The 57,671-nt window shown below is 45.4% G+C and carries 53 protein-coding genes (1 of these 53 running past the window's edge); 19 read left to right on the plus strand and 34 right to left on the minus strand.

The features are described from left to right. Positions 1–770: 770 nt before the first annotated feature. Positions 771–1,331 carry a hypothetical protein gene (locus tag ACFO4O_RS16730; RefSeq protein WP_382410609.1) on the minus strand — a complete coding sequence of 187 codons (561 nt, stop codon included), beginning with the start codon at positions 1,329–1,331 and terminating at the stop codon, positions 771–773. Between the two features lie 185 nt (positions 1,332–1,516). Beyond that, a complete protein-coding gene (gene pssA / locus ACFO4O_RS16735; RefSeq protein ID WP_382410611.1) occupies positions 1,517–2,335 on the minus strand; it encodes a CDP-diacylglycerol--serine O-phosphatidyltransferase in 819 nt (272 codons plus the stop codon). A 314-nt stretch (positions 2,336–2,649) separates the two neighbouring features. Between pssA and xdp1 the strand changes: the two genes are divergently transcribed. Both xdp1 and prsT read left to right on the plus strand, forming a co-directional pair. After that, positions 2,650–3,540: an exosortase-dependent surface protein XDP1 gene (xdp1, locus tag ACFO4O_RS16740; protein ID WP_382410613.1), complete on the plus strand. Its 891-nt coding sequence runs from the start codon at positions 2,650–2,652 to the stop codon at positions 3,538–3,540. 84 nt (positions 3,541–3,624) lie between these two features. Then, positions 3,625–6,393 carry an XrtA/PEP-CTERM system TPR-repeat protein PrsT gene (gene prsT / locus ACFO4O_RS16745; protein WP_382410615.1) on the plus strand — a complete coding sequence of 923 codons (2,769 nt, stop codon included), beginning with the start codon at positions 3,625–3,627 and terminating at the stop codon, positions 6,391–6,393. 116 nt (positions 6,394–6,509) lie between these two features. On the opposite strand, the gene clpB is transcribed toward prsT, so the two are convergent. The 3 genes from clpB to rluD form a co-directional block, all read right to left on the minus strand. Then, complete coding sequence (gene clpB / locus ACFO4O_RS16750; RefSeq protein WP_382410617.1) at positions 6,510–9,080, minus strand: ATP-dependent chaperone ClpB; 2,571 nt, start codon at positions 9,078–9,080, stop codon at positions 6,510–6,512. Between the two features lie 70 nt (positions 9,081–9,150). Further along, complete coding sequence (locus ACFO4O_RS16755) at positions 9,151–9,918, minus strand: purine nucleoside phosphorylase YfiH/LACC1 family protein (RefSeq protein WP_382410619.1); 768 nt, start codon at positions 9,916–9,918, stop codon at positions 9,151–9,153. After that, on the minus strand, positions 9,915–10,901 hold the full coding sequence (rluD, locus tag ACFO4O_RS16760) for a 23S rRNA pseudouridine(1911/1915/1917) synthase RluD (protein WP_382410621.1): 987 nt from the start codon (positions 10,899–10,901) through the stop codon (positions 9,915–9,917). The genes ACFO4O_RS16755 and rluD overlap by 4 nt, the downstream gene beginning before the upstream one ends. Positions 10,902–11,036: 135 nt before the next feature. On the opposite strand from rluD, the gene ACFO4O_RS16765 reads away from it, so the two are divergent. Then, entirely contained in the window at positions 11,037–11,804 is a 768-nt protein-coding gene (locus ACFO4O_RS16765; protein ID WP_382411121.1) for an outer membrane protein assembly factor BamD, read from the plus strand. A 118-nt stretch (positions 11,805–11,922) separates the two neighbouring features. Here the strand turns inward: ACFO4O_RS16765 and ACFO4O_RS16770 are convergent, their stop codons facing one another. The 3 genes from ACFO4O_RS16770 to ACFO4O_RS16780 all read right to left on the minus strand — a co-directional run bounded on the left by ACFO4O_RS16770 (position 11,923) and on the right by ACFO4O_RS16780 (position 13,919). Beyond that, a complete protein-coding gene (locus ACFO4O_RS16770; RefSeq protein WP_382410623.1) occupies positions 11,923–12,615 on the minus strand; it encodes a ChrR family anti-sigma-E factor in 693 nt (230 codons plus the stop codon). Next, the gene (locus tag ACFO4O_RS16775; protein ID WP_382410625.1) at positions 12,608–13,222 is read right to left on the minus strand and encodes a sigma-70 family RNA polymerase sigma factor; all 615 of its coding nucleotides are present in this window, start codon (positions 13,220–13,222) and stop codon (positions 12,608–12,610) included. Before ACFO4O_RS16775 ends, ACFO4O_RS16770 begins: the two co-directional genes overlap by 8 nt. A gap of 130 nt (positions 13,223–13,352) precedes the next feature. Then, complete coding sequence (locus ACFO4O_RS16780) at positions 13,353–13,919, minus strand: LON peptidase substrate-binding domain-containing protein (protein ID WP_382410627.1); 567 nt, start codon at positions 13,917–13,919, stop codon at positions 13,353–13,355. A gap of 152 nt (positions 13,920–14,071) precedes the next feature. Here ACFO4O_RS16780 and ACFO4O_RS16785 point away from each other — a divergent pair, with 152 nt between their 5' ends. Genes ACFO4O_RS16785 through ACFO4O_RS16805 form a run of 5 tightly spaced genes read left to right on the plus strand, consistent with a single transcriptional unit; the run spans position 14,072 to position 18,535 of the window. Beyond that, positions 14,072–14,494 carry a nuclear transport factor 2 family protein gene (locus ACFO4O_RS16785; protein ID WP_382410629.1) on the plus strand — a complete coding sequence of 141 codons (423 nt, stop codon included), beginning with the start codon at positions 14,072–14,074 and terminating at the stop codon, positions 14,492–14,494. Then, the gene (locus ACFO4O_RS16790) at positions 14,494–15,234 is read left to right on the plus strand and encodes an SDR family NAD(P)-dependent oxidoreductase (RefSeq protein WP_382410631.1); all 741 of its coding nucleotides are present in this window, start codon (positions 14,494–14,496) and stop codon (positions 15,232–15,234) included. Before ACFO4O_RS16785 ends, ACFO4O_RS16790 begins: the two co-directional genes overlap by 1 nt. After that, positions 15,227–16,507, plus strand: a complete 1,281-nt coding sequence (locus tag ACFO4O_RS16795; RefSeq protein ID WP_382410633.1) for an NAD(P)/FAD-dependent oxidoreductase — start codon at positions 15,227–15,229, stop codon at positions 16,505–16,507. The genes ACFO4O_RS16790 and ACFO4O_RS16795 overlap by 8 nt, the downstream gene beginning before the upstream one ends. Then, on the plus strand, positions 16,504–17,262 hold the full coding sequence (locus tag ACFO4O_RS16800) for a DUF1365 domain-containing protein (protein ID WP_382410635.1): 759 nt from the start codon (positions 16,504–16,506) through the stop codon (positions 17,260–17,262). The genes ACFO4O_RS16795 and ACFO4O_RS16800 overlap by 4 nt, the downstream gene beginning before the upstream one ends. Before the next feature lie 16 nt (positions 17,263–17,278). Further along, positions 17,279–18,535: a class I SAM-dependent methyltransferase gene (locus ACFO4O_RS16805; protein WP_382410637.1), complete on the plus strand. Its 1,257-nt coding sequence runs from the start codon at positions 17,279–17,281 to the stop codon at positions 18,533–18,535. A gap of 30 nt (positions 18,536–18,565) precedes the next feature. Here the strand turns inward: ACFO4O_RS16805 and ACFO4O_RS16810 are convergent, their stop codons facing one another. Continuing rightward, positions 18,566–19,498: a flagellar motor protein MotB gene (locus tag ACFO4O_RS16810; protein ID WP_382410639.1), complete on the minus strand. Its 933-nt coding sequence runs from the start codon at positions 19,496–19,498 to the stop codon at positions 18,566–18,568. Then, positions 19,498–20,262 (minus strand): flagellar motor protein PomA, encoded by a 765-nt coding sequence (pomA, locus tag ACFO4O_RS16815; protein WP_382410641.1) that lies wholly within the window; start codon positions 20,260–20,262, stop codon positions 19,498–19,500. Before pomA ends, ACFO4O_RS16810 begins: the two co-directional genes overlap by 1 nt. Positions 20,263–20,487: 225 nt before the next feature. Here pomA and ACFO4O_RS16820 point away from each other — a divergent pair, with 225 nt between their 5' ends. The 3 genes from ACFO4O_RS16820 to dxs are packed head-to-tail and all read left to right on the plus strand — an operon-like array spanning position 20,488 to position 23,523. Next, a complete protein-coding gene (locus ACFO4O_RS16820; protein WP_382410643.1) occupies positions 20,488–20,718 on the plus strand; it encodes an exodeoxyribonuclease VII small subunit in 231 nt (76 codons plus the stop codon). 5 nt (positions 20,719–20,723) lie between these two features. Further along, entirely contained in the window at positions 20,724–21,620 is an 897-nt protein-coding gene (ispA, locus tag ACFO4O_RS16825; RefSeq protein ID WP_382410644.1) for a (2E,6E)-farnesyl diphosphate synthase, read from the plus strand. A gap of 46 nt (positions 21,621–21,666) precedes the next feature. After that, a complete protein-coding gene (dxs, locus tag ACFO4O_RS16830) occupies positions 21,667–23,523 on the plus strand; it encodes a 1-deoxy-D-xylulose-5-phosphate synthase (RefSeq protein WP_382410646.1) in 1,857 nt (618 codons plus the stop codon). A gap of 116 nt (positions 23,524–23,639) precedes the next feature. On the opposite strand, the gene ACFO4O_RS16835 is transcribed toward dxs, so the two are convergent. Together ACFO4O_RS16835 and ACFO4O_RS16840 are read right to left on the minus strand one after the other, a co-directional pair. Next, positions 23,640–24,029 (minus strand): MerC domain-containing protein, encoded by a 390-nt coding sequence (locus ACFO4O_RS16835; RefSeq protein WP_382410648.1) that lies wholly within the window; start codon positions 24,027–24,029, stop codon positions 23,640–23,642. Further along, a complete protein-coding gene (locus ACFO4O_RS16840; protein WP_382410650.1) occupies positions 24,022–24,513 on the minus strand; it encodes a Fur family transcriptional regulator in 492 nt (163 codons plus the stop codon). Before ACFO4O_RS16840 ends, ACFO4O_RS16835 begins: the two co-directional genes overlap by 8 nt. Positions 24,514–24,605: 92 nt before the next feature. Here ACFO4O_RS16840 and ACFO4O_RS16845 point away from each other — a divergent pair, with 92 nt between their 5' ends. The 3 genes from ACFO4O_RS16845 to ACFO4O_RS16855 all read left to right on the plus strand — a co-directional run bounded on the left by ACFO4O_RS16845 (position 24,606) and on the right by ACFO4O_RS16855 (position 29,858). Continuing rightward, positions 24,606–27,263, plus strand: a complete 2,658-nt coding sequence (locus ACFO4O_RS16845; RefSeq protein WP_382410652.1) for a TonB-dependent receptor — start codon at positions 24,606–24,608, stop codon at positions 27,261–27,263. A gap of 36 nt (positions 27,264–27,299) precedes the next feature. Beyond that, positions 27,300–28,685: a 5-methyltetrahydrofolate--homocysteine methyltransferase gene (locus tag ACFO4O_RS16850; protein WP_382410654.1), complete on the plus strand. Its 1,386-nt coding sequence runs from the start codon at positions 27,300–27,302 to the stop codon at positions 28,683–28,685. Between the two features lie 129 nt (positions 28,686–28,814). Further along, positions 28,815–29,858 (plus strand): CobW family GTP-binding protein, encoded by a 1,044-nt coding sequence (locus tag ACFO4O_RS16855; protein WP_382410656.1) that lies wholly within the window; start codon positions 28,815–28,817, stop codon positions 29,856–29,858. A gap of 62 nt (positions 29,859–29,920) precedes the next feature. Here ACFO4O_RS16855 and ACFO4O_RS16860 read toward each other — a convergent pair whose 3' ends face one another. From ACFO4O_RS16860 to lpxD, 10 genes are all read right to left on the minus strand, one after another. Next, positions 29,921–30,406: a phosphatidylglycerophosphatase A family protein gene (locus ACFO4O_RS16860; RefSeq protein ID WP_382410658.1), complete on the minus strand. Its 486-nt coding sequence runs from the start codon at positions 30,404–30,406 to the stop codon at positions 29,921–29,923. A 27-nt stretch (positions 30,407–30,433) separates the two neighbouring features. Beyond that, complete coding sequence (gene thiL / locus ACFO4O_RS16865) at positions 30,434–31,408, minus strand: thiamine-phosphate kinase (RefSeq protein WP_382410660.1); 975 nt, start codon at positions 31,406–31,408, stop codon at positions 30,434–30,436. 2 nt (positions 31,409–31,410) lie between these two features. Further along, positions 31,411–31,833, minus strand: a complete 423-nt coding sequence (gene nusB, locus ACFO4O_RS16870; protein WP_382410662.1) for a transcription antitermination factor NusB — start codon at positions 31,831–31,833, stop codon at positions 31,411–31,413. Beyond that, positions 31,833–32,309 (minus strand): 6,7-dimethyl-8-ribityllumazine synthase, encoded by a 477-nt coding sequence (gene ribH / locus ACFO4O_RS16875; protein ID WP_382410664.1) that lies wholly within the window; start codon positions 32,307–32,309, stop codon positions 31,833–31,835. Before ribH ends, nusB begins: the two co-directional genes overlap by 1 nt. A gap of 130 nt (positions 32,310–32,439) precedes the next feature. After that, positions 32,440–33,540, minus strand: a complete 1,101-nt coding sequence (gene ribBA, locus ACFO4O_RS16880; protein ID WP_382410666.1) for a bifunctional 3,4-dihydroxy-2-butanone-4-phosphate synthase/GTP cyclohydrolase II — start codon at positions 33,538–33,540, stop codon at positions 32,440–32,442. A gap of 65 nt (positions 33,541–33,605) precedes the next feature. Beyond that, complete coding sequence (locus tag ACFO4O_RS16885) at positions 33,606–34,265, minus strand: riboflavin synthase (RefSeq protein ID WP_382410668.1); 660 nt, start codon at positions 34,263–34,265, stop codon at positions 33,606–33,608. Positions 34,266–34,349: 84 nt separating this feature from the next. Beyond that, entirely contained in the window at positions 34,350–35,492 is a 1,143-nt protein-coding gene (ribD, locus tag ACFO4O_RS16890) for a bifunctional diaminohydroxyphosphoribosylaminopyrimidine deaminase/5-amino-6-(5-phosphoribosylamino)uracil reductase RibD (RefSeq protein WP_382410670.1), read from the minus strand. Continuing rightward, a complete protein-coding gene (gene nrdR / locus ACFO4O_RS16895; protein WP_382410671.1) occupies positions 35,493–35,951 on the minus strand; it encodes a transcriptional regulator NrdR in 459 nt (152 codons plus the stop codon). A 140-nt stretch (positions 35,952–36,091) separates the two neighbouring features. Beyond that, positions 36,092–37,348 carry a serine hydroxymethyltransferase gene (glyA, locus tag ACFO4O_RS16900; protein ID WP_382410673.1) on the minus strand — a complete coding sequence of 419 codons (1,257 nt, stop codon included), beginning with the start codon at positions 37,346–37,348 and terminating at the stop codon, positions 36,092–36,094. 318 nt (positions 37,349–37,666) lie between these two features. After that, a complete protein-coding gene (gene lpxD / locus ACFO4O_RS16905) occupies positions 37,667–38,686 on the minus strand; it encodes a UDP-3-O-(3-hydroxymyristoyl)glucosamine N-acyltransferase (protein WP_382410675.1) in 1,020 nt (339 codons plus the stop codon). A gap of 269 nt (positions 38,687–38,955) precedes the next feature. Here lpxD and ettA point away from each other — a divergent pair, with 269 nt between their 5' ends. Continuing rightward, positions 38,956–40,620, plus strand: coding sequence for an energy-dependent translational throttle protein EttA (ettA, locus tag ACFO4O_RS16910; protein ID WP_382410677.1), 1,665 nt, complete (start codon positions 38,956–38,958; stop codon positions 40,618–40,620). 25 nt (positions 40,621–40,645) lie between these two features. On the opposite strand, the gene radA is transcribed toward ettA, so the two are convergent. Next, complete coding sequence (gene radA, locus ACFO4O_RS16915; RefSeq protein ID WP_382410679.1) at positions 40,646–42,010, minus strand: DNA repair protein RadA; 1,365 nt, start codon at positions 42,008–42,010, stop codon at positions 40,646–40,648. 128 nt (positions 42,011–42,138) lie between these two features. On the opposite strand from radA, the gene ACFO4O_RS16920 reads away from it, so the two are divergent. Then, a complete protein-coding gene (locus ACFO4O_RS16920) occupies positions 42,139–44,592 on the plus strand; it encodes a PilZ domain-containing protein (protein ID WP_382410681.1) in 2,454 nt (817 codons plus the stop codon). 59 nt (positions 44,593–44,651) lie between these two features. On the opposite strand, the gene serB is transcribed toward ACFO4O_RS16920, so the two are convergent. After that, positions 44,652–45,722 (minus strand): phosphoserine phosphatase SerB, encoded by a 1,071-nt coding sequence (serB, locus tag ACFO4O_RS16925; protein WP_382410683.1) that lies wholly within the window; start codon positions 45,720–45,722, stop codon positions 44,652–44,654. A 131-nt stretch (positions 45,723–45,853) separates the two neighbouring features. Here serB and ACFO4O_RS16930 point away from each other — a divergent pair, with 131 nt between their 5' ends. Then, on the plus strand, positions 45,854–46,447 hold the full coding sequence (locus ACFO4O_RS16930; protein WP_382410685.1) for a hypothetical protein: 594 nt from the start codon (positions 45,854–45,856) through the stop codon (positions 46,445–46,447). Here the strand turns inward: ACFO4O_RS16930 and ACFO4O_RS16935 are convergent. The 10 genes from ACFO4O_RS16935 to rpoE form a co-directional block, all read right to left on the minus strand. Further along, positions 46,411–47,208 (minus strand): TatD family hydrolase, encoded by a 798-nt coding sequence (locus tag ACFO4O_RS16935; RefSeq protein WP_382410687.1) that lies wholly within the window; start codon positions 47,206–47,208, stop codon positions 46,411–46,413. The two genes, ACFO4O_RS16930 and ACFO4O_RS16935, sit on opposite strands and share 37 nt — an antisense overlap. Before the next feature lie 148 nt (positions 47,209–47,356). Then, on the minus strand, positions 47,357–47,998 hold the full coding sequence (gene pdxH, locus ACFO4O_RS16940; protein ID WP_382410689.1) for a pyridoxamine 5'-phosphate oxidase: 642 nt from the start codon (positions 47,996–47,998) through the stop codon (positions 47,357–47,359). A 37-nt stretch (positions 47,999–48,035) separates the two neighbouring features. Then, positions 48,036–48,941, minus strand: coding sequence for a GTPase Era (era, locus tag ACFO4O_RS16945; protein WP_382410691.1), 906 nt, complete (start codon positions 48,939–48,941; stop codon positions 48,036–48,038). Continuing rightward, positions 48,938–49,627 carry a ribonuclease III gene (gene rnc, locus ACFO4O_RS16950; RefSeq protein ID WP_382410693.1) on the minus strand — a complete coding sequence of 230 codons (690 nt, stop codon included), beginning with the start codon at positions 49,625–49,627 and terminating at the stop codon, positions 48,938–48,940. Before rnc ends, era begins: the two co-directional genes overlap by 4 nt. After that, the gene (lepB, locus tag ACFO4O_RS16955) at positions 49,627–50,496 is read right to left on the minus strand and encodes a signal peptidase I (protein WP_382410695.1); all 870 of its coding nucleotides are present in this window, start codon (positions 50,494–50,496) and stop codon (positions 49,627–49,629) included. The genes rnc and lepB overlap by 1 nt, the downstream gene beginning before the upstream one ends. Then, positions 50,496–52,292 carry a translation elongation factor 4 gene (gene lepA / locus ACFO4O_RS16960; protein ID WP_382410697.1) on the minus strand — a complete coding sequence of 599 codons (1,797 nt, stop codon included), beginning with the start codon at positions 52,290–52,292 and terminating at the stop codon, positions 50,496–50,498. Before lepA ends, lepB begins: the two co-directional genes overlap by 1 nt. 327 nt (positions 52,293–52,619) lie before the next feature. After that, positions 52,620–53,099 carry a SoxR reducing system RseC family protein gene (locus ACFO4O_RS16965; protein WP_382410699.1) on the minus strand — a complete coding sequence of 160 codons (480 nt, stop codon included), beginning with the start codon at positions 53,097–53,099 and terminating at the stop codon, positions 52,620–52,622. Positions 53,100–53,152: 53 nt separating this feature from the next. Beyond that, complete coding sequence (locus tag ACFO4O_RS16970; protein ID WP_382410701.1) at positions 53,153–54,346, minus strand: MucB/RseB C-terminal domain-containing protein; 1,194 nt, start codon at positions 54,344–54,346, stop codon at positions 53,153–53,155. A 5-nt stretch (positions 54,347–54,351) separates the two neighbouring features. Further along, positions 54,352–54,954 (minus strand): sigma-E factor negative regulatory protein, encoded by a 603-nt coding sequence (locus ACFO4O_RS16975; protein ID WP_382410703.1) that lies wholly within the window; start codon positions 54,952–54,954, stop codon positions 54,352–54,354. Between the two features lie 118 nt (positions 54,955–55,072). Next, on the minus strand, positions 55,073–55,651 hold the full coding sequence (gene rpoE / locus ACFO4O_RS16980) for an RNA polymerase sigma factor RpoE (protein ID WP_382410705.1): 579 nt from the start codon (positions 55,649–55,651) through the stop codon (positions 55,073–55,075). A 187-nt stretch (positions 55,652–55,838) separates the two neighbouring features. On the opposite strand from rpoE, the gene nadB reads away from it, so the two are divergent. Next, a complete protein-coding gene (nadB, locus tag ACFO4O_RS16985; RefSeq protein ID WP_382410707.1) occupies positions 55,839–57,437 on the plus strand; it encodes an L-aspartate oxidase in 1,599 nt (532 codons plus the stop codon). Between the two features lie 138 nt (positions 57,438–57,575). Further along, a protein-coding gene (locus tag ACFO4O_RS16990) for a hypothetical protein (protein WP_382410709.1) crosses the window boundary here: on the plus strand, positions 57,576–57,671 show its 5' end (the start). The gene runs 234 nt beyond the window's last position; 96 of the gene's 330 nt are visible here — the first part of the coding sequence; it begins with the start codon at positions 57,576–57,578; its stop codon lies beyond the right edge, outside the window.

Below are 57,671 nucleotides of genomic sequence, written 5' to 3' on the forward strand. Positions count from 1 at the left end.
GTTTCTTGTTGCCAAGAAACGATATAAATTTTGTCGTAGACACTCTTAATGAGTGCCCACACAGATTGTCTTGTTATAAATTGTTAAAGAGCTGTCGTGCGAAGTTTTTGAAACGAGTTTCGAAAACTTCTTGCGGAAGGTGACTAACATTACCTAAAGCGGTTTGTTAAGTCGTGCCTTGCTGCACGTTCGCAATATCTGCGAATCGCTTCAGAGGTAACCCTCTCAAGCGGGATGCGTATCTTACAGACTTGCATCAGGGAGTCAAGCTTTTAATTTAAAATTTCTAAATTAATATTTGCTTGAAACCCGCTTCAAACAAGGCCTTGACGAACATGCTTAATAACTCACCTAAGCGCGTTCGTTTGACTTGTCCTTGAAGCGAGCGCGCATTTTACAGAGATAGAAAACTGGGTCAACTACTTTTTCAAACATTAAAACCAAGTGCACAAAAAAACTACAACACGACGTACACACAACTTGTGTTGCATTGGCTTGACTAACGCTGTAAAGATAATTGGAGAAAAGGTGAAAGAGCAATGAAGACACTTAGCTGAAAGTTGCATAGCTGAATGAGGTCGTTATGCAGAGATGATGTGTTTGAAGTGAAAGTCTAAGAACAAAGTATAGTTAAAAATCTAAGGTCAAAATCTATCGGACCCCTTTTACTTACCAAGCGATTAAGAATGTTGACCTTAATCATGTTCGGTATTAATGCTGCTGCCTATGACTCACCTTAGTGTGAGCCAAAGACAACAAAAAATGAGCGTTTAGCCTAGACGTCTTCGACGAATAAGCATTAAGGCCACGATCATCCCAATGGCACTCAGCGCCGGTGCGCTGACAGCTTCGGCATCAGTAACACTAATAGAGTTGCTCACCAAACTGTCACTGAAATCGAACACATCTAATAAGACTTCACCGCTAACGAGGTTTTCTATATACGCATAGAAAAAATCAGCGTCTTGGTCGTATTCTAAAATTATCTCGAAGTCGTCGCTGAAAAATGACAACGCAAACGACACGATGCCGTCTTCTAATACGTCGAAGGTATATACCTCGAACACATCAAAGTTTGATAAATCAGATGCAGCAAACGATATCCCAGCGAATGCGTCCATAAAAGCGAATGACTCACTCGGCGATGCCAAATCGGTAAACACTAATAAGCTGTTGGTATCCACTTCCGCATTATCTGATGACAATGCAAAATCTAGTTGAATATCGTCGTAGATAAATTGTTGAGATAATATACTCGCGTTGCTAGACACTGAAATCAGAGCCAATGCGACACCCATTAGCGTGCTCTTCATAACTTTTGAGAAATGCATACTTCTTCCTTAACTTCTTTATAAGATTAACGTCTTGTTAACAAGTTAAGGCAAAACTGCCTGTTATCGTATTACTATCTTTATTTACGCGTTTATGGTTTTTTTATGAAAAATTGTAAAATAATCTGACACTGCAAAATAACATAACTCGCCGTGCTAGCGTAGCACCTGCCAGCATATTGTACTTACAGCTTTGCATCGTCTGTTTGTTTGTCTGACTCTAGCTCATCTTTTAAAGGCTCGATGAAGTCTGCATCTTCGTCAGCCTCTCCAACAACATCCTCAAGCGTCACTTTGTCTACACTTTTAAATGTATTGAAGGGCCCGGCAAGCGCATACAAAACAAACACGATGAACAAGACTAAGGAAGGCGCTGTAGCCACAATTATAAATACTAGAATCACGACTAATATTGCTACAAACGGCACCTTGCCGTGCCAATCCACCTCTTTAAAACTATTGTATTTAAAATTACTCACCATCAATAGGCCCGATAGCCCAGTTATGATGGCGACTAACCACCCAAAGTCATTTCCTGATATTTCGTAGTCAATGCCGCACCAGACCATGCCAGCCACTAATGCGGCCGAAGCCGGAGACGCTAATCCTTGAAAAAAGCGTTTATCGGCTATACCCACTTGAGTATTAAAGCGCGCCAAGCGAAGCGCTGCACCAGCTACATATATAAAAGCTGCCAACCAACCAATCTTGCCAAGATCAGTAAGTCCGTAATTGTATGCTACAAGGGCGGGCGCGACACCGAATGAGACCATATCTGCCATTGAGTCATATTCGGCGCCAAATGCAGATTGAGTATTGGTGATACGCGCTACGCGACCGTCTAATCCATCAAAAATCATCGCAACAAATATCGCAATCGCGGCATTTTCAAAGTTGCCGTTCATAGACATGACAACGGCATAGAAACCTGAGAATAAACCTGCTGTTGTTAATAAATTTGGTAGTAAATATATACCACGACGAGTTGGCTTGGTGTCAGACATATGTTCTCCCTTTTCGTAAATTGTATCGCATTTTGAACTGCATGTTCAGTGTGCATATGAGTTTTCTTTTTTGGCATCTTTTACAGCAGCACAGCTTTACTAACACAGATGAGTAAAAGAGGCGTACTCAGCGAACAAAATTACATATAGATTGACGTGCTGTATCTAAAAAGCGACAATCGTCAAAGTTTTTTACAATAGGTATGTTTAGCAGTTAATTTTAATTGCTAACCACCTGAAAAATAATAGATTTAAATATATGGCTTAGTTTTTGCTAAGCTGTTCAGCAGATGATAATAACCAACGGAAGAGTTATGAAGTTAAAGTTTTTAGGACTAGCAAGCATTTTATTGAGTGCTTCATTCGTCACCATGGCCTCACAGTCGACTGCCGGAGCGAAGTGGAGCTTCTTGTCTAGCGACAACGACACCAATAATCACATATCTGGCTCAGGGGCACATACATCACTACATGGCTCAAAAGATGGCGTTTCGCTCGATATTACTGGTTGGTCGTCTGCCCTTCACGGCGGACAAAGCTATTGTGGCACCGCTGCCAACGACCGATGTGTTTTACGCTCAAAACTCACTCGGTACAATAAAGGTGGTTTAGGCGTCATTAATATCGACGAAACAGATGACGAGCCAAATCATTCAATCGACAATAACGCTAACGATTTCGATATGATATTGCTAACCTTCAGTGAAGCAGTAAACATCTCTGCAATCCACACTGGCTGGAACTTTAGCTATACCGCTGGCGCTGAAACCTCAGGTACTGGTGATGATGAAAGAAGATGGAACCATGCTAATGCTTCTGCGCTTGCCTACACTGGTAATGGAACTCCTCCTGCGTTTTCCACCTACCCCGATTCTAGTACACAATACAGAACTTGGAGCGACATTGCAGGTGATGGCTGGAACAGTATCGCTGACAACGCCAGGACAGTAAACAAGTCTGGCCAGATTGGAAACATTCCAATTACCAATAACTTGTTCTCACGTTTTTGGTTATTGGGTGCTGCGCACGTACTTGACCAGCACAATATGGGTTCGTCAACCGACCATATCAAAATTTCTGGTGTGACTTTCCATAAGCAACAAAGCGGTACGCCAGACTCATCTACGCCGGTTAATGCGCCTGCCTCCATCGCGCTGCTAATTGCTGCTGGTATTGTAGCACTGAGACGAAAAAAACAGAGCTAGTCTTTAACTAACACTGAACGAAAAGGCGGAATTTCCGCCTTTTTTTATGTAAACTCAAAATTGGTCTATTGATTGTTAAAGCACATGAAACATATATTTCTCGTTATACTTATTGTTCCTTTTTTGAGCTTGGCTCAAGTAGAAGACAATTATGAAAAAGCCAATATCGCGTTCAGCGAAAATCAATTTGATGAAGCATACATCTATTTAAAGAACAGTCTAAATGAAGATGCGAATCATCTTCCTAGCAAGATTCTAATGGGAAAAGTGCTCGCTATATCATTTATTTACGACGATGCTATTGATGAATTTTTTGAAGCACTAAGCGCCGGTGCTGACCCAAATTTGGTTATCGACTTTCTAGGCAATGCGTTACTTGTAGAAGGACGGTTTGAAGAGGCCATCGGTCTTTCGTCATCAGGATTAAGCACAAAAAATCGCGCGCTGCTCTCTGCAATTCAAGCAAAAGCAAACAGCAGTTTAGGTAATAGCGATGAAGCTCGCTCGCAGTTTGAACAAGCGATTAATTTAGATGCTAGCAACTCTGCCATTTTTGATGCTTATGCTAAATTCGAGCTTTCCCTCGACAATATAGATGCTGCAATATCTCTTTCTCAGCGAGCAATAGCTTTAGATATGAATAACGTTGAAGCCTATCGGACGCTTGCAAATGCCTACAGTGAAAACTCCGATGTTGAGAATTATCTCGCCAGCCTTATAAAGGGCTTAGAAATAGATGATACTCAACCTCTTTTGTTGCGAGACTTGGTATCTGCCTATGTAAAGCTAGAGCGATTTGAAGATGCAGAGCAAGTCTTAAACAAAATTCTTTCGTCTTCATCGGCCAATCCAATGGCACGATTGTTACTAAGCTGGGTGCAAGCGCAGCTAGGTAAAAATGAATTATCTCAAAATACCTTGGAAGACTTAGTAAACTACCTCAGTCTTATCGACTCCGACAGTGTAGCAACGGGCGATGGCCTAATTTATATCGCGGGCTTGGCAAACTACGCCTCAGGCAATATCGAAGCGGCTCGGCAAAATCTGCAAACATATATTACAAAGCAGCCTCAAAATTTTAATGCCTCGATATTGCTGAGCGATATTTATGAAAATGAGGGAAGCGTGCCCTCAGCAATCGCCGTACTAGAAAAATTCAGAGATAGAGCAAACACGGATATAGAGTTTGCAGACAAGCTTTGTTCTTTGTACATAAAAGCGAGACTTAACCATAAATGCACGTCGTTAGTCAGTCAGCTCAAAAAAACCTTTAGCAGCGATGACCGGCTTATCGTCATTGAAGCAAAAGTACTTGCAGCGCGTGGCAAAATCGACGAGGCGCTAGGCAAATTAGACACCGTGCAAGCAGAGTCAGAAAGGGTGACCGTTGAAAAGGCGATACTGGCATTGAAAGTCAACAAGTTTGAAGAGGCAGAAGCGCTCATCAAATCTCTTTTGGTGTCGGGCGAGCGCAACAATGACTATCTGAACGTACTTGCGGGTGTATATATCAAAAAAGGTGACTCTCAGCAGGCACAAGCACTGGTAAACGAAATACTGGATAAAAATCCGTCGCACTATTCGGCAAGGTTTAATCAGGCTTCATTATTTGCCAGCGCTAACCGCTTCACAGATTCAAAGCGCATATTAGAAATCTTAAACACCGAACAACCAAGAGAGTTGCAAGTGTTGTTGTTGTTGGCGAAAGTGGAGAAGGGACTCGGAAACTTAGAACAGGCCTTAGTGTATGTAGAGAACGCTTTGGATATAAGTGCTGAACTGTCGCAGGCGAAGATTGAACAAGCTGAGATTTACGGTTTGCTAGGGAATTACAAGCGCGCGTTGCAGATACTGAATCCACTTGTTAAAGATAATTTTCTTGACCCCGATTATCTCGCACGACGAGCAGATTTATTGATCAGAATGAACGATTTAAGTGCTGCCAAACGAGATTTAGATACATTGTTTGGCATTTTTGCAAATGACGGCAACGAATTATTGCAGCTCTCTTACTTTCAAAGACGTGCAAACGACCGTCAAGGTGCACTCAAGAGCATAGATCGTGCGCTTGAATTATCGCCTCAAGCCTATTTTCCACTTCTAGAAAAAGTAAAGCTCTCATTAGAGCTTGGAGAACTTGACGCTGCAAAATCGACTATGCGCGTATTAAAAAATACGCATGACAATACAGCAGATATCGCAATGCTGCGTGGTGATGTCATGATGGCAGAAAATCAATTCGACAAAGCGACAGAAGCTTATCAAGATGCCATTGAACAAGATCCTAATTTTGGCCAAGCATTGTTAAAACGTTATGAATTGGCGAAAAGAGGCTTTCAGACTGACCAATTTATTAAATTTGCAGAAGACCATCTGGCAACTAACAGTAATGCAAATTTAATGAAGCACCTGTTAGGAGATTTATACCTCGAGATAAATCAAGCGGATGCTGCTAAAAAACACTACAGCGAGTTACTCACTCAAACGCGTTATCGAAATTTAGCTTATATTATGAATAATCTGGCAAATATTTATATTAATGAGGGGGATTATCAAAACGCCTATGAACTTGCTCTCAAAGCCAATGAGCGACTGCCGAATAATCAGGCAATCACCGACACTTTAGGTTGGAGTTTGGTCAAACTCAATCGTCTTGACAGTGGTCTAAACTATTTGCGACAGGCATTTGCGATGAGCACCGCCGACCCTGCTGTGCGCTATCACATTGGATATACGCTAGCAAAGCTCGGCAGAAAGTCAGAAGCTATTAGAGAACTTACAAACCTGCTTGAGCAGTTCGGTGATTTCAAGGAAAGACCGTTGGCAGAAGACTTACTTGCATCATTAACCTAGCCATTACTTAACAAGTTGGATGCAAAAAAGGCGCTGCCATTCACATGCAGCGCCTTTTTCGTTTTAAGTTAAGACTCAATCAGTAAGGGTATGTTAGCGAGGATAGCTAATGCGCCTTACGTAATTGATAGTTTGCCGTCCACAACATCAATCCTGACGGTGTCGGTCAAACCTGACTCTTTAGACAGTAACTTTTCAGCTAGCGGGTTTTCAATCTGAATTTGTATAGCGCGCTTTAATGGTCTGGCGCCAAATACTGGATCAAACCCCGCCTCTGCCAGTTTTTCTAGGGCTTGTGCGCTGATTTCAAGCTTGAAGCCCATCTCATGTAAACGTTGTCGTAAGCCAGCAAGCTGAATCTTTGCGATGGCCTTAATCTCGTCAATCGCAAGAGGATGAAAAACGACAATATCATCAACCCGGTTGATAAACTCTGGGCGAAAATGCTGCCCTACTACTCCCATAACATCTGCTTTCATACTGTCATAGTCATGCTCGTTGGCCTTAGCTTGTATAAGGTCAGAACCTAGATTTGAAGTCATAATGATAAGGGTATTTTTAAAATCTACCGTTCGGCCCTGTCCATCGGTCAACCTGCCGTCGTCTAGCACTTGCAACAGAATATTAAATACATCGGGGTGCGCTTTTTCCACTTCATCTAGCAAAATCACCGAGTAAGGTTTTCTGCGCACCGCTTCAGTTAAATAGCCCCCCTCCTCATAGCCTACATAACCTGGAGGAGCACCCACGAGTCTTGCGACCGAGTGTTTCTCCATAAACTCAGACATATCAATGCGAATGAGCGACTGCTCAGTATCAAACATGAAATGAGCGAGTGCTTTACAAAGCTCAGTTTTACCCACACCGGTTGGGCCTAAGAATAAAAATGAGCCTGTGGGTTTATCTGGGTCTGCCAAGCCTGCACGGGAACGACGAATGGCATTAGACACAGCTTTTACCGCCTCTGCCTGACCTACAACTCTTTTTCCAATGACCTCTTCCATGCTTACGAGCTTTTCTTTCTCACTCTCAAGCATTTTATTGACAGGAATACCCGTCCAGCGCGACAGCACGTCGGCTATTTCAATGTCTGTCACTTTATTTTTTAACAGCGTATTTTCAACGGTGTCAGCCAACGATGCCTTTTCAAGCCGTTGTTCTAGTTCTGGAATTTTTCCATATTGAAGTTCTGACATACGGTTAAGGTCGGATGCTCTGCGAGCAATATCCAAGTCAAGCTTGGCCTGCTCTAGTTCGGCTTTTATACCTTGTGTGCCCTGCATGGCATCTTTTTCACGATTCCATACTTTATCAAGTTCAGCAAATTTGAATTCAAGTTGTTCTCTTTCTAGCTCTATTGTTTCTAAGCGTTTATGACTTGCAGCATCCGTTTCTTTAGCCAAGGCTTGCTCTTCTAATTTGAGCTGAATAATTCTGCGCTCGAGCCTGTCCATTTCTTCTGGTTTAGAATCAATCTGCATACGGATGCTAGATGCCGCTTCATCAATCAAGTCTATTGCCTTATCGGGCAATTGCCGGTCACTGATATAACGATGCGACAAGCTTGCCGCAGCAACAATTGCAGGGTCGGTGATATCTACCGAATGATGAAGTTCGTAGCGTTCTTTTAAACCGCGTAAAATGGCAATGGTGTCTTCCACGCTGGGCTGATCAACGATCACTTTTTGAAAACGACGCTCTAAAGCCGCATCCTTTTCGATGTACTGACGATACTCATCTAAGGTGGTCGCTCCAACACAATGCAACTCACCTCTGGCAAGTGCGGGTTTAAGCATGTTGCCGGCATCCATTGCGCCCTCGCCTTTTCCGGCTCCTACCATGGTATGAAGTTCATCAATGAACAAAATGATGCGTCCCTCTTCTTTTGAGAGCTCATTTAGCACCGCTTTTAGGCGTTCTTCAAATTCGCCTCGATATTTCGCACCTGCCAGTAATGCGCCCATATCTAGCGATAAAACACGCTTATGTTTCAACCCTTCTGGCACTTCACCATTGATAATTCTCTGAGCTAAGCCTTCTACTATGGCGGTTTTACCAACACCAGGCTCGCCAATAAGGACAGGGTTATTTTTTGTGCGTCTTTGTAATACTTGAACCGTTCGACGAATTTCATCATCCCTACCAATAACCGGGTCGAGCTTTCCTTGCTCAGCGCGCTCAGTAAGATCCATTGTGTATTTTTCAAGTGCCTGGCGCACGTCTTCGGCATTTTGGTCGGTGACTTTTTGTCCACCGCGAATTTTATCAATCGCTTTTTCAACTTGTCCCTTATCTAAGCCAAGTTGTTTGAGGATTGTGCCTAGTTGGCCGCTATCTTCACTTGCCGCGAGCACAAACACCTCTGATGTGATGTAGTCGTCTTTGCGCTGCTGTGAAAGTTTGTCACACATATTCAACAGTCGAACAGTGTCGCGCCCAAGCTGCACATCACCACCAAACCCTTGTATTTTAGGTAGTTTATCAATGGCCTCAGCAAGCGCAGACCGCAAGCTATTAACATTAACCTTAGTCTGATCGAATAATGGCCTTACACTGCCACCTTGCTGATTGAGCAGCGCTGAAAGCAGATGCACAGGCTCAATATATTGATTGTCGCGGCCAAGCGCGAGGGACTGCGCATCAGAAATAGCAAGCTGAAATTTACTTGTAAATTTGTCTAATCGCATAGTTAATCTCCGAAATTTCCATAAAGTGTATATGGGTATTTGAGGGAGTCATTTCAAGCCAAAGGGAAAACTAATATCGCATTGCGATGGTTGCCATCCGGCCGCAGTCTTTTATATTTAGGTGAGAGGCTTGTCGGTAGGAGAACAATGCGTCATGGCAATAAGTACATTCGTCAGAGCTTTGCACCTCGGTTACGCCGTGAGTCGTCAGTATATGTGTGGCAATGCCGCTTAAGTTCATATGCCATTTACTTGGATTGCCTGGGTAAAAGAATGCCTTGTACGCATCAAAACGCTCAGTTAATTCACGGCCAACTTCAAAGTGTTTTTGACAAATACTCGGCCCTATCCACGCGCGTAAATAGCGGCGTTCATCAGAAAACTTTGTTAGCGCATTTTCAACAATCCCGTTGGCAAGTCCTTTCCAACCGGCATGTATTGCGCAAAATTCCGACGAGACAGTACTCATAATCACAATGGGCATACAGTCAGCCGTTAAAATAACCAGAGGTTGCATTTTCTGGTCACTAAATACGCCGTCGCAAGGTTCAGTTAAGCCTTCAGTTAAGGCTCCAGCATTGAGCACTCGTGATGAATGTACTTGAGTAATATATTGTGGGGATTTAACAGCGCCTTTATTACCAGGGATAGCTGACACTTGCTGGCAAAGCCAACTGAAAAGGGCTAGACGATTAGCCTCAACGAGCTTGGCGTCATCACCAACATGAAGTGCTAAATTCAATGTATTGAAAGGATGTTCACTTACTCCGCCATAACGCTGCGTCGTAAAACATATACTATTAGCACTTAAAGGTTTGTCGGGCGTAAATACATTCACATGCTTTCGCTAAGTCCGTTTGCCTGAGCGTCGTTATCAAGCGCGGCAAGTAGTTGCTTAAAATCCTCTGGAAGTGGCGCTTGCCAAGTCATAGTTTCACCGCTTATGGGATGCGTGAGGGTAAGCTGAATGGCATGAAGTGCTTGGCGTTTAAATTCACGTAAAACCGCTATGAAGTTCTCGCTGGCGTGTTTAGGCAAGCGTGCTCTGCCGCCATATTGAATATCCCCTACCAAGGGGTGCTTAATGTGAGCCATATGAACCCGAATTTGATGTGTTCGACCGGTTTCTAGCTTCATTCTTAAATAGGTGTGCGCTCTATATTTTTTCTTTACTCGATAGTGCGTCACCGCTGGCTTACCACTGTGCTTTACCGCCATAAGTGTACGTTTAGTGGTGTGGCGGCCAATATTTTCATCAATACTTCCGCCGGCAATTAGATTACCCATTACTACCGCTTCGTACTCCCTACCCATTGTGCGAGATTGAAGCTGCTCTACTAGATGCGTTTGAGCCGCTAAGGTCTTTGCTACCACCATCAAACCGGTTGTTTCTTTATCGAGACGATGCACAATACCCGCGCGAGGAATATGCTCAATGTCGGGAACGTGGGCAAGAAGGGCATTGAGTAAAGTACCTGACTGATTGCCCGCGCCCGGATGCACAACTAGGCCAGCCGGTTTATTAATAACCAATATATCATTGTCTTCAAACACAACGTCGAGGTCGATTTGCTCTGCCATGTCTTCAACTTGTGTTTCTAAGTCTGCGCTAATGCTAATTTGCTCTAGCCCTTTCATTTTAAGCCGAGGTGTATTTACGACCTCTCCGTCGACGGATACACAATTGGCTAAAATCCACTCTTTTAGCTTTGAACGTGAGTATTCGGGGAACAATTGCGCAATGCACTGGTCTAGTCTTGTGTTAAAAGCTTCTGGCGGTATCTCGCCTGAGAGTGAAATCGATTTGACTTGCTGATTCATAAACAACATTATCGGTGAACATTGGGGCATTATAACAAGCAAAGCCAATAAAAGCAGATGTAAGTTTTGGTGCCTGTATGCAGTTAAGTGTAGTAAAATGAATAAACATAGAGTGGTATGAGAAAATTTAAAAGCATGAAGGATTGGAAAAACGTGGTGCTAGCCCTTGGTAGCATAGCACTTTTAGGGCTGGGCGGTTGCAGTAGTTCTGAAGAAGACCAGCGTGAACTCGTTGCAAATCAAGGCGCTACAGCTTTATATAATCAGGCAAAGAAGAGTATGGAAGTCGGAAACTTTTCTGCGGCGGCGGCAACGCTCAGTGCAATTGACTCTCGATTCCCCTTCGGCCCTTTATCACATCAGGTGCAGCTCGATTTAATATATAGCTATTACAAAACAGGCAACACCGAACAAACTTTAGCCACTATCGATAGATTTGTTCGTCTTAACCCAAATCATTCTGATGTTGACTACGCGTTATACATGCGCGGTGTTACCAACATGGAGCAAGACAACAATCTTTTCCAAAATTTACTTCGCGTTGACCGCTCTGACCGAGACCCTTCAAAATCCAAAGAAGCTTTTGAAGATTTTCGTCGGCTCATCGATAAATATCCAGAGTCTAAGTACACAACTGATGCTAAGCAGCGCATGCTTGCGATTAAAAATCGCCTAGCGAAATACGAAATTGAGGTAGCGCGTTTTTACATGAGGCGAGAAGCTTACGTGGCTGCCGCAAACCGCGGCCGTTACGTTCTTGAGCATTACCCCGATACACCTCAAATACAACCAGCACTTGAGATTATGGTGTCGAGTTATGATGAACTCGGTTTAGACGAACTCCGAGAAAATGCCGTTAAAACACTAAAACTAAATTTCCCAGACAGCGAGTTTATCCGCTAAGCGGCTTATCTAATATAAAATTAAGATGTAAAATTCAGATATAAAAAAAGCAGCGATAGCTGCTTTTTTTGTGTTTGCATAAGTTATGTATGCAATGGCTTAAGTTTTAGTCGGTGGCTTAGGGTTTAGTTGATACCTTAAAGTACAAATGGCTCAAGGGATTAATAAGGCGCGCCCAACCCGACGTAAATTGAAGAGGCTCATCGATAATACTGAACACTAAACACCCTTCTTCACGCATAGCTATTGGTGAGTGAGTATGCTTGTGGTCAAGTGATATGTAGTCACCCGTGTCGTACTCATTAACACCATCACTAAACCGACCGTCTAATACTAAAGTGTGCTCGTTGCCTAAGTGAGTGTGCTCTGGCACGCCCCCGCCCTTTTCCATGTAGATAAAATTTGCAAGGTTTTTGCCACCAATAGCAACAGGCGCTTGCCACAACTTACCCACTAAATGCGACCAACTGTCCACATCGCCTGCAAACCGCTGCAATGAGGGTGGTATCGAAAATGTCTTACCGTCTATTGACAGGCTTGCAGAACGTGAGACCGGAGACTTTGGTGGAGCGGAAGATGGGCGACTAACAATAGCATCGAGCATATTGCCGAGTTCATTATCAATGTTGTTGGACGTTAGCGCCTCATGTTCAAACACGGCGTCAGCGGCCACGTCCACCATTCCGCTCACTTTTGCCATGCACTGAGGGCACATGTCGCAGTGAGCAGATACAAGCAGAGACTCGTTAGGTGGTAATAAACCTTCAGCAAAACCAACCAACACCTGGTCGGTTGGGTGAAATCTAACCATGTTCTTTAAGCATTTCCTTTAAACGTTGCAACGCCAAACGCGTTCGCGACTTAACGGTACCCAATGGGATAGCTAGCTCGTCGGCAACTTCCTGCTGCGATTTACCGTCTATGTAGATTGCCTCTACTACCGCTTTTTGCTTAATTGGGAGATTGTTAAAATACTGACCTACTTCTTCCAATGTGATTTGTTCATCTAGAGGCACTTCGTTCGCATCGGCTGTTTGTTCACACAAAATAGGCCACATGTCGTCGGAGCACACATCTTCTTTACGATTTTGAAGCTTTCTGAGCATATCAAATCGGATGTTTCTTGCAATAGTAAAAATCCACGTAGATGGGGAGCCTTTCTCAGAATTAAAGAGATGAGCCTTCTGCCATACATTTGACATTGTGTCTTGTACGAGCTCCATTGCTAAAGCTTCATTGCCCATTTGCTTAAGTGCATATGAGCGAAGTCGTGGGGCAAAGTATCCAAACACTTTTGAAAAGGAAACTTTGCATCGGTCTGTTGCTACGGTGTTCAAGTAGGCAGACATCTCAGCAGCACAGTCTTTAGGTTTACTAGCGTCGTGTTTCTTGTCGTCCAACGGAATTCCAATCAGCATTAACTTCACCTTGTCGTATGCATTAATATAGGTTGGAACTGAGTATAGCGAAAGTTTCTGTGCTAAAAAGTGAAATATATTTAATGTAAGTAATGTTGCTAAACTACCGCAACACAACTATCTGCATATGCTATTCAATAAGCTGTGACAGATACTTAACTACCTTGTCGCAGTCTTGTTGCGCCATAAAGTGTTGCTTCTGCTCGGCACCAACAGGCAGCAACTCAAGCCACCGATTGACAACCCATATTGGGTCATCAAACTTGGTAGTTTCATAAAGGCTGCTGACCTCGGGATATTTATCGAACACTTCTTGTAAACGAACATTCATCGGAGTGAGGTCTTCAATGTTCGACTCACATCGCCAAGTTTCACAGCGTTCAAAGCTGCCTACCCTGAGACCGTCAAATTCGGTTTGTATATCAGAAATCGATACGCAATATTGCCCTTCAATTGTTACGCCCAACAAACCGTCTTCCAAAACATCAAAATCAATCACATGGCAGTAAGTGCCCAAAGGAAATATGTGCGTGTTGTTTGATTTATCGCCCGTATTGTTAATCATGCATATCACAAAGCCGGTTCCCGCCTTGCACACTTCTTTTATCATGCGCGTGTAGCGCGGCTCAAAAATTCGAAGCGCCATTCGACCTTCGGGGAGCACATGAGAAGAGAGTGGGAACAGCGGAGCTTGCATATTATTAAATCCAATTTGACATTTCACAGATTTGTACTACTCGCTGGCGCACAAAGATCGCTAAGCTCCTCAATTAAAAAAACTTAATTTGATGATCTTGACTATAATGGGTGTAGTAAAAATTTTACAATTTGAATCACACGACGTCGAATATGACAACAATCGAACAGTTCACCGCCTTTTATACCGACTTAGCGAGTATGCAGGTGAGTGCATTGAAAAATATTTACAGCGACAACGTCGTATTTATAGATCCTATCGCAGAGCATGAAGGCTTGCCTGCCGTAGAGCATTATTTTGAGAAGCTTCTCAAAAACGCCAAGTATTGTGAATTTGATATACACAAAGTACTGAGTACCAACGATGATGGTTATTTGGTGAATTGGACGATGAGATTTACATCTAGCCGAATCAACAAAGGGCGCCCAGTCGCGGTTGATGGCATTACGGTACTAAATATACTCAACGACAAAATAGTGTTTCACCGAGATTATTATGATTTAGGCCAAATGGTCTATGAACATGTGCCTTTACTCGGGCGAATAATAAAAAAGATAAAGAAAGGGTTAAGTTGATGAAGAAAATTTTGATTACCGGCGCCACATCTGGCATTGGTGAGGCGCTTGCTCTTCATGCAGCAGGTCAAGGCCATGAAGTGATTGCATGTGGTAGAAACGAAGACAAGCTTGCCGAATTGGCCTCAAAAAATAATATCACCACCTGCAAATTTGACGCGACCAGCGTGGACGATACCAATGACGCACTCGACAATATCGCGTTTGATATTGCAGTGATAAATGCTGGCACCTGCGAATACGTTGATATAAAAAACGTTGAACCCGATATGTTCAGGCGAGTGTTTGAAATAAACGTATTTGGGTCGGTCAATGTCGCAAGCGCTCTTTTAAAACGTGCTAAACGTGGCAACAAAATTGTTTTTGTAGACAGCCTTGCAAGGTTGCTCCCTTTCACTCGCAGTCAAGCATATGGTGGCAGTAAAGCTGCCCTTCACTACATAGCCAAAAGCTTTGAGGTTGACCTAGCATCTCGAGGCATAGACGTTCAAACCATTTCTCCAGGCTTTGTTAAGACGCCGTTGACCGATAAAAACGATTTTAAAATGCCAATGGCAATCAGCGCTGAGCAAGCTGCCGAGTACATGCTAAGTGGTCTTCTTGGCAATCGTTCTTCGGTATATTTCCCAAAACGTTTCAGTTTATTTATACGATTCTTGAACTTTTTGCCCGAATTTGTGCAACGCAAAATATGTATCTCTATGAGAGGCAAAGCCAAGAGACAAAGCAAAAATGACTAAACGTATCGCGATTATCGGCAGTGGGATTGCTGGCTTAAGCTGCGCATATTTATTGAATAAGCGTGAAGACATTACCCTTTTCGAAGCAAACGACTACATTGGCGGGCATACTGCCACCAAACGAGTCACCGTTGATGGGCGAGACTACAATATAGACACTGGGTTTATTGTATACAACGACTGGACCTACCCTAACTTCATAAAATTAATGAACACGCTCGGCATCCAAAGCCAAAAAACTGAAATGAGTTTCAGTGTTCACAACGATGCTACCGGGCTTGAATATAACGGCAACAATTTGAATAGTCTTTTTGCCCAGCGACGTAACCTAGTGTCTTTGAGTTTCTGGCGCCTTGTGCTCGACATTCTAAAGTTTAATAAAGTGTGTAAACAGGCAATTAACGATAACATTGATACGCAAAACATCACGTTGCTTGCATTTATAAAACAGCACAAACTCAGCGACCAATTCATTCAAAATTATATTTTACCAATGTGCGCCGCTATTTGGTCTACAAGCTTAGAGGCATCGGCGAACTTCCCTTTAAGTTTCTTCTTGAAGTTTTTCAACAATCACGGCTTGCTGAACGTCACTAACCGTCCGCAGTGGTATACTCTCATTGGCGGCTCATCAAGTTATATCGAGCCACTCATAGAAGACTTCCAAGATAAAATCCATCTCAACAGCCCGGTTTGCAAGGTCAGTAAAACAGCATCGGGCTACCAGGTGAGTAGCCTGGACAACACATACGATTTTGATGAGGTTATTTTTGCTTGTCATAGCGACCAAGCCTTAAAGATGCTCGATTTAGAAAGTATGGATGACGCATCCAAAGAGTCTCTCACCGAGATTTTAGGCGCCATTCCCTACGCGATGAATGAAGTTGTTTTACATACCGACACTAGCGTATTGCCCGACAGAAAACTTGCATGGGCAAGCTGGAATTATCGAATAAAGGGAGACAACAATCAATTAAGTGCGCCGGCCGCTGTTAGCTACAACATGAACATTTTGCAGTGTATCGAAAGCGACACTACCTTTTGCGTCACTTTGAACAATACCTCTGCAATTACGCCATCGAAGATACTTGGCACTTATCACTACGCTCATCCACAATTTAGTCCAGAGATGGTTAATGCCCAAGGCAGACGCAGTGAAATATGCGGAATCAACGGCATGCACTTTTGCGGCGCGTATTGGTACAACGGTTTCCATGAAGACGGTGTTCGAAGCGCCCTAGATGTATGCGAACGATTTGGAGCAACATTGTGAGTTGTGAAATCTCTCTTGCTGCTAATGATGGCGACTTAGAAAGCGCTATTTATACAGGCGAGGTGTTTCATCAACGCGTGGTGCCGAAACATCATGCATTTACCTACAAAATTTTTCTTTATTGGATAAAGCTGTCTGAAATAAACCGGCTTAACAACAAGGTGAAAGGATTTTCAGACTTGAGCGGTAAACGTTCTATCGTAAATTTTACGCGTTCTGACTATCTCGGCGACCCATCGCTTGACTTGCAGCAATCGGTCCTCAGCCGAATGAGCGAGCTCAATCATGAACCGCTAGCTGGCGAAGTATTCATGCTTGGTCAGGTACGAACCTTTGGTCTGTATTTCAGCCCCGTCAATTTTTATTATCTGCGCGACAAAACAGGTCACTTTACGCACATGTTGGCGGAGGTGTCTAACACTCCTTGGAATCAACGTCATCATTATCTGGTTGACTTAAAAGAGCAGAAAAGCTGTGACAAGGCGTTTCATGTATCGCCGTTTAATCCCATTGATATGACCTATCACTGGTCAGTACCTCAGCCAAATGAAAATATTCGACTACAATTAATCTGCAGCAAACAAATCAAACACTTTGAGGCAGCAATTAACTTAAAGCGCACGCCCTTAACATCGCGCTCACTCAAACAAGCACTGCTGTCAATTCCTAGCATGACTATAAAAACAATGGCGGGAATTTATTGGCAGGCTCTAAAACTATTTGTAAAACGCGTACCCGTTTATACGCATCCGTAAAGAAAGGAATAACTACATGTCATATGGTGAACAAACATTACAAACGACAGACTCTATTTCTCTGTGGGAGAAAGCCTGCCGTGCAATGTTTATTAGTGCGCTTAAACATCTGCCAGAAGGCAATTTAGTGATCAAAGAAAACGGACAGGTAGTTGCCTCTTTAGGTGACGAAAACTCTGACTTAAAAGCGCAAGTGTGGATTTTAGATACCGCGGCCTACCCTAAGCTTTTACTAGGAGGCAGTATTGCATCCGGTGAGACGTTTACAGAAAAGCTATGGGACAGCCCCGATTTAACCAATGTGATTAGGATTTTTGCCCGCAACTTATCAACACTCGACCGTTGGGAAAAGCGCTTTAAATGGTTAACAATGCCAATGGCAAAAATTAAGCACATCGCTAACAATAACTCTCAAACCCAAGCGAAAAAGAATATTGGCGCTCATTATGACTTAGGTAATCGACTCTACACCAAGTTCCTAGACGATTCGATGATGTACTCCGCGGCGGTCTATCCCGATGCAAATTCAAGCCTAGCGGATGCTCAGCAAAACAAGCTCAGAACGATTTGCGAGAAACTGCAACTAAAACCCTCTGATCATTTGCTAGAAATAGGTACAGGTTGGGGCGGGCTTGCGGTATATGCAGCTAAACATTACGGTTGCAGAGTTACCACTACCACCATATCTGAAGAACAATACGCGTGGGCTGAAAAATGGGTGCGCGATGAAAACTTGCAAGCGCAGATCACGCTTTTGAAAAAGGACTATCGCTTGTTAGAAGGTGAGTATGACAAGCTTGTGTCGATAGAAATGATTGAAGCGGTTGGCAAAAAGTATTTAGGCAACTTTTTTGATAAGTGTTCATCTTTACTAAAATCAAACGGCTTAATGCTGCTGCAGTCAATTACAATAGACGATAGACGCTACGACAGCTACGCTGATAGCGTCGATTTCATTCAAAAACACATTTTCCCAGGCGGATTTTTGCCTTCTCAATTTGCCATCAATAAACATGTGAAAAAATATACTGATTTAAGCATTCGCGATGTCCACGATATTGGACTTGACTACGCGCTCACTCTCAAGCATTGGTTTGAAGCATTTATGCAGCAGAAACAAGCCTTGAATGAAGATGGATATGACGAGCGCTTCACGCGGATGTGGCAGTATTATTTAAATTATTGCGAGGGTGGTTTTTTAGAACGAGTTATCAGCACCGCCCAGTTGGTGCTGGCAAAACCTCAACATCGCGCGCCTTTAAATAGAAGTTAACAAACTAACGAGTCTGCTGCGATGCCAAGCCTAGTTTCCACTAGGCTCCATGATAGATATCGGGTCAGTGAATTTGGGGTCACCTTGTGTAATAGTGATCTCAACTCGACGGTTTTTGGCCCGAGCCTCTGGGGTATCGCCCTCGTCCATCAGTTCGGTAGATGCCTTACCAATGACCTTCATTCTGTTCTCATCAAAACCATCTGCCAGCCTGAGTTCCTCGGCCACTGCAACCGCACGTTGAGATGATAAATCCCAGTTAGAGCGATAAAGCTCGTTAGAAATTTGCACACCATCGCTATGCCCAGAAATTTCGATTTGGCCGGGCATATCGCTTACAAGCGTTCCTAGCTGGCGAATGACGGGAATAAATTGAGGCTGTAAAAACGCCGAACCTGCTGAAAATGAGCCGTTTTCTCGAATTCGAATCACTATTTGCTGCCCAAGGTTCTCAACGTCAACCGCACCGTCTTTAATCTCTTTTTGCAGCAGCTCTTGCACTTTTTTCATTTGCTTCTCAAGCTGCTCATTATTGGTTGCGGCTGCACCGGCCGACGCGGTTTGATTTGCGGTATTAGGGGCCTGACCACCCCTTAGCTGTCCGCGTTGCTTTTGACGACCACCTGCAGAAGCATCCTCGCCCTCTTGGAAGTTAAGCATCGGCTTAGTGATGTCTTGGGTAACCTGCTGCACGGTTTCAATAGGTGTAGGGTCGGGCTTTCCAGGTCGAAATTCTAAGGCAACAACGCTTGTGCCTTTTGGAATATCTTTCAGCTCAATCTTGTTTTGTACGCCAAATGCGAACTTCATAGAGCCCGCTATCTGCTTAAATTTTTTTACGTCCATTTCTGAGAAAGAAAGCAGCAAAACAAAAAAGCACATCAACAAAGACATTAAGTCTGCAAAAGTACCCATCCACGCAGGAAGGCCTTCAGGTGGGCATTTTGGGCATTCGTCTTCCACTACTCTTTTTCCTCAGCCGAACCGCGCTTGCCTTCCGCCAAATAGCCTTTTAGCACGCCTTCAATAACCCTTGGGTTTTGACCATCTGCAATACCCAAAATGCCATCGAGAATCAAACATTGGTTGAGCTTTTCTTCAGCAGCCCTCACGCCTAGTTTAAATGCAATAGGCAAACAAACGATGTTAGCGAGCATAGCCCCATAGAGCGTAGTGAGTAGCGCCACCGCCATTGCTGGACCAATCGCTTTTGGGTCATCCATGTTAGACAACATGGCAACAAGACCGATTAAGGTACCAATCATGCCCATTGCAGGTGCAACGTCACCTAAAGATTTAAATATTATGGCACCAGCGTCGTGTCGCTCAGAGGTGTTAGAAATATCTTTTGCCATAGTTGTACGAACGACTTCAACATCGTGTCCATCCACCAGCATGTCGACGCCCTTTTGCATAAAACTGTTTTCAATTTCGGCCTCTTCAAGTGCCAAAAATCCACCCTTGCGAGCAGCGTCAGCCATTTCAACTACCTTTTGAATAAGCTCTTCGGGCGACTGAATTTTAAATGCAAATGCTTTGCCCGCTATTTTGCCAGCCCCTAAAAACTGGGCTAGCGGATATTGCATAAGCACAACAAAGGTAGAGCCACCGAATACAATAAGTACCGACGGAATATTAAAGAATATGCCTAGGTCGCCACCTAGGACCATCGCCATGACGACAAAACCAAGCGCGCCTATTAGGCCGATTAGTGTTGCTAAATCCACGGTTAACTCCTCTACCTGAAATGAAGGTTGTTTGATATGTTTCTATAAAGGGGTTAACGGCAAGGCATCGTTTATCTTTATGCTTAGTTTTGGCAAAGTTTTGACCCACCAAGGGCAACAAATATCATTGCATAATGGTTAATCGCTCTTTTGTATTTAATGCCTTGAAACTAAGAGGTAGCTTAGGTATTGTTTGCGTCATTGAATTACAGGTATGCAGGCACTATGAGCGCTGAAAAATTAAGCTTTGAACAAGCTATGGAAGAATTAGAAACCATCGTGACTAAAATGGAGCAAGGCGACATCACTTTGGAAGCCTCGTTACAAAGTTTTGAGCGAGGTATCGCACTTGCCAGACGTAGCCAAACACTATTGGAACAAGCACAGCAGAAAGTAAAAATTCTGACCCAAGAGGGCGGTGCCCAAACTCTCGAAGATTTCCAAGCGCCTGACTAATCTACATGCAAGAAGATTTGCTAGCGCTACAAACCTTAACTAAAGCCCGAGTCGAAACAGCATTCGCTAACTACATTCGCGTTCAGGCCTACCCAGATAGCCAACTACTGCAGGCCATGCGCTATGCGCTTTTTAACGGTGGCAAACGCATGCGTCCTTTGCTCATTATGCTTGTGGCCAATATGCTCGGCGGCGACCAAGATGATGTTGACACGGTTGCTTTGGCCGTAGAGTGCATACATGCGTACTCCTTAGTGCATGACGACTTACCCGCAATGGACGATGATGCTCTGCGTCGCGGCAAGCCCACTTGTCATATCGAATTTGATGAGGCCACCGCCATCCTAGCGGGAGATGCTCTGCAGACTCTCGCATTTGAAATTCTGGCCAATCATGCGCTTAGCGATTTTGCCAACAGCAAACGCATTGCGCTTATTAGCGAACTCGCCAAAGCGAGCGGTGCAAATGGCATGTGCCAAGGGCAAAGCCTCGACCTCATTGCTACCAACGAAGACATTAGTATAGACGCCCTCAATCACTTACATAGTCTAAAAACCGGCGCATTGCTTACCGCATGCGTAAGAATGGGGGCGCTGATCTGCTCACAAACGAGCGCTGACGACTTGGCTAATTTAACGTCATTTGCAAATCATATTGGACTGGCGTTTCAAATCCAAGACGACATCCTCGATGTAATATCCGACACCGAGACTTTGGGCAAGCCGCAAGGCTCTGATCAAAGCAATAATAAAAACACCTTTGTCAGTAAACTTGGGCTTGAGGGAGCACAAACACAATTAAAAGCTCATCACCAAGAAGCGCTACACGCCTTGGACACTTTGCCGTACAATACCGCCCACTTAAAGCTGTTCACCGATTACATGGTCACGCGAACTTTTTAAGTTCTTACAGCATACTAATAAAACGACTTAGAAGAATGAATTAAGAATGAGCTTAGACCTTTCCCATTATCCGCATTTGGCAAAAGCAAATATTCCTAGTGAATTGCGCCAGCAGCCAAAGCACAACTTAAAGCTTATCGCTAAAGAACTAAGGCTGTTTTTACTTAACTGTGTTAGCCAAAGCAGTGGTCATTTTGCTTCTGGTTTGGGCACCGTAGAGCTTACCGTTGCTCTGCATTATGTTTACAACACTCCATTTGACCGCCTAATTTGGGATGTGGGTCATCAAGCCTACCCGCATAAAATACTTACAGGTAGGCGCGACCGCATGACCACCATTCGCAAAAAAGGTGGATTGCACCCCTTCCCTTGGCCCCCAGAAAGTGAGTATGACACCTTTGCGGTTGGACATTCGTCAACCTCTATTTCAGCGGCATTAGGCATGGCAATTGCCGCCGACAAAGAGCAGAAAAACCGAAAAGTTGTTGCTGTTATTGGCGATGGTGCGCTTACAGCCGGCTTAGCATTTGAGGCGCTAAACCATGCTGGCGATATTGCCAAAGACTTGGTGATTGTTTTAAACGATAACGAAATGTCGATTTCAGAAAACGTGGGCGCATTAAATAGCCATTTAGCGCGTTTGCTTACCGGCAGTTTCTTCAACTCCATTAGAGACAACGGCAAAAAAATTCTGAGCAATATACCGCCCATTAAAGAGTTGGCAAGCAAAGCTGAAGAGCATATTAAAGGCATGGTAGTGCCGGGCACAATTTTTGAAGAGCTTGGCTTTCGCTACATTGGCCCGATAGACGGTCACGATGTTGACACTATGGTCGAGACCTTAAGTAATATGCGTAAAATTTCAGGCCCACAAATTTTGCATGTGGTGACCAAAAAAGGTAAAGGCTATGAGCAAGCCGAGCAAGACCCAATTAAATGGCATGCGGTCCCCAAATTTGATCACACCACTGAAAAACTGCCAGAGAGTAAGCCTGGTAAACCAAGCTATTCAGCCATATTTGGCAACTGGCTCTGCGATATGGCGGCAAAAGACAAAAACCTAGTGGCTATTACCCCTGCGATGCGAGAAGGCTCCGGCATGGTTAAATTTTCGCAACGCTACCCCGAGCAATATATAGACGTGGCGATTGCTGAGCAGCACTCAGTAACCTTAGCCGCTGGTTTAGCAAGAGAAGGGAAGAACGCGGTAGTTGCCATTTACTCAACGTTTTTACAGCGCGCATACGACCAATTAATCCACGATGTTGCTATTCAGAACCTGCCAGTATTGTTTGCCATAGACCGAGCAGGCATTGTGGGTGCCGATGGTCCGACTCATCAGGGTGCATTTGATATTAGCTTTTTACGCTGCATTCCTAATATGATTATTATGACCCCAGCCGATGAAGCTGACTGTAGAAATATGCTCTATACCGGCCATATTGCGAAGCAACCGGCAACGGTACGATATCCAAGAGGCGCTGGCATTGGTAAAGCCATTGATGAAACCATGACCGCCTTAGAGCTAGGCAAGTCCCGCGTGATGCGTGAGGGCAAAAAGGTAGCCATCCTGAATTTTGGCAGCCTATATGGCGAGGCGAGCATTGCAGCAGAGCGCCTTGATGCAACACTTATCGACATGCGCTTTGTAAAACCGATAGACGAAAAAGCCATTATTAAGGCCGCTGGTGAACACGATTTGCTTGTTACCATTGAAGACGGTGCAGTGGCAGGTGGTGCAGGAAGCGCTGTGGGTGAAGTACTTCAAACTCACAAGGTTTTGTGCCACTTGCTCAAGCTAGGCTTACCTGACGAATTTATTATGCAAGGCACGCAACAAGAGATGTATGTCGAGCTAGGCATAGATGCAGACGGCATTGAACGTGCAATAAAGAACTTTTAAAAGGTTTTTAAGAATAATATGCCTTTTGTACGCAAGGACAGCCGCGCTGATGCGCTAGGATGAACGATATTCTTAAGCACTGATATTCACTCCAGCAAAAATTCGAGTAGATGCACTCAAGGATGAATATAGGCACTTCGTAATGCAAAGTTTCGAATGTGGCTAAACACCAAAAACGCTGACCCAATTACCGTAAGGATGACTTCACCTTTCCCGTTAAATAGGTCATGCCCGAAAATAATCGCCATTACCAAAGCAAGCAACCCGGCAGCACACATCAAAACGATTCCACTTTGGCGATGTTGAAGATAGCCAAATAAAATCGTGAGTACACTTATTGGTATGACGGCTAACACTAATAACACGTGAAAGCCTTCGTCGAAAATGAATAGCGTCGACATTAAAGGGAGCGTGAATAAAACAAGCGGCACTAATGCACAGTGCAAGACGCATAACGAAGAAACACCAATTGCGAGTTTATCGCCAATATTCATTACTTTATTCAAAACCTTCTCCTTTTCCGAGCTGCCTCAGGTCGCATTCGCAAGTCTTGCATACGCCTTTAAGCTCTACTTTTGAATCAATCACTTTAAATTTTGGCGTATTTGCAGCCGCGCACATATTTTCCATTACTGAAACCGGTACTGCCAGCTCGTTGACTTGATTACACTGCACACATATCACAAAAACAGGAAAGTGGTTATTGTTATCCTCACCAATGCACTGGCAAGCAATAAATTTGTTTATCGTATCCAAACGGTATGCGATACGTAAATCAATGAAGAACTCTAATATTCGATAAACCGATGTTGCGATAATTTTTTCGTTAAACCGCTCATTATATATTTTAGCTAGCTCATAAGCAGACATCGCTTGCTCAGCATCCAAAAGCACATTTAACACGTGCAGGCGTTGTTTAGTGAGGCGAGCGTTCTGAGCCTCGCAAATCTCTCTCACCTTCAACACATCAGAATCTTCAAACAACTGCATAGATAAACAAACAAAAAATCACTTGACGTTTTGATATAATATAACATAACTTAAAAAGAGAAAAGAGCTAATTTAAAACATTGAGGGAACAAATGAGAAAACTATCTAAAGTTGCCGCGCTTGTATGTGCGACGTTGTCTGCTGGAGTATATGCAAAGTCGCTAGAGGGTATTGTGCTTGGTGCTGATGGCAAGCCAGTAGCTGACGCAAATGTTGAAATACATGGCTTAGGCCTTGACGCTCGCACCGACGCAAGTGGTCGGTTTGTATTTCCACAGCTCGCTCAGGGCGATACCGAAGTACACATTCGTGCATCGGGTTTTGCGCATTTACACCGTGATTTGAGTGTGCCATCAGAAGGCTTGAGCAACGTAACATTTACCTTGAAACGCTCTGCAATCGAGGTAATTGATATCGTATCAACACCGCTGCATATGTCATCCATGGAGTCATCGATACCCATCAGTGTGTTAAGTGGCGAAACACTGCGACGTCAGCAAAGCGCCACCCTCGGTGATTCTCTTGAAAAAATAGCCGGTGTACATACAAACTTTCATGCCAAAGTAGCTAGCACTCCGGTAATACGTGGCTTGAGCGGTCCTCGCGTGCTGATTGCGCAAAATGGTATGGACGTGAGCGATGTATCCCGAGTAGGCCCTGATCATGCTGTTGCCAGTGAAGCCTCAACGGCCACCCAAATTGAAGTACTTCGTGGTCCCGCCACCCTATTTTACGGTAGCGGCGCCATTGGTGGCGTGGTCAATGTGGTAGACAATCGCGTGCCAACCGACAACGAAACACGGGGCGAGTTTTTACTAGAAGGCAGTACTGTTGATGAGCAAAAGCTGGCGTCATTTAACGTTACCACAGGTTTCGATAACTTCGCGTTTTATGCCGATGGCTTTTATCGCGACTCAGACGACTACGAAGTGCCGGTTATGCCCGAATTGGAGGCTGCAGACCATAACCATGAACATGAGCATGAACACGAGCACGAACACGGACATAACGATGAACATGACAATTCAGGTGATTTTTTCGTTGAAAACAGCGCAGAAGAATCATATGGCTTCACTCTCGGCGGCAGCTATTTACTCGACAACGGTTTTATAGGCGTATCGGTAGAGCAGTTTAATCGAGAGTATGGCATACCTGGCCATTCCCACGGAGATGAAAGTCACGGCGGCCATTCGCATGACGGTGACCATTCACATGACGATAACCACGAAGATGAGCATGGTGATGAGCATAGCAACGAACACTCCGAAGAGGTGTTTGCTGACCTAGAGCAGACGCGCGCGCAGTTACTCGGTGAATTTAACTTTGACCATGCCCTAGTGCGCGAAGTTAATTTACGCGCAGGCTACACCGATTATGAGCACTCTGAGATTGAACACGGTACGGTGGGAACAGTATTCGCGAACGAAACCTATGAACTACGCATAGATACGCTGCATCAGCCTTTTTACGGTTGGCGTGGTGGCGTTTCTCTTCACTATAAAAATACCGACATTGAGGCGCAAGGCAGCGAGGCATTCACACCTCCCTCTAGCACCGAAATGTTTGGCATTGCCCTCATTGAAGAACGACATTTTGGCGATGTATTAGTTCAGCTTGGAGCGCGAATTGAACGCGTTACTATGGACGCGAGTGACGTTCAACTGCCCATGCTTGACGCACATTCACACGATGATGAACATGGCGACGACGAGCATGATCACGACCATGACCATGAGCATGACCATGGATCAGAATTAGAAATCACGCGGGTGTTTACCGCTGATCATGAGTTCACCCCAATCACCTTAAGTGCCGGTGCCGTTTGGGATTTTGCACCCGGCTATAATCTTGCGTTGTCAGTCTCTCGCTCAGAAAGAGCGCCTTCGGCATCCGAATTGCTGTCGTTTGGGCCGCACATCGGAACACGCACATATGAGGTAGGCGCTTTGTTTGCCCTTACTCATGATGAACATGGCCACGATGAGCATAACCATGATCACGACCATGAGGAAGGTCCAGCCATCGGTTTAACCGACGAGGTAATCGATCTTGAAACAGCAAACAACATTGACCTAACTTTTCGCAAAACAGAAGGCGATGTAGGCTTTATTTTTAACGCCTTTTACAACAGCGTTGATAATTACTACTACCAAGTGAATACCGGTTTGTTTGCCGATGATGGCCACGACCACGGCAGCCACGACCATGGTGGTCATGATTCACATGACCATGGCTCTCACGATCACGGCTCACACGAGCACGGTGATGCACATGAGCATGAGGGCGAGTTACCGGTATTTATATTCCGAACTGATGACGTGATCCTGCATGGCTTTGAAGCGCAGGTAGCTTGGCAGGTAACAAATACCTTCAAAGCAAGCGTGTTTGCAGACTATGTTAGAGCGCGCTTAAAAGATGGAGATGCAGGCTCTCGCGATTTGCCGCGTACACCACCGCTTAGATTCGGCTCGCAGTTTAGCTATCAAAACGAAAGCTTGAGTGCGCACTTGGACATCACGCGCTATCAGTCACAAGACAAAATAGCCAATTTTGAGACCGAAACAGACGGCTACACTCTTGTTGATGCCGGCATCGCGTATGACCTACCCATTCTAGATAACAATGTCACAGTTTATTTGAAAGGCAATAACCTCACCGATACGGAAGCAAGAGTGCATACCTCCTTCTTAAAGGATATAGCGCCGCGTCCCGGCCGCAACTTAAGCATCGGCGTAAGAGGCTATTTTTAGTCGCGCTCAACAATTTAAAATAAAAGGAACCTATTTATGAACAACGTTAAAACCCTTAGCTTACTCACATTAGCCATCAGCGCGACCCTTTTAACGGGCTGTGGGGATGCCGAAACAACCATAATTGAACGCGAGCCCATTGTTGAAACGCCGCCAAATGGAGGTGGCGGTAGCAATCCGCCGAGCAATGACTTCTTAATTGAGAGTATGGGTCGCTTGGCCGTCACCTCAGGTGAGAGCAGTAGCGTGTCAATTATTGATTTAGACGACGGCGACATGCTCGATAGCTTTAACTTAAGCAATGATGGCAGCCGTGTATATCCATCTGCGTCGTATCGCTATGCAGTGGTTACAGCTCGTAATGCCGATATGGTCGAATTTATAGACGGTGGCTTATGGCGAGAAGACCACGTAGACCATTTGCATGATTACGAGCAAGCACCCCAAATGACAGATTACATGCTAAGCGGCTCTCGTCCGACGCATTTTGTGAACCATGACGGACAGTCGGCTATTTTCTACGACGGTGATGCCGCTGCCGGCATTCCTGCCTCTGTGCATGTTATTTCTGATATGGACATCACTAATGAGAACGATAGTCCCGCAACGCTTATGTACACAGTTAACATGCACGGGGTAGCAGAACCGCGCGGCGATTTCTTGTTGGCAAGCGTAAGGCGCGACGACGCCCAGAGCACCTCTGGCAACACGATACTTCCCGATCAAGTGGGCGTATTTCACCTACACGATGGCGAATATGAATTAGAACAAACCTTCGAACTTGCTTGCCCTGACTTACATGGTGCGGCACAAAATCACGACTTTGTGTTGTTTGGATGTGGCGATGGCGTTTTGGTTGCGCACGAGCATGATGGTGAATTTGAGGCCACTAAAATTGACAATATCGATGCCATAGACGGCCTACGTATTGGCAGCCTTTATGGTCATCATGACGCCGACGCATTTATCGGCGTTGCTAGCAACCGTGCTACCGGCGAAGTCTTCGTGCTCAGCATCGACCCAGAAGCAAATGAAATGGAAGTGATTGACTGGCAAGCACAAGAGGGCGCGCGCCCTATCTCTTATGCGTTTAGTTACGATGGCGAGCATGCCTTAATACTCGATAGCCTTGGCAATTTAAACATCTTATCGGCGCATATTCATGGCGGTGTAAACGAATTTGAATTTGAGGGCGCAGTCACGCTTAGTACCCAAGATTTAAGCGCCATGCCAGAGGGTCTTTCTTTTACCATGACAGTTGCCCAAAACGCAAACTATGTATATGTTGCCGACCCAATCGCTCAGCACATATTAATGGTGCACATAGAAGATAGAGAGGTAGAGGGTGATTTCGAACTTGATTTTGCGCCTGCTAACGTCACATGGTTAGGTATTGCTGAAGAAGCGCACAACCATCCATAAGGCCGATTTTAAAACATCACCCGTGGTTTACATCGACTCACTGCCTTGGCCTTTGCTCAAAATATTTTGTTTTGGGCATTGGGCCAAGGCATGATTGTAGCCACACACTACGATTCTACATAAGATAATATGGAAATAATTTCTGCCGTTCCCACCAATATTATTACCGGCGCTTTAGGCGCGGGCAAAACTACCTTTATTAAAGCGCTCTTAAAAACTAAACCTAAACATGAGCGCTGGGCAGTTTTGGTTAACGAATTTGGTGAAGTCGGAATAGACGGTGCAATATTGCATTCATGCGCCAGCAAAGACTCCTCAGACAAACAAACGATATTTATTCGGGAAATCCCCGGTGGCTGCATGTGCTGTGCTTCAGGATTGCCCATGCAAATAGCGTTAAATCAATTACTCGCAATCGCAAAACCCCATAGGCTCTTGGTAGAACCGACCGGACTCGGTCACCCAAAGGAAGTGGTAGAAGTGTTTTCGAGTGAGCACTATCGAGATGTGATTTCGCTTAAAAGTACATTTTGCTTAAGCGATGCGCGCAAACTTAAAGACGTTAGATGGCGCGAACATCCAACTTTCAAAGAACAGTTTGAAGTCGCTGATTATATCATCGCAACTAAAATCGACCGGTATGAAGAGGCTGACATGGGCTATCTCAAAGAATATTTAAAAACAAACTCAATCGGCGATACGGAAATTTTAACTGCCGAGCACGGCAAAATCATGCAAAACACCACCGCTCTGCTCTCGCAGGCCAGTCATCATAGCCTAAACAAAAAAATGCGACCTTTGGCTAAAAGTCATCCCAAACAACACGCGTTTGAAGACAATGAATCAAATGAGCCGGCTACAGACGTTAATGCAGTGTTTAAACAGAACAAAAGCGACGGTTTTGTTTCACTAGGGTGGATTTGGCCGTCAAGATATTGTTTTAATCATGACAGCTTGATTCGGACGCTTACCGAAATTGATGCGATTAGAATCAAAGCGCTCATGATCACTAACCAAGGCATTTTTACAATTAACAATCAAGGAGATGAATGGCGCATTTACGAATATGATGAAGCGATGGACTCCCGTCTAGAGCTTATTGTAAAAGATGAAGCGTTGATATCTCAGTTAAAAACCGCAATCGATTCGCTGGTTTCTATCCAGAGCGTCTAACACTAATCGATATGTCAAACCTTCATACAGTGCATTGAAGCGCAATTGCTTGAGAATACTGTCTACCACCACTGGAAATACAGCAAGGTATGTAGGCACACGCAAGCAATTGCACCAGCAACGATGTCGTCGAGCATTATACCAAAGCCGCCATGCACTTTTTTGTCAAACAAGCGGATTGGCCAAGGTTTTAAAATATCGAAAAAACGGAAAAGCAAGAAACCTATCAGTAACGTTAACGGATTAATGGGCACCGCAATAAACACTACCATCATGCCAGCGATTTCGTCCCACACGATTGACCCATGATCGTGAATACCCATTGCATCTGCAGTTTTTTGGCAGAAGCGTATACCAATTAAACAAGCAATGGCGCTTACAAACACGAACCAAAAAATTGATAGATAAGACATCATCAGGAGTAAAGGGATGGCGGCAAGTGAGCCGAACGTGCCCGGCATAAACGGAACTAAACCTGAGCCAAACCCCAGTGCACAGAAGTGATCTGGATTAAGCAGTGATACCCGTTGGCGTAGTTGTTTATCCATAACGATTAGCTAAGTCCAAATATGTGCTTAGAAGTGCTGGTAGCCTCTATCTTCAAGCGATACAAAAGAAAACGGCTGGTCATTTAATCGCAAGTCGATTTTGCCGCTTACGCCTGTAATTTGTCCAATGCAGGTGACCGGTAAATTATAACTTGCCATCGCGCTTTCCATGCTTACTCGGTGTTCTTCGGCAATCGTAAACAAAAGCTCATAATCATCGCCGCCTGTGCAGGCGTAAGTTAAAGCCTGCTGCAACTCTGGAATACTTGAGCCGAGCTCTTTAGAGATGGGTAGTTTGTCTAGATGCAGAAGTGCCCCTACATTAGAGCCCTTGAGTATATGCTGTAAGTCCTGCATCAAGCCATCAGACACATCAATACAGGCGTTTGCCAAGCGACGTAAAGTCGTCCCCGCTAACACGCGAGGTGTCGGAAAACTATGACGCGCAACTAAGTATTCTTGTGCGCTTTTATCAGTCAACTTAAGTTTATTTTGAAGGCAATCTAAGCCCGCTGCAGCGTCGCCAAGCGTGCCGGTCACAAACAACCAATCACCGGGTTTAGCGCCCACTCGTGTGAGTACGCTTTCTGGCGGAACGAAGCCTTGAGCGGTAATCGTTACCGCTAGCTTACCTTTCACGGTATCACCGCCAATAAGCTGAATCGAAAAGTACTTGGTTAACTCCTGCACCTTCTGCGAAAACAGTTCAAGCCACTGATTGTCAACCTCGGGCAAAGACAGCGACAAGTTAATCCAAGCCGGCTCTGCGCCCATTGCGGCTAAGTCACTTAAATTAACCGCGATCGCTTTATGTGCAATGGCATCTGCACTTGCCTGCCGCAAAAAATGCACCCCTTCGAGGAGCGTGTCGGTGGTTGTTGCTAAATACTGACCTTGAGGCACTTGCGTGATAGCAGCATCATCACCCACGCCAATAATGACGTCTTTACGAACAAAATCAGGGGTAGAAAAATAATCGCGAATTAAAGTAAATTCGTCCAAACCTATCTTCTTTCGTCTTTTCTGAGAGTTTTGACCGCTTTATCTAGCGCGCCATTAATAAATTTGTGACTTTCTTCGGCGCCAAAGGTTTTGGCAAGCTCAATTGCTTCATTAATCACCACCTTAAACGGTGTGTCTAATCGGTGAAGTAGTTCAAAGGTGGCCAGTCGCATAATCGACTTTTCAATAGGATCTAACTCTTCAGGCAAGCGCCCTAAATACGCTTTGTATGCCGCATCAATCGCTTGCGGATCGTCAGCTACGCCTTTTAAAATCGCCTGAAAATACTCCATGTCGACCTTAGACATATCGTTACTTGTCGCAATAGCAAGCTCTACCTGCTGCATATCGTTGCCACTCATTAGGTAGCTATATAAAGCTTGTAAGGCCAGTACTCTGGCCTGTTTTCTGTGGGCAGGTTTCACTAAAGGCTACCGTCTATTGCAGCTACAACGTTCACCATTTCAAGCGCAGACAACGCGGCTTCAGAGCCTTTGTTGCCGGCTTTAGTACCAGAACGCTCGATCGCTTGCTCAATACTGTCGGTCGTGATCACGCCAAAAGCGACGGGAATACCTTCATCCATTGACACTTGAGCTAGCCCCTTGTTGCACTCTCCGGCAACAAAATCAAAATGCGGTGTGCCGCCGCGGATCACTGCGCCCAAGGCGATAATGGCGTCAAAATTGCCTTTTTGAGCAACCTTTTTCGCAGCGAGTGGCATTTCATAAGCGCCAGGCACGCGCACTACCGTGATGTCGTCAGGATTCACTTCACCATGACGTTCGAGCGTATCAAGCGCACCTTCTAACAAACTTTCAACAACAAAACTGTTAAAGCGGGCAACAACAATGGCGAATTTTTTGCCTGTGGCGCGTACATTACCTTCGATTACGTTCATGCAATATGCTCCTATAAAAATCGGCGCGAAGTATAGCACAGAAGACTCAAATCGTGAGATATTTTAAGCCTTACTGTGCACGGGTGTGATTTAGGCCTTATAAACAACTATTGCAAGTCGTTAATTGTGCCTAGTCATGTATGTATTCTACAACCTCTAATCCATAGCCAGATAGCGCTGAATATTTAATTGGTTTGCTGAGCAAACGCATTTTCTTTATACCTAAACTGGCTAATATCTGGCTGCCTACGCCAACGGTACGTGACGAGCCCTGCCATGTTTTACCTTTCGCTATTTGGTCGTTATCTTCAGCCTCAAACTGCTTAACTTGGCCTTCAATATCTTCTTCTTTGCCCAATAAAACCAACACCCCACCCTCATCATGAATGCGCTTCATGGCTTCTTGCAAAGGCAAAGAGCGATTAATAGCTCGGGTTGAACCTAGTAAGTCACTCAGCGTGTTGTGCAGATGCACTCTCACTAAGGTAGGTTCGCTTGCATCAATCTCGCCTTTTTTAAGCGCAAAGTGGATTTGTTTATCGATCACATCTTTAAATGTAATAAGCTCAAACTCACCGACCTCGGTTGGCAATTTGCACGTCGCCACTTTTTCTATGGTCGTTTCGTTTAAATTTCGGTACTCGATCAAATCGGCAATCGTGCCAATTTTCAGGCCGTGTTTTTGAGCAAACACTTCAAGCTCAGGCCGTCTGGCCATGCTGCCATCATCATTTAGAATTTCGACAATCACAGCCGCAGGTTCACAACCTGCTAAACGCGCTAAATCTACGCCTGCTTCGGTGTGTCCAGCGCGATTTAACACTCCACCTTCTTTAGCGATTAATGGAAAAATATGACCCGGCTGCACAATGTCGTCTGCCACGGCATCATGCGCGACCGCTGCTTGAATGGTGCGCGCTCGGTCAGCTGCTGAAATACCCGTTGTTACGCCATCTCTGGCTTCAATAGATACGGTAAAATTAGTTGAAAACTGTGCGCTGTTTTTATCAACCATGAGCGGAAGCTTTAAACGCTTGCAGCGCTCGGTTGTCATGGGCAAACATACCAGTCCGCGTGCGTGCGTTACCATAAAGTTTATGGCTTCGGCGTTTACATGCTGCGCCGCCATGATGATATCACCTTCATTTTCGCGGTCTTCATCATCCATAAGGATGACCATTTTCCCTTGTTTGATATCGTCAATAATCTCTTGTGTGCTGTTTAGTGCCATCTTACTGCCTTTGTGTGTGTGTCAGTGCGTGGTCCCAGCGTGAGCCTTCGCTCAATGGGAGCTTTTTATTTTAAATATCCGTGTTCAGCCAAAAAACTCATGCTGATATCTGAAGCTTGTGGCGTGGCTGCCTTATCGCCTAGCATCAAGCGCTCTAGGTAACGGGCAATAACATCTACCTCTAAGTTTACTTGGGTACCCACTTTATACCCGCCAATCACGGTTTCTTTTAATGTATGCGGTATTAACCACAGCATGAATGACGCACCCTTTACTTCATTAACCGTTAAGCTTACGCCGTCTACTGTAATTGAGCCCTTATGCGCAATGTACTTTGCAAGGTTATCGGGCGCTTTCACCCATACCTCAACGTAGCGAGTATGTTCACTAATCGACTCTACCGTGCCCACACCATCAACATGCCCAGACACGATGTGTCCGCCAAAACGGCTATCGGTGCGCATTGCCTTTTCAAGGTTGACTGAACTGCCGCTGCTGTAATGTGCAAAACCGGTATACTTGATTGTCTCAGCAGATACGTCTGCTTTGTAGTAGTCGTCACCTTTATCTACCACGGTTAAACAAACGCCGTTGGTAGCAATACTGTCACCCAGGTGCACGTCAGTCATATCTAATTTCCCTGACTGTACTGTAAGGCGAATGTCTTGGCCTTGCTGGTCGAGAGATGAAATGATTCCTACTGCTTCGATAATTCCGGTAAACATGATGTTCTCACTTTTATTGACGGTTTCTCACCTGCTAGTGTGTCGCAAGTAAATCGCTTATGCCGCATCGCACGAAACTGAGCTTCAACCGCGCTGTTTTAATTGGCAGCGAAGCTTAATATCTGGCCCTATCTGTTTCAATTCAGATATGGGGGCATTCAAGGCCTGATTCAAATGTGTTTTGGTTTGGGTGCTAACAAGCTCCATTGCATTGCCACCAAGTAACTTAGGCGCCATATACAGAACAAGTTCATCTACTAGGTCTGCATCAAGCAAGGCACCCGCTAGCTTCGCACCGGCCTCAACCCATACTCGGTTGATTTGCTCATGACCAAGGTCATCAAGCATACGTGCCAAATCAACATGTCGCCCATTCTGTTTTCTATCGAGCTGCACTTGGGTAACAAAGTCGTTTGCGATGCTGCTGTCAAACCGATGGTTGTAAACCCGCGTGGCTTGGCCGTCTTGTAGCAAGTGAAGATGGTGGTTTAACTGGTTTTGACCGTCAACAATCACGCGCAGAGGCTGTTTGCCCCGCTTAGCAAATGCCTCTGCATTGCTTGGCGATAACTCGTCGGCGCGCACGTTCAAACGCGGATTGTCTGAAAGCACAGTGCCCGACCCAGATAAAATAGCGCAAGAGCGCGCGCGCTCTAACTGTACGTCGCGTCTAGCTTGAGGAGAGGTTATCCATTGGCTTTCGCCGTTCGCCAGCGCGGTTTTCCCATCAAGGCTTGCGGCAAGTTTTAATATTACGTAAGGGCGCTTTGTCAGCATGCGAGTAAAAAACGCAGCGTTGATTGCTTGCGCATGTTTCTCCATAAGGCCGCTTGAAGTATGGATGCTGGCTTGTTCAAGCATCGCCATGCCCTTCCCTGCGACTAAGGGATTAGGGTCGAGAGTAGCTGCAATCACCTTGACGACGCCCGCATTGACCAAAGCTTGAGCGCACGGCCCGGTGCGTCCATGGTGGGCACATGGCTCAAGCGTCACATATGCGGTAGCACCTTTTGCGTGGCTGCCTGCTTGCGCTAAGGCAATCACTTCGGCGTGTGGCTCACCGGCCCTCACATGAAAACCTTGCCCAACAAGTTTTCCTTGGTCCGAAACTAGCACACACCCCACACTCGGGTTAGGGCTTACCGATAGTTCACCGCGCTTGGCAAGACTCAGTGCCAAAGCCATGAACTTGGCGTCTTGTTCGCTAAACTGAGCCTGAGCCATCATTTATTGAGATTCACTCGATAATCTGGCGATTTCTTCACCAAATTCTTTGACGTCTTCAAACGAGCGGTAAACCGACGCAAAACGCACGTAAGCCACTTTATCAAGTTTTTTAAGGGCATCCATAATTAGCTCCCCCACAAACTCGCTTTTAACCTCACGCTCGCCAGTAGCTCGAAGTGACGCTTTAATTTGAAATACGCACTGCTCAATTGCCTCTATGCTAACTGGGCGTTTTTCAAGGGCGCGCTGTAGGCCTGACATCAACTTCTCTTCGTTGAAGGGTTCTCGCGTATTATCGCGCTTTACGACCCGAGGCATCACTAATTCAGCGGCTTCAAAACTGGTAAATCGCTCACTGCACTCAACGCATTGACGACGCCTACGAACCTGCGCACCATCGGATACTAAGCGAGAATCAATCACTTTGGTTTCTTGCGCTGAACAAAACGGACAAAACATATCGTTTCCTTATACGCCAACTCTGATAAGCCTAACTCAGGCTAACCACAAATACGCACTACCTAGAAAATTAAAAAGCCGGACGTATCCGGCTAGTATCACTATTAGCCTGAATACGCAGGCAACTAAAAGCGGCTGTTTTATCCGTAAACTGGAAACTTCTCACAAAGTTCAACAACTTCGCCTTTAACCCGCGCAATCACGCTGTCGTCGCCCATATTATCAAGCACGTCACATATCCACGTTGCTACTTGCTTCGCTTCAGCCTCCGCAAAGCCGCGGCGCGTTATCGCTGGTGAACCGATGCGCAAACCGCTGGTCACAAAGGGAGAGCGAGGATCGTTTGGTACTGAGTTTTTATTGACGGTAATATTAGCGTTGCCTAGGGCAGCGTCAGCATCTTTTCCGGTGATGTCTTTATCAATTAAATCTAGTAAAAACAGGTGATTATCTGTGCCATTTGAAACAACTTTAAACCCTCTATCTTGCATCACAGCTACCATCGCCTTCGCGTTTTTCAAGACCTGCTTTTGATACACTTTAAAGTCATCAGATAAGGCCTCTTTAAACGCAACTGCTTTAGCTGCAATAACGTGGCAAAGCGGACCGCCTTGATTACCGGGGAATACAGCGCTGTTGAATTTTTTGTATAGGGTTTCGTCGCCACAGTTTGACAAAATCAAGCCGCCACGAGGGCCCGCCAGCGTTTTATGAGTCGTTGTTGTCACCACGTGAGCGTGAGGAATGGGGCTTGGGTACTCGCCTGCCGCTACTAAACCGGCTACATGAGCCATATCCACAAGTAAATACGCGCCAACTTTGTCGGCAATTTCTCTGAATCGTGCCCAATCAACAATGCCAGAATAAGCAGAGAATCCGCCAATGATCATTTTAGGTTTGTGCTCAAGCGCTAGCGCTTCAACCTGATCATAGTCAATAACGCCGGTTTCTGGGTGCAGACCATATTGCACGGCGTTGTAGGTTTTTCCTGAAAAATTAACATGCGCTCCATGGGTTAAATGACCGCCGTGAGCCAGGCTCATTCCTAACACGGTATCATTTGCCTCTAAAAGCGCCATGAACACAGCAGTATTGGCCTGAGAGCCAGAGTGCGGTTGTACGTTTGCGTAATCACACGCAAACAACTGTTTAGCGCGGTCTATCGCAAGTTCTTCAGCAATATCAACATACTCACAGCCACCATAATAGCGTTTGCCCGGATACCCTTCTGCGTATTTATTGGTAAGTTGCGAACCCTGCGCCTCAAGAACGCGCGGGCTACAATAGTTTTCAGACGCAATCAGCTCAATGTGATGTTCTTGGCGCTGTCTTTCTTTTTCCATGGCATCGGCCAATTCCGGATCGAACTCGGCGATAGTCATATTGCTGGATAACATGTTTTCTCCTTTGTTAAGGCAGGTAGCAGACCTAGTGAGCTGCAAAGGTTAATTGAGCGTATTTAATGTAGCTAAAAGCATCATGGTATTAGATGATTGTAGCGGCGCAACATTTTAAACATCAATTTATGTTTGAGCATTGCTCGAAACAAGCATTTGTGCGCTGTCAAGGCGCTTAAATATTTGACCGACATTTTAGACATTTTGAGCATTTTGTATAGGGCGCAGACAAAATTAGGGCTAAAAAAAGTCACAAAATCGGCAAGCAAAAGCAACGCGAACCTCCGGGTGCTTTTTGCTTGTTAATATTGGCTGCTTTTATTTAGATTTCGCCAGACTTTCGAGCGCTTTGACACGCTCGTAAAGCTTGTCTATTGTGCGCAATTTCACGGTATTCTTTTGCCACTCTCTTGTGGGCACAGCAGGCAAGCCAGACGAGTAAACGCCTGGTTCAGTGATGTTTTTTGTTACCATCGAAAACCCAGTTACCTGGACCTTATCGCAGATACTAATATGTCCGTTTACCCCAACACCGCCGGCAATAACGACGTACCGTCCGATGGTAACGCTACCCGCGATACCGGTGCTGCCACAAATACAAGTGTGATCGCCTATCACGCAATTGTGGCCGATTTGCACCATGTTATCGATAATACAGTTTTTGCCAATGAGCGTATCGTCTAGTGCGCCGCGGTCGATACAGCTGTTGGCGCCGATTTCTGTTCCCTCACCAATACGCACACCGCCGGTTTGCGGAATTTTAATCCAAACACCTTTATCGTTAGCATAGCCAAAACCATCGGCCCCAATGACCGTGCCGCTGTGTACAGACACACCTTGTTCCAATGTAACGCTATGGTAAAGCGTAACGTTCGCTCTTATATGGCAATTGTCGGCAATATCACAGCCATCACCAATAAACACGCCTGCCCCAATCACAACGTTGTTGCCAATCTTAACGTCTTTGTTAATCATCGCAGCTGGACCGACCGACACGTTTTTACCCAAGGTGGCGCTTGGGTCGATGCTTGCATCTTTCGAAATTTCTGGCGTTTGTGACGGCGTGGTATCTAGCAGTTGTGATGCCAAAGCAAAGCCAACGTAAGGGTTAGTATGCACAATTGCATTGCCCATAAACGCCGCGGCCTGATCTTCACTTAAAATAACACCGCCGGCCTGCGTTACTTTTAAATCATTGGTGTATTTGCTATTGGATAAAAACGACAACTGATGCTCTTTTGCGCCGGCTAAGGTTGCCATTGCGGTAATTTGATGTTCCTTGTTGCCTCTAACCACGCCGCCAATATGGTCAGCAATGGCTTGTAACGAATAGCTCATAGGGCATATTTCCTAAATCGAATAAAAACGTCTGCATGCACGAGTAGATGCTCTTTTGCAGATTCAAAAACGGGCAAATATAAATCCATCTCCGCGGTGCGACAAAAACCACACGCATGCGCGCTTAGTGTTAAAGTGAATACTACGCTTGGTATTGCCAAAGTTTAGCATAATTTTAATTAAGCGGAACTTGACAGATAGAGGTGTAAACACCTGCACATCTCTATTACAATATCGCTATTAATTGACATTTAAAACTAGAGAGCACCATGGCGCAATTTGTTTATAGTATGCATCGTGTGGGTAAGGTCGTTCCGCCTAATCGCCACATTCTCAAAAATATTTCACTTAGCTTTTTCCCAGGCGCAAAGATTGGCGTGTTAGGCCTAAATGGCGCGGGTAAATCGACTCTGCTTAAAATAATGGCCGGCATCGATACCGACATTGAAGGTGAAGCGCGCCCACAACCCGGCCTTAAAATCGGCTATCTAGCGCAGGAGCCAAAACTCAATGAGAGTAAAACTGTTAGAGGCAATATTGAAGAGGCGGTAGAAGATGTTGTTCATGCCCTCAAGCGACTCGACGAGGTATATGCTGAATACGCCGAAGAAGGGGCCGACTTCGACGCATTGGCAAAAGAGCAAGGCGAACTAGAAGCGATTATTCAAAGCAAAGATGGACACAACTTAGACAACGCATTGGAGCGCGCGGCAGATGCGCTTCGCCTACCACCATGGGATGCTGATGTGACTAAGCTATCTGGTGGTGAACAGCGCCGCGTTGCTCTTTGCAAACTGCTGCTTGAAAAACCAGAAATGCTTTTACTCGACGAACCCACTAACCACCTAGACGCAGAGTCCGTTGCTTGGTTAGAGCGCTTTTTACATGACTACGAGGGCACAGTTGTTGCGATTACCCACGATCGTTATTTCTTAGATAACGTTGCGGGCTGGATTTTAGAGCTAGACCGAGGCGAAGGCATCCCTTGGGAAGGCAATTACTCAAGCTGGTTAGAACAGAAAGACGCGCGTTTAGCACAAGAAGAACGCGCGGAAAACGCTCGCCAAAAATCTATCAAACAAGAACTTGAATGGGTGCGCAGTAACCCTAAAGGTCGTCAAGCGAAAAGCAAGGCGCGGATGGCGAAGTTTGAAGAACTTAACACCAACGATTACCAAAAGCGTAACGAAACCAACGAGCTGTTCATTCCCCCCGGTGAGCGATTGGGCGACAAAGTCATTGAAGTCAGTAATTTGAAAAAGTCTTATGGCGACAGATTGTTAATCGACGACCTGAGCTTTAAAGTGCCCAAAGGCGCTATTGTTGGGATTATAGGGCCAAACGGTGCAGGTAAGTCTACTCTGTTTAAAATGCTTACCGGCGCAGAACAAGCCGACTCAGGTAAAATCGACATTGGCGAGACGGTTCAGATTGCCAGCGTAGACCAGTTCAGAAACAACATGAACGAAACCGGTACGGTGTTCCAAGAGCTGTCTGAAGGCCAAGACATTATTAAAATTGGTACCTTCGAGATAAACAGCCGAGCATACTGCTCACGCTTTAATTTTAAAGGCACCGACCAGCAAAAGTTTGTGAAAGATTTGTCAGGGGGTGAACGTAATCGCCTGCACTTGGCAAAGCTTCTGAAGGCCGGTGGCAACACCCTGCTGCTCGATGAGCCCACCAACGATTTGGATGTTGAAACCTTACGTGCATTAGAAAACGCCATATTGGAGTTTCCCGGTTGCGTAATGGTTATTTCGCACGACAGATGGTTTTTAGACAGAGTCGCCACCCACATCATGGATTACCGTGATGAAGGTAAAATTAATTTTTACGAGGGGAACTACACTGAATATGCGGCTTGGCTGAAAGACACCTACGGACAAGACGTGGTGGAACCGCATCGGCTTAAATACAAAAAAATGAGCTAGTGTCAGGGGCATGCATGATACGCCCCTATAGCGCTTCTAATGCCTCCGACAACCTAGAGCAGGCGATAATTTCGATACCTTCAATCGCCTGCTTAGGTTTATTTGCCTTCGGCACAATCGCTTTTGTAAAACCATGCTTGGCCGCTTCGGTTAATCGGTCTGTACCGTTTGGCACCGGCCTGATCTCACCTGACAAACCAACCTCACCAAAGGCAATCAGCCCCTGCGGAAGGACTTTGCTTCTAAAGCTCGACAGCATAGCAAGCAGCACCGCTAAGTCAGCGCTGGTTTCTGTTACCTTTACGCCACCCACTACGTTAACAAACACGTCTTGGTCGTGCATTTGTATATTGCCGTGGCGATGCATGATAGCCAACAGCATTGCCAATCTATTTTGGTCAAGGCCCACAGCGACTCTTCTTGGGTTTGAAATTTGGCTGTAATCTACCAAGGCTTGAATCTCAACGAGCAAGGGGCGTGTGCCCTCCCATACCGACATCACAATACTGCCGGCAGACTGCTCTTGCTGACGGTTTAAAAAAATAGCCGAAGGGTTGGAGACTTCTTTCATGCCTTTTTCGGTCATGCCAAACACACCCAGCTCATTAATAGCGCCAAAGCGGTTTTTGGTTCCGCGCAGTGTCCTAAAGCGGCCATCTGATTCACCCTCCAGCATCATTGAGCAATCAATGCAGTGCTCAAGCACCTTCGGACCCGCTAAACTGCCGTCTTTTGTGACGTGGCCAACAATAAACATGGCAATATGGTGCTGTTTGGCAAAGCGAGTCAACGCCGCTGCGCTTTCTCGCACCTGCGATACCCCACCTGGCGCAGACGGTATGTCAGCCATGTGCATCACTTGAATTGAATCAATCACCATGACATTAGGCTTGTGCTGCATTGCAAGATGGCAAATCGTCTCTACGTTAGTTTCAGCCAGCATTTTTAATTTGTCGTCTGGCAACTGCAAACGCTTTGCTCGCATGGCAACTTGCTGCAAGGATTCCTCACCAGTCACGTAGAGCGCACTGCCGTTTTGTGCCAAAAAGCACATAACTTGCAGTAAAAGCGTACTTTTTCCGGCGCCGGGAGAACCACCGATGAGCACAGCAGAGCCCGGCACGATGCCGCCACCTAAGACTCTATCGAGCTCCTTAAATCCTGAAGAGAAACGCGGCAGCGCAGTCAAATCGATGTCTTTTAAGGTTTCTACCTTGGCGCTGGAACTGCCCGCAAACCCACTCCTAGCCTGCGCCGCGGCGGATGCTGCGCTTTGTAGCACTACCTCTGCTAGCGTATTCCACGCTCCGCAGTCGCGACACTGCCCTTGCCATCTGGTGTGTTCACTGCCGCAGTCTGAGCAGACAAAGGCTGTTTTCTTTTTCGCCATAAGCGCTTTCCTTCGCTTTGTAATGATTGATTATTTAAGGAAAAAACCTTGGATGTGTTTAGTTTTCTATCGCTTTTCCGATATTGTAAGTAATATAACATTTCTTTTTATGAGCGTTCATACTATCGATGATGACTCCAGACTTAGCGCCACATGCAGATATTATTAAAGCTTTAGCTCCTTTAGCCAATCGAGCAAGCTTTAATGCTGAGTTCGATAAGCGAACTGCGAAGCTCACCGCAGACACCCGCTTTTTAGTCAAAATGGAAATAAAACGTTTAGCCAAACCTTGCATACGTTCTTTGGATTTACGCGCAAAAGTCAAAGATGACTGTCGTTTATATACCTATCAAGGCATCGACCATTACCTGCATATTAACGGTATTTTGTATTTTGAAAAACTGGTCGAACGATACGGTGAATATACTTTTGGTGTTTACGAGGGTATGCATGAATTTGCGCTCGCTGAGCGGCAAAAATTAGAGAAGCAGCTACTTACGCCAGCAGTACCGGCTAACGAACTGTATGAGCCCAGTGAACAATACGTAACGCCATGCCAAGAGTTGCTTAACTTTCCTACGCGCAAAGAAGAGCGACTCAACTATGTGACGCAAATAGAGGTGTTTTTTAGCGACGCCACCAGCGCCCACGCGACCACTTTAGATATTTCTATGCACGGTCTTCGTATTCGCTTAAAAGACAGCAAACGGCTCGAGGCGGTAAGGCCATTTGAGTCAATAAGCGTGGTTTTTCGTTCGGTTGAGCGCACCAGCGGCATTACTCGCGACCCAATTATCTATAAAATACTCGGCGTCAGTGGCGACCCTGGCAAAGCAAGCATTCATTTGTATCGAGAACAAGGCCATGAACACGCCCTTTTCGAGGCCTTTGTTCAAGATTTATTTAGACTTCATAAGCGTCGCTACAAAGTCAATTTAGACAATGTTGAAATGGCCGTTGGCAGTAAAATTTATGAGCAGAGCTTTGCCAACAATACGCCAACCCTTCCTGTTTTTATTGCCAAAGACGCCGGTGGCAACTACCTCGCGAAGTACGCAAGTGTGAATGGCAGCACAAAACGCATCATTGACTACTGGACCAATGAAGATAAAGATTTGATGCTGGGATATTTATTGAACGCTGAGCGCCTATTAAAACTTGCTACAGATAACGGTTCAAACCCAAATCTAGTGGTGTATAGCTTTCATCATGTTAAAGATGAAAAAATCTACTTTTATTCCGCGTCCCAAGCACAGCTTGAGCATTATCCTGAGCTTGCAGACACCTTTTTAAGCTATGGTTCGAGAAAGGTCAGCTGGCGAGTATTTAGACTAACGTGCTCAGACGTATTGCCAGGTGCCGGCGTATCTCCCACATCGGTGCCCGACGGCGTAAGTAAAGAAATCGATAAACTAAATAAGCCGCCTTCACCGCGCCTTCAGGGCCGTTTAGGCGAAATTACGCACATGATATCGGTCACCGATATCACTAATGACGCTGGCCAAGAGTGCTATCAAAAGCGTAAGCTGATAAAGGAAAACATCAAGCATCTTCATGTGTTTGGGCATCCACGCAATAAGCCACCCGCGGCGGTTGAGGTGTTTCGTCATAAAGATGCCGAGCTACGGCGGCAAACACGGTATGTTCTCAGAACGCCCGTGGTGATCAAAACATCGTCTTTTAGCATCGTTGGTTTTACCGAAGATATATCGGTGAGCGGTTTAAAGCTAGAGCTTGAGGAGCCTTATCACCAACGCTTAAACTCAAAGGTGAATATTAGCTTTATAAAACTGCAAGATATTACTGAGAGCTTTGATTTGGATAACCTGCAGTATCGGGTAAAACATATTAACTACGACCAGCAAGTGCTGCATCTAGAGGCCGTCTCTGAGAATGAAAGCAGTGAGGCCGAACAGTTTTTTGCCGAGCTTATTGCGAATAATGCTGAGCGCCTCCCTGCCATTACCTTTGAAGAAAGCATACCGGGCATTAGCTCTGCGCTTAGGGCTATTCACGCGAAAACAACGCCACAGTTTTGTGCCTATGTTGAAAAAAAGCAGCAGGGGTTTTTACCTGCAATGGCCACCATGAACCATATTCGCACACCTTGGATGAAGTTCTTGCATCATAATGATAACTTGGCGTCTGTGGACCTCGCTTGGTTATATCAAGACGATGCGCTGAGCGAACCTACCATAAAGCAATCATTGAAGCTTTTGCGAATTGACCCAAAACCGATTACCACCGAAATTTATGTGGCATATGATTCTGGGGTGCTTGCGCCTCATGAGCGTTTAAAGGCAAAGTGGCAATATCAATTGCCCAGTCATAAGGCTAAGCAACAGTTTATTAAGCATGCGCAAGAACAAGGTGAATTTTTTGCCTTTCATGTCACCATAAACAAGGCGTTAAAACCCGACCTTGAAAAAGTAGAGCAAGAGCTGCTGTATCTCAGTCAGCATGCTATCCACAAAGCGACCCATTTTGAAGAGAGAATGTGGGATATTGCCGGCTGCATATTTTTAAGCGATATCAGCGACGAAGTGCTCTATCGCTACGGTGCAAACAGTGCCGCTTCATAAAGCCCTCAACTAAAAAATAGTTAAATGGTAAGCACTGAAGTCGAATGCACGCAGCACCGTTATTCCGATAAGGTAAACAGTAGCCCTTCAAAGCCGCCATATTTGATGGCAACATTTGCCGCAGCGCTAACGCTTGGTTTAGCGTGATAGGCAATTGAACACGCCGCTTCTTTCATCATCATTAAATCGTTGGCACCGTCACCCATGGCCACGGTTTGCGCCTGAGGTATTTTGTACTGAGTGGCTAAAGAAACAAGAATACGGGCTTTTTCTTCAGCGTCTACCACCCTGCCTTTTACCTTGCCGGTGAGCAATCCATTGTCAATTTCTAACACGTTGCTGTGCGCTTCGTCTAACCCGGCGACTTGCTTCACATAGTCAGCAAAAAAGGTAAAGCCGCCAGAGGCGATGGCGAGCGACCAATTAGCCTCTTTAAGTATTTGCATTACATGCAAAAAACCCGGCATAAGCGGTAAGCTCTGACGAATGCTCAAAAGGTCAGATTGTGCAACGCCTCGTAGGCAAGCCACGCGGTCATGCAGGGACTGCGTGAACGCAATCTCGCCGCGCATAGCACGCTCGGTAACCGCCGACACCTTGTCTTTTACGCCAGCAAGCTCGGCGATTTCATCGATACATTCCATATTAATCACTGTGCTGTCCATATCCATCACCAGCAAACCAGGCCGGCAGATAGACGTTTTAGACTTAATGTAAATATCGAGGCGATACTGACGACTTACACTGTCAATCTTCTCTTTTGAAATGGCCGTGTCATCGCCTAGAAACACATCTATTGCCAATACCGCAAAATTGTCCGAAAAGCGGTTTTTAGCAATAACGATAGCATCTGAACTACCCACCAGGGCATGCAGAACTTGAGCGAGTATTCTGACGGTGATGTGTTGTCCAGCGATAGTGAAGGCGGACTTTGTGGCGTGGCCTGCATCCTCAACAGCATGGCTTTGGCAATTAAAACAAAGGTCCTCTGCGTTCATTTGAAGTTTATAAAAGGCATCTGGTGCGAGCAGTTCGTTTAGCACAGCATGACTATCAGCGTCGGTAAATTCGCTTTGATAGTAAGGGTTAGCGAGCACAGACAAAAATTTTTGAGGCTTTAGTTGTGGCATTAGAAGCAGGCAAATATGACAAACGTACACGCATCATACTGATTTAAAGACTTGAGTAAACTAAGCCTTGGCAAATATTTGTTTTTCCTCTAAGGTCAAGGTGTAGCAATTAACCATAGTTTTGCCTATTTATGACAGCGGCCATTGCCCAACAAAACAGCTCTATATTCAAACGCATATCAAGTCTTATTTTATTGATATGTTCGCTTGCTATTGCGATTAATTTGTACATTATGCATGCTCAAAATGCCCGTCAGTGGTACGAAATTGAGTCGGAGCAGCTTGGCAGAAGCCTTACGGTGCAAGCAGCCAAGCTTTTATCTCAGCCTCTCGCAGGCGAAGACAGCATAGTCGTAAGCAACTATATTGATATGCTTAACGAAGGTATGTTCATTGAGGGCGCCGTGGTATTTGACGAACTCGGAGTGAAACTGTCTGACACCCAAGACTCCTTTTCAGTGATTGATATGGTCAAACAAAAAGACGCGGAGCCCTTGGTATTCGTAGAAGATATTGTGTATGAGGGTCAAACGCTTGGCTATGTGAAGCTCATTCTCAATCGTGAAGAAGTTACTCGCCACCACCGCTCGTTTAACCGCAATCAACTCACTCAAAGCGTTCTGATTATTTTACTGGCAATGATTATCAGTATGCTCGTCACCCGGCTTTTCTACAAATTCAAGCGTCGCTACAGCGCCGAAGTCGATGAAAACAAATTGTTGTAAGCGGCTGTGCTAACCTGAATCACTTGTTCAGTATCGACATTTTTAAGATTTGCCAAGCTCTGTGCTATCAACCCTAAACGCTCAGGGGTGTTGCGTTGGCCTTGATAACCGCACACCGGCATATCGGGGGCATCGGTTTCTAATAATAGGGACGATAGCGGTATTGGCATGAGCGCTCGTCTTGTTTTTGCCCCTCGAGGATAGGTAATGGTGCCGCCCACGCCTAAGCAGAAGCCCATATCCACGTAAGTATGGGCGATTTGCTCGCTACCAGAAAAAGCATGAATAACGCCGCCTTGCGTGAACTTTGCTTGTTTAAGCAATCGAATAAGCTCGTTGTGCGATTGTCGATGATGCAAAACAACAGGCTTATTAAGCGATTGAGCGAGCCTAAGTTGGGCGATAAATACGGATTCTTGAAACGCCATAGACAAGGGTAAGCTGCCGTCTAAACCAAACTCACCTATGGCAACGACCTTGCTTTGATGCACGTCTAACCATGCGCCTAAGGCGTCTAATTGGGAATAAAATGTACCGTCGGGTATATCTGATAAAAAATAAGGATGAAAGCCTGCCGCAATATCAATGTCGAGACCTGCCGATAAACATAACTGCTTGAGCACCAACAATTGTTTAGATTGCTCCAGACCTAAGCCCGGCACCAGTACCTTTTTAACACCTTTGATTTTAGCCGATTGCAGAACGTCTAGCCGGTCGGCATCAAATATCGGTAAATCGATATGGCAATGACTGTCAATCATGTTTAGCCCTGTGTTTACTTGCGTCGTTTTTCACAACCTTGTTTTGACCCGCGTAGTTTTGACCAGTAGTTTTGGTCAGTAAAAAGCTGCCTAGCTAAATCTCTACGCAAAGGACTACAATCGAGTGCTTAAACAAGATTCAGGTTACTTAGGGCATAAGGCGCTGAATAGACCAAGTATTATCGCTTTGCTTAAGATATTCAAAACGGTCGTGTAGCCGATGCTCCCCGCCCTGCCAAAACTCTATCCGCTCTGGCTTAATAATATAGCCACCCCAAAAATCGGGTAGCGGGATATCACCTTGCGCAAACTTTTCTTTCATCTGATGAAATTGCGTAAGCAGCAGCTCTCGCGTAGATATCGGGCGGCTTTGTTGAGATGCCCATGCACCTAACTGGCTGTCTTTTGGCCGAGAAAAAAAGTATTTGGCATCTTGCGCTCTAGAAAGTTTATGAGCCTTGCCTTGAACACTGACTTGGCGCTCTAAAAAATACCACGGAAAGTGCAGAGAAATATTCGCATTGTTTGCAAGGTCTTTGGCTTTGTTGCTACCAAGATTGGTATAAAATACAAAGCCCTCCTGCGACACTTCTTTGAGCAGTACGATGCGCTGGTTAGGTCGTCCGCTGGCGTCTACTGTTGCAACAGTCATCGCATTCGGGTCGGGCAGTTGTGCGTCTATCGCGTCTTTAAGCCAGATATCAAAAAGACTGATAGGATGTTCTGTAAGCTTATCTTCGCTTAAGCGCCCCAAGGTGTATTCTTTACGAAACTCATGTAGCTCTTTCATATCGTCTCCATTACTGTCTAAACATGCGAAAACGTAGCTAAACCTTAAAATCGCCGTCGTAACCAAGCGACCTAAGCGCGCGTTCATCGTCGGCCCAGCCTGACTTAACCTTCACCCAGAGTTCCAAAAACACTTTATTATCGAACAAAGCTTCCATGTCTTTGCGCGCCTCTGCGCCCATGGTTTTGATGTGTCCACCGCCCTTGCCTATCACCATGCGTTTTTGACTTTCTCGCTCAACCAAAATTAAGCCATGAATATGATATACGCCGGTGGCGGTAAGTTTAAACTGTTCAATTTCAACGGTAATAGAATACGGTAACTCATCACCGGTAAAGCGCATGAGTTTTTCTCTAATGATCTCAGCTGCCATAAACCGGCTTGAACGGTCGGTAATATAGTCTTCAGGAAAATAAAACTCGCTTACCGGTAAATTAGCCAATATGAGCTGACGCAAGTTTTCAACTTGCTTACCCTGTTTAGCCGATACCGGCAATATATTGGCAAAATCATGCTTCGCGCTAAGCACTTTAAGCGTATCGAGCAATAGCGCTTTGTCTTCCACTTTGTCAGTTTTATTGACCACTAACCAGCAAGGCAATTTTGACTGTTTAATTTTACTTAACACAAGCTCGTCGTCTTCGGTCCATCGCGTCCCTTCCACCACAAACAGCACTAAATATACGTCATTTAAAGAGCTACTGGCAGCGCGATTCATGAGTCGATTTATGGCACGCTTTTCTTCAGAATGCAGTCCGGGAGTATCTACATAGACGGCTTGTTTATTATCTAGGGTATCAATCCCCATAATACGATGGCGTGTGGTTTGTGGTTTACGAGAAGTAATACTGACTTTCTGACCCAAGATACGGTTGAGGATAGTCGATTTGCCCACATTCGGTCGACCTACTATGGCGACCATACCGCTGTGTGTTTCTATCATTTATTTATTATCTCTAAGATACTTTTGGCCGACTTTTGTTCGGCAATTCTGCGGCTGCGGCCGCTGGCACTCTCTCGAAGCGATAAACTTTCAACCGTGCAGCATACAGTGAACACTTGTGCGTGGTCTTTGCCGCTAATATCGGTGACTTCGTATTCAGGAAGTGGTAACTGACGCGATTGTAAATACTCTTGCAGGAGCGTTTTACTGTCTTTAATTTGAATGTTCGGGTCGAGCTTTGCCAGGCGACTATCAAAGAGCTTTGCAATGCACAGCTTGGTAGCCTCAAGGCCCGACTCTATGTAAATTGCACCTAGCAGTGCTTCGACTGCGTCAGCAAGAATAGAGTCTCGGCGATGACCACCGCTTTTCATTTCTCCAGAGCCTAAAAAAATTAAGCTTCCAAGGTCGAGCTCTCTAGCAATAGACGCAAGCGTATCGCCCTTAACTAAATTGGAGCGCATGCGAGTGAGTTTACCTTCCGGTTGGCTTGGAAATTTTTCATACAACATTTGCGCCACACAAAGACCAAGCACTGCATCACCTAAAAATTCGAGGCGCTCGTTGTGATTTTTATTCGCACTGCGGTGCGTAAGAGCTTGCTTTAACAGGTCGGTGTTTTTAAACACGTAGCCTAGCGCCGCAAACAGCCCGCTATAATTTTGTTTATTGAGTAGCTCACTCACTACTTAATAGACCCAATGCGTTCAAAGCGAACGTTAGACGGAAACCAAGTGGGTAAAAAGTCTTCTTCAACTCTGTCGAAGTCAAAGCTAATCCAAATAAATGTGGCCCTACCCACTAAATTACCCTCAGGTACAAATCCCCAGTAACGACTATCCTGACTATTGTCTCGATTGTCGCCCAGCACAAAATAATGGCCCTGCGGCACGTCATATTTATAAGCCACTGAGGGATTATTGGGGTGACGTAGAATTTCATGGGCAACCTCACCGAGCTCTTCGGTGTAGGTGTCAAGTGCAATACCGCGCTGTAAAAACTCAGAGTCGCCCAACGAGGTAAGCGCAACTGGCTGAGGGCGTTCACACAATTTACCCGGCTCGCATGGGGCTTGAATAAACACCTGCTTGTTGCTGTAAATGATGGTTTCACCGGGTAGGCCAACAACACGTTTAATGTAGTCTACGTTGGTATCTAAGGGGTACTTAAACACCACTACATCGCCGCGCTTAACCTCACCAGTATCAATTAGCTGACTGCGTACAACTGGGTCTTTTAAGCCGTACGAAAACTTCTCAACTAAAATAAAATCGCCCTCTAACAAAGTGGGCATCATTGAGCCTGAGGGGATTTGGAAAGGCTCGTAAATAAACGAACGGAAAATCATGACGCCAAAAAAGATAGGGAACATCTGCTTACAGAAATCGACAAAAACCGGCATTTCGGCATCGGTACTTTCCGTAAAGTTAGCTTGCGCCTCTCCGTTTTCGGTAGCCAGCGTTTCTTTTGGTGAAAAGAACAGTGCATATACCAACCAAACAATCCCTGTAACGGCACTGACCGCTACCAAAAATATCGAAAAATAATTCGCCATTAATTATCAACCTTTAATATCGCTAAAAATGCATCCTGCGGCAGTTCAACATTACCCACCTGCTTCATGCGCTTTTTACCCTCTTTTTGTTTTTGCAGCAGCTTTTTCTTACGGCTAATATCGCCGCCATAACATTTAGCAATTACGTTTTTGCGGAGCTGCTTAACCGTGCTGCGCGCAACGATGTGGTTGCCAATTGCCGCCTGAATGGCAATATCAAACATTTGACGAGGAATGAGCTCACGCAATTTTTCTACCAAATCACGACCTCGGTACTGCGCGTTATCAGCATGCGTAATCAGCGCCAGTGCATCTACTCGCTCGCCATTAATCAGTATATCCAAGCGCACCATGTTGGCCTCTTGGAATCGGCTGAAATTGTAGTCGAGTGAGGCAAAACCTCTACTGGTAGACTTCAAACGGTCGAAAAAGTCTAGCACCACCTCTGCCATCGGCATATCGTAGGTTATTGCAACTTGCTTGCCATGATATGCCATATGCGTTTGCATACCGCGCTTTTCAACGCATAGGGTAATTACGTTACCTAAATACTCTTGCGGCACAAGAATATTTGCCGTCACGATTGGCTCTCGAATCTCTTCAATATCGTTTATTGGCGGAAGCTTCGAGGGGTTGTCTACCTGCAGGGTTTCACCTTTAGTGGTGAGCACCTGATACACCACCGTGGGCGCTGTGGTAATGAGGTCTAGGTCGTACTCTCGCTCCAAACGCTCTTGGATAATTTCCATGTGCAGCATGCCTAAAAAGCCGATGCGAAAGCCAAATCCAAGGGCCGCAGAGCTTTCTGGCTCATAAAACAGCGAGGCGTCGTTAAGGCTCAGTTTAGACAAGGCATCTCTGAAGTCTTCATAATCGTCAGAGCTTACCGGGAATAGTCCGGCGTATACTTGCGGCTTAATTTTCTTGAACCCCGGCAACGCCTTAGCAGCAGGACGTTTTGCGAGGGTGATGGTGTCTCCCACAGGCGCACCATGAATTTCTTTGATACCGGCAATAATGAACCCTACCTCACCGGTTTTAAGCACTTTGGTTTCGGTTTGTTTGGGTGTAAACACACCAATTTTGTCAGCCTGATGAATCGCGCCTTTGGACATAATTTGAATTTTGTCTTTGGTGTGCAGCTCACCGTTCACAATTCGCACAAGCGATACAACGCCTTGGTAGTTGTCAAACCAAGAATCAATAATTAGGGCCTCAAGGGGAGCTTCACTGTCTCCGGCTGGTGGTGGTATGCGATTTACAATTACCTCTAGCACATCTTCGATACCAAGGCCGGTTTTAGCAGAGCAGCGCACCGCGTCTATAGCGTCGATGCCTACGATATCTTCAATTTCTTCTGCAACACGATCGGGCTCAGCTTGTGGTAAATCGATTTTATTTAAAATCGGCACCACCTCCATGTCCATATCTATCGCGGTGTAGCAGTTTGCTAGCGTTTGTGCTTCAACGCCTTGACCGGCATCTACCACTAGTAGCGCGCCTTCACAAGCAGCTAATGAGCGAGACACTTCGTAGGTAAAATCAACATGCCCTGGAGTGTCTATAAAGTTCAACTGATAGCGTTCACCGTCTTTGGCATCGTAATAAAGCGTCACGCTTTGTGCCTTTATTGTGATGCCACGCTCGCGTTCAATATCCATTGAGTCGAGTACTTGCTCCGCCATTTCACGCGTAGTTAAGCCACCACAAGTCTGAATCAAACGGTCAGACAGAGTCGACTTACCGTGATCGATGTGAGCAATGATACTGAAATTACGAATATTTTTTAGCTGCATAAATGACTACTGATCCTAAGATTCTTTCGCGAATGGATACAAAACAAGACCTTAACGCCCGTTTTGATTAGCCTACAAGCGCCCTACAGGGCGGTTAATTTAGTAGGCGGATATTACCGATTTCGGCTTAAAATTGCGACAAATCTCTTGTATTTATGCGTATTTTGACCACAAATTTAACAAATGATTGTAGTGGAAGTGTTACAAAACGTGTATATCGCAAATTTGCTCATGTATTTTGACTTTCATCAGCGCACCCATAGCGTATTGCGCTCAAGTATTGTTAGCGTTTTAAGGACTTATAAATACACATTACACGCTTGTGCTCTAGAGCTTTTTGCTTAAAATCTCTGACTTGCGACTAGGGCCTGCTTCATGGGTGGCACCGAGAAAAACAGGCATGTACTCTTTGCGGGCGCTCATCGTTTTCAGGCTTCTCGATACCCACCAATAGCTTAAAAACGTAGCACAAAAACTCAGTAAAATAACAAGCGGTTCAGCTAAGTTGGTCAAGGTTTGCAGCGCCGCGGCGCTTAGTACTAATGCTAGTACCGGCACCAAATACATCCATGCGGAGGCACGCAGAAGATGTTGCTCCGCAATGCCAATTTTTACTGTTTGCCCCACAGATAGAGGGTGCGGCGTGGGAATTTTGAGATATTCGGGTTTTGGTGTAAATGCCTTTGCTACAAGGCCAGTACCGCAGTTATCGTTTGCAACGCAGCTGCCGCAGGTAGTTTTTACTTTGGTTTCTATCCAAGCGTGCTCGCCTTCAACACCTACCACCGTGCCAATTTCTTCAATCATATACACCACCGGCCGCACAATTGAATTGGTTCTGACAAAACTTGCATAAACGCTCAGCCATTAGGGTCATCCACAATCACAATCGAATTGGCAATTTTGTCTGCGGTAGGCACCGGAATCTCTCCTACTACGGTCACTTGTATGCGTCCATCGGTTTTAGACACAACCGCATGACTGCCCGACGCAACAGATATATCTTCGGTGATTGCCGCATTAGCCGGCAAGACGTACACCGACACGTCGATGAGTCCGTCAGACAGCAGCATATATTCGGTAATTTGACCCGTGCGCTCTATTCTATGCACATCTTGTTTGAGCACTCTCATGCCCTGCGGCAGATAACTTGCACGCCACATTAAATCTCGTTCAGAGGCAGTAGTGCGAGCCTTAACTTGAGGTAGTTGGTCAACTGAAAACTGTGCAAAGATTTGATTCACGTTTTCTGACACCGTCAGTTGCGTCACTTGTATCTGTTCCAGTAGGCTATTGTCTAAATCGTACATGTCTACTTTCAGCAGCAAACCGGTTTGTTCGTCGAGCCATAAATGGTAGCCATAACGTGTTTTATCTTTGCTAATAACCCTTATTTGTTGTGCCATGCGCCCCGCAACGCGATTACGGCCCATTAACAACACGTCATACGCTTCGGCAAAGCTCTGCCCCTCATATACAAAGGCCTGAGGAATAGGCCCTTGAACGCTTGTTCCTTGCACACTGTAGGGCGGAAACCCGGGTTCAAAAATACTTACCTTTCCCTGATGAACCACCTGCTCAAAGCCTGGCCCATTGAGTAAGCTAAGTTGTTCGATACTTGAATTATCAGGCATTTTGCCGCGCCGCCACATATAAGGCAGTGTTTCGCGCTTATTTGCTGAAACGACATATACAATTTCAAACGACAATGATTTAACTTGATGCGTGAGCCTTTTCATCCAAGACTCAGCGGAGAGTGGGTCAAAGACAAACGATATGGGCGTATCTGCGTCTTGGCCTGCTTGTGTTTGTTCTGGTGCTTGTGCTTGTTCTAGTACTTGTGTTTGGTCGGGCGTTTGTTCAGGTACTTGTGTTTGGTCTGGCGCTGATGCTTGTTCTGGAGGTTGCGCTTGCATGTCGTTAGATGCTTGCGCAACAGCAAGGCTGTTAGCGCCAAACATAGACGTCAGAAACATGAAAGATAAGAGCATAAAAAAACCGGCAAGTGCGCCATAAGCGCGCTTAAACCGGTTTTGTCGGTCAAGTAATGACATATCGGCTAGGGCTGAGCCTCTTCATCTTTAGCTTGACGCTTAATTTCTGGCTGCTGTTGACTTGGCACCTGCTTAAACATTAACTGGCGCTCATGGTCTTCAATCATCGCGTTAATCTGATTGCGCTGTTGCAACAACTGCTCGTAGCGTTCTTGCCCAGCCGGCGCTATTTGTCTGGTTCTTTCACCACTTACTAAGCCTAGGCCGCCCTGAGGACCAATTACCGGGGGCGCTGTCGCGAACGGTTGAGATACTTCTGGTTGGTTATAAGTTTGGTAACCAAAAATAACCATTGCAGTGACGCTTGCCACCATTGCTAACTGCGCGCTCTGGCCTGCAATTGGAATCACTGCCGACACAACTGGGAGGTCTCGCCATGTGCGTTTGGGTGCTAGTATGGGCATTTCTTTGTCGAGTGCCGCAGCTACCTGCTCGCTTACGTCAAAACTTATATCTTGCGACATGTCGTTTCGCAATAGATCCCGCGTTAAGTGATAGCTCTTCCACTTTTGCTGCAAAATGGGATCTTCAAGCAGTTGATTGCTTTGTGACAAATCATCACTTTCACCATCAACAATTGCAGATATGTTTTCAAATTCTTGTGTCATACACCTTTTCCTGCTTTAAAAAGCATTGTGTTGGTTTTTTGAGCGCTTTGTAAGTGTACCTAAAAACCGACAAACACCCAATTAAATCTTTCGACTGCCTAAATTCAATATGGTTTCATTAGTTTTGAATTAAGGGCACAATCACTTTGTCTATTGCTTCCCTAGCACGGAAAATTCGCGAACGAACCGTTCCAACAGGACATTCCATCACGCCCGCTATTTCTTCATAACTCAAGCCTTCAATCTCTCGCAGTGTAATCGCTGCACGCAAATCGTCTGGCAGACCCTCAATAGTAGCGAAAAGTTTTTGCTGCAGCTCTTCAGACAGCAATGCACGCTCTGGTGATGCGTTTTCTCTAAGTGCATCACTTCCATCATAGTGATCGGCCTCTTGTGCATCTACGTCGCTCGCAGGCGGTTTACGGCTTTGCGAAGTGAGGTAGTTTTTAGCACTGTTCACTGCAATACGGTATAACCAGGTATAGAAGGCACTGTCTCCCCTAAAGTTAGGAAGCGCACGATACGCCTTAATAAACGCCTCTTGCGTAACATCTGCGACATCACCTGAGTTTTTCACGTAGCGAGATACAATATTCATCACTTTGTTTTGGTGTCTTATTACCAGTAAGTTAAATGCATTTTTGTTTCCTTGCTGCACTAACTTAACCAACTCGTTATCTGTTTTTTGCTCGCTCATTAAAGCCATTACTCCTCATATATGTCATACCATGGCTCCGGCAAGTGTCTATATTGACCGACACATTTTCATTAAGTTCGTTATTAGGCCAATTATATATAAATAATCGAACAATTGTATTTTTGCACCGAAACATTAGTATTAACGTTCTCTATAGTAGACCTTAAAACTTCGGACTCCCTTTCATATGTCAAACACCATCGAACACCGCTGCGACCTTTTGGTTATAGGCAGCGGCGCGGCCGGCTTAAGCTTAGCCTTAAAAATGGCCGAACATTGCAATGTGATTGTGCTGAGCAAGAGTGATATTAATGAGGGCAGTACTCGTTATGCACAAGGGGGCATTGCAGCGGTTTTTGATGACGACGATAGTATTGAGAGCCATATTGCCGATACGCTTAACGCTGGCGCGGGTATTTGCGACGAAAGCGTTGTGCGCTTTACCGCTGAAAATGCAAAGGCGAGCATGCAGTGGCTAATTGGCAGAGGCGTTCCGTTTGACCAAGAAGAGGATGAAAATGGCAATTTGCGCTTTCATTTAACGCGCGAAGGCGGACATTCGCATCGTCGCATTTTGCATGCTGCCGACGCCACCGGCGAAGCCGTTCAGTCTACCCTGAGCGAAAACGTAAAGCGTCATCCAAATATTCATTTGTTTGAGCGTTATAACGCCATTGATTTAATTAAAAAACACAAATCAGACTCGCGCTGTATTGGCGCGTATGTTTGGAATCGTAAAAAAGAACGCGTTGAAATTATTCGAAGCCGCTTTATTACCTTGGCTACCGGCGGCGCCAGCAAGGTCTATCAATATACATCAAATCCCGATGTGTCGAGCGGCGACGGTATTGCCATGGCATGGCGGGCGGGCTGCAAAATTGCCAATATGGAGTTTAATCAGTTTCATCCTACCTGCTTGTATCATCCCGATGCGGGTAATTTTTTAATCAGCGAGGCTTTACGCGGCGAAGGCGCATTTTTGTGCCACCCAGACGGCACGCCCTTTATGCACAAATTTGATGAGCGTGCAGATTTAGCGCCACGAGATATTGTGGCACGCGCGATAGATTACGAGATGAAACGCTTAGGCGAAGACTGCATGTATTTAGATATAAGCCACAAGCCCACAGATTTCATCGTAAAACACTTTCCTAATATTTATCGCAAGTGCCGTGCATTGGGCATAGATATTACGCGTCAGCCCATTCCTGTTGTGCCCGCGGCGCATTATAGCTGCGGCGGAGTGCTCACCGACCTTGACGCTCGCACCAACCTAGATAATGTGTATGCAATTGGCGAGGTGGCCTATACGGGTTTGCACGGCGCAAATCGCATGGCAAGCAACTCGCTGCTTGAGTGCGTGGTGTTTGCTCACTCGTGTGCAAAACATATTTTTGAGCATTTTGATGAGCCGCATGAACTCGGCGAAATAGAGCCATGGGATGAGAGCAGAGTAATTGATTCGGACGAGGCGGTAATTATTCAGCACAATTGGCATGAACTACGTTTGTTTATGTGGGATTACGTTGGGATAGTGCGCACCAATAAACGCCTTGAGAGAGCAATGCGGCGTATTAACTTACTCAAACAAGAAATAGATGAGTACTACAGTAACTTTAAAGTTAGCAACAATATGCTCGAACTACGTAACTTAGTATGCATAGCCCAGCTTATTGTTATGTGCGCCATGCAACGAAAAGAAAGCCGCGGGCTACACTACAACTTAGACTATCCTGAAATACTGGCAAAGTCGGGCCCAACGGTTATTGAAAAAACCTTGCAGTAATGTTTATGTGTAGTTGATTTAAAAAGCTCGTACCGACGACTCGTCGAGTTTCTAGGGGGATTACAGTACGTTGAGTTCGAGGAAACGACGTAGTATTAACTTGCGTTTTGTGCAATGAAAGAATATGTGAACAAAATTATGAAAATACTCAACCATATAATCTCATCTTTGTCTTTTATAAAGAATTGGACAGATGAAACGCAAGAGCAATGGCTAGCCCTTCGTCGTATGTCT

It is taken from the genome of Glaciecola siphonariae (assembly GCF_042652645.1).
Taxonomy (GTDB): domain Bacteria; phylum Pseudomonadota; class Gammaproteobacteria; order Enterobacterales; family Alteromonadaceae; genus Glaciecola; species Glaciecola siphonariae.

What these genes read in the sequence shown, in the direction of transcription:
- ACFO4O_RS16730 (WP_382410609.1), bottom strand. Translation starts at nt 1,331, where the DNA reads ATGCATTTCTCAAAAGTTATGAAGAGCACGCTAATGGGTGTCGCATTG.
- pssA (WP_382410611.1), bottom strand. Translation starts at nt 2,335, where the DNA reads ATGTCTGACACCAAGCCAACTCGTCGTGGTATATATTTACTACCAAAT.
- xdp1 (WP_382410613.1), top strand. Translation starts at nt 2,650, where the DNA reads ATGAAGTTAAAGTTTTTAGGACTAGCAAGCATTTTATTGAGTGCTTCA.
- prsT (WP_382410615.1), top strand. Translation starts at nt 3,625, where the DNA reads ATGAAACATATATTTCTCGTTATACTTATTGTTCCTTTTTTGAGCTTG.
- clpB (WP_382410617.1), bottom strand. Translation starts at nt 9,080, where the DNA reads ATGCGATTAGACAAATTTACAAGTAAATTTCAGCTTGCTATTTCTGAT.
- rluD (WP_382410621.1), bottom strand. Translation starts at nt 10,901, where the DNA reads ATGAATCAGCAAGTCAAATCGATTTCACTCTCAGGCGAGATACCGCCA.
- ACFO4O_RS16765 (WP_382411121.1), top strand. Translation starts at nt 11,037, where the DNA reads ATGAAGGATTGGAAAAACGTGGTGCTAGCCCTTGGTAGCATAGCACTT.
- ACFO4O_RS16770 (WP_382410623.1), bottom strand. Translation starts at nt 12,615, where the DNA reads ATGGTTAGATTTCACCCAACCGACCAGGTGTTGGTTGGTTTTGCTGAA.
- ACFO4O_RS16775 (WP_382410625.1), bottom strand. Translation starts at nt 13,222, where the DNA reads ATGCTGATTGGAATTCCGTTGGACGACAAGAAACACGACGCTAGTAAA.
- ACFO4O_RS16780 (WP_382410627.1), bottom strand. Translation starts at nt 13,919, where the DNA reads ATGCAAGCTCCGCTGTTCCCACTCTCTTCTCATGTGCTCCCCGAAGGT.
- ACFO4O_RS16785 (WP_382410629.1), top strand. Translation starts at nt 14,072, where the DNA reads ATGACAACAATCGAACAGTTCACCGCCTTTTATACCGACTTAGCGAGT.
- ACFO4O_RS16790 (WP_382410631.1), top strand. Translation starts at nt 14,494, where the DNA reads ATGAAGAAAATTTTGATTACCGGCGCCACATCTGGCATTGGTGAGGCG.
- ACFO4O_RS16795 (WP_382410633.1), top strand. Translation starts at nt 15,227, where the DNA reads ATGACTAAACGTATCGCGATTATCGGCAGTGGGATTGCTGGCTTAAGC.
- ACFO4O_RS16805 (WP_382410637.1), top strand. Translation starts at nt 17,279, where the DNA reads ATGTCATATGGTGAACAAACATTACAAACGACAGACTCTATTTCTCTG.
- ACFO4O_RS16820 (WP_382410643.1), top strand. Translation starts at nt 20,488, where the DNA reads ATGAGCGCTGAAAAATTAAGCTTTGAACAAGCTATGGAAGAATTAGAA.
- ispA (WP_382410644.1), top strand. Translation starts at nt 20,724, where the DNA reads ATGCAAGAAGATTTGCTAGCGCTACAAACCTTAACTAAAGCCCGAGTC.
- dxs (WP_382410646.1), top strand. Translation starts at nt 21,667, where the DNA reads ATGAGCTTAGACCTTTCCCATTATCCGCATTTGGCAAAAGCAAATATT.
- ACFO4O_RS16840 (WP_382410650.1), bottom strand. Translation starts at nt 24,513, where the DNA reads ATGCAGTTGTTTGAAGATTCTGATGTGTTGAAGGTGAGAGAGATTTGC.
- ACFO4O_RS16845 (WP_382410652.1), top strand. Translation starts at nt 24,606, where the DNA reads ATGAGAAAACTATCTAAAGTTGCCGCGCTTGTATGTGCGACGTTGTCT.
- ACFO4O_RS16850 (WP_382410654.1), top strand. Translation starts at nt 27,300, where the DNA reads ATGAACAACGTTAAAACCCTTAGCTTACTCACATTAGCCATCAGCGCG.
- ACFO4O_RS16855 (WP_382410656.1), top strand. Translation starts at nt 28,815, where the DNA reads ATGGAAATAATTTCTGCCGTTCCCACCAATATTATTACCGGCGCTTTA.
- ACFO4O_RS16860 (WP_382410658.1), bottom strand. Translation starts at nt 30,406, where the DNA reads ATGGATAAACAACTACGCCAACGGGTATCACTGCTTAATCCAGATCAC.
- ribH (WP_382410664.1), bottom strand. Translation starts at nt 32,309, where the DNA reads ATGAACGTAATCGAAGGTAATGTACGCGCCACAGGCAAAAAATTCGCC.
- ribBA (WP_382410666.1), bottom strand. Translation starts at nt 33,540, where the DNA reads ATGGCACTAAACAGCACACAAGAGATTATTGACGATATCAAACAAGGG.
- ACFO4O_RS16885 (WP_382410668.1), bottom strand. Translation starts at nt 34,265, where the DNA reads ATGTTTACCGGAATTATCGAAGCAGTAGGAATCATTTCATCTCTCGAC.
- ribD (WP_382410670.1), bottom strand. Translation starts at nt 35,492, where the DNA reads ATGATGGCTCAGGCTCAGTTTAGCGAACAAGACGCCAAGTTCATGGCT.
- nrdR (WP_382410671.1), bottom strand. Translation starts at nt 35,951, where the DNA reads ATGTTTTGTCCGTTTTGTTCAGCGCAAGAAACCAAAGTGATTGATTCT.
- glyA (WP_382410673.1), bottom strand. Translation starts at nt 37,348, where the DNA reads ATGTTATCCAGCAATATGACTATCGCCGAGTTCGATCCGGAATTGGCC.
- lpxD (WP_382410675.1), bottom strand. Translation starts at nt 38,686, where the DNA reads ATGAGCTATTCGTTACAAGCCATTGCTGACCATATTGGCGGCGTGGTT.
- ettA (WP_382410677.1), top strand. Translation starts at nt 38,956, where the DNA reads ATGGCGCAATTTGTTTATAGTATGCATCGTGTGGGTAAGGTCGTTCCG.
- radA (WP_382410679.1), bottom strand. Translation starts at nt 42,010, where the DNA reads ATGGCGAAAAAGAAAACAGCCTTTGTCTGCTCAGACTGCGGCAGTGAA.
- ACFO4O_RS16920 (WP_382410681.1), top strand. Translation starts at nt 42,139, where the DNA reads ATGATGACTCCAGACTTAGCGCCACATGCAGATATTATTAAAGCTTTA.
- serB (WP_382410683.1), bottom strand. Translation starts at nt 45,722, where the DNA reads ATGCCACAACTAAAGCCTCAAAAATTTTTGTCTGTGCTCGCTAACCCT.
- ACFO4O_RS16930 (WP_382410685.1), top strand. Translation starts at nt 45,854, where the DNA reads ATGACAGCGGCCATTGCCCAACAAAACAGCTCTATATTCAAACGCATA.
- ACFO4O_RS16935 (WP_382410687.1), bottom strand. Translation starts at nt 47,208, where the DNA reads ATGATTGACAGTCATTGCCATATCGATTTACCGATATTTGATGCCGAC.
- pdxH (WP_382410689.1), bottom strand. Translation starts at nt 47,998, where the DNA reads ATGAAAGAGCTACATGAGTTTCGTAAAGAATACACCTTGGGGCGCTTA.
- era (WP_382410691.1), bottom strand. Translation starts at nt 48,941, where the DNA reads ATGATAGAAACACACAGCGGTATGGTCGCCATAGTAGGTCGACCGAAT.
- lepB (WP_382410695.1), bottom strand. Translation starts at nt 50,496, where the DNA reads ATGGCGAATTATTTTTCGATATTTTTGGTAGCGGTCAGTGCCGTTACA.
- lepA (WP_382410697.1), bottom strand. Translation starts at nt 52,292, where the DNA reads ATGCAGCTAAAAAATATTCGTAATTTCAGTATCATTGCTCACATCGAT.
- ACFO4O_RS16965 (WP_382410699.1), bottom strand. Translation starts at nt 53,099, where the DNA reads ATGATTGAAGAAATTGGCACGGTGGTAGGTGTTGAAGGCGAGCACGCT.
- ACFO4O_RS16970 (WP_382410701.1), bottom strand. Translation starts at nt 54,346, where the DNA reads ATGTCATTACTTGACCGACAAAACCGGTTTAAGCGCGCTTATGGCGCA.
- ACFO4O_RS16975 (WP_382410703.1), bottom strand. Translation starts at nt 54,954, where the DNA reads ATGACACAAGAATTTGAAAACATATCTGCAATTGTTGATGGTGAAAGT.
- rpoE (WP_382410705.1), bottom strand. Translation starts at nt 55,651, where the DNA reads ATGAGCGAGCAAAAAACAGATAACGAGTTGGTTAAGTTAGTGCAGCAA.
- nadB (WP_382410707.1), top strand. Translation starts at nt 55,839, where the DNA reads ATGTCAAACACCATCGAACACCGCTGCGACCTTTTGGTTATAGGCAGC.